Source organism: Pseudomonas trutticola BRTCR10, from assembly GCF_056155105.1.
On record NZ_CM149552.1, the window covers coordinates 2,206,236 to 2,263,906 of the forward strand.

The 57,671-nt window shown below is 60.1% G+C and carries 43 protein-coding genes and 5 tRNA genes (2 of these 48 cut by a window edge); 30 read left to right on the forward strand and 18 right to left on the reverse strand.

What is annotated here, in order from left to right:
* Nucleotides 1–2,904, forward strand: partial view of a non-ribosomal peptide synthase/polyketide synthase gene (locus ACVVH8_RS09825; RefSeq protein WP_475229739.1) — the final stretch only. It extends 10,755 nt beyond the left edge of the window; only the last 2,904 of its 13,659 coding nucleotides appear in the window; its start codon lies off the left edge, out of view; the stop codon is at nt 2,902–2,904.
* Nucleotides 2,905–2,979: 75 nt separating this feature from the next.
* Nucleotides 2,980–3,936: an alpha/beta hydrolase gene (locus ACVVH8_RS09830; protein ID WP_103306722.1), complete on the forward strand. Its 957-nt coding sequence runs from the start codon at nt 2,980–2,982 to the stop codon at nt 3,934–3,936.
* Nucleotides 3,937–4,036: 100 nt separating this feature from the next.
* Here the strand turns inward: ACVVH8_RS09830 and ACVVH8_RS09835 are convergent, their stop codons facing one another.
* From ACVVH8_RS09835 to pvdM, 5 genes are all read right to left on the reverse strand, one after another.
* On the reverse strand, nt 4,037–6,517 hold the full coding sequence (locus ACVVH8_RS09835; RefSeq protein WP_475229742.1) for a TonB-dependent siderophore receptor: 2,481 nt from the start codon (nt 6,515–6,517) through the stop codon (nt 4,037–4,039).
* Between the two features lie 115 nt (nt 6,518–6,632).
* On the reverse strand, nt 6,633–8,282 hold the full coding sequence (locus tag ACVVH8_RS09840; RefSeq protein ID WP_475229745.1) for a cyclic peptide export ABC transporter: 1,650 nt from the start codon (nt 8,280–8,282) through the stop codon (nt 6,633–6,635).
* 109 nt (nt 8,283–8,391) lie between these two features.
* Complete coding sequence (gene pvdO / locus ACVVH8_RS09845; protein ID WP_475229747.1) at nt 8,392–9,279, reverse strand: dihydropyoverdine dehydrogenase; 888 nt, start codon at nt 9,277–9,279, stop codon at nt 8,392–8,394.
* A 37-nt stretch (nt 9,280–9,316) separates the two neighbouring features.
* Complete coding sequence (pvdN, locus tag ACVVH8_RS09850; protein WP_475229750.1) at nt 9,317–10,603, reverse strand: pyoverdine-tailoring periplasmic protein PvdN; 1,287 nt, start codon at nt 10,601–10,603, stop codon at nt 9,317–9,319.
* Entirely contained in the window at nt 10,600–11,970 is a 1,371-nt protein-coding gene (gene pvdM, locus ACVVH8_RS09855) for a pyoverdine-tailoring dipeptidase-like protein PvdM (protein WP_475229752.1), read from the reverse strand. The genes pvdN and pvdM overlap by 4 nt, the downstream gene beginning before the upstream one ends.
* Before the next feature lie 207 nt (nt 11,971–12,177).
* On the opposite strand from pvdM, the gene pvdP reads away from it, so the two are divergent.
* Complete coding sequence (pvdP, locus tag ACVVH8_RS09860; RefSeq protein WP_475229755.1) at nt 12,178–13,803, forward strand: pyoverdine maturation tyrosinase PvdP; 1,626 nt, start codon at nt 12,178–12,180, stop codon at nt 13,801–13,803.
* Between the two features lie 176 nt (nt 13,804–13,979).
* On the opposite strand, the gene ACVVH8_RS09865 is transcribed toward pvdP, so the two are convergent.
* The 3 genes from ACVVH8_RS09865 to ACVVH8_RS09875 are packed head-to-tail and all read right to left on the reverse strand — an operon-like array spanning nt 13,980 to nt 18,519.
* The gene (locus tag ACVVH8_RS09865) at nt 13,980–15,374 is read right to left on the reverse strand and encodes an efflux transporter outer membrane subunit (RefSeq protein WP_213028109.1); all 1,395 of its coding nucleotides are present in this window, start codon (nt 15,372–15,374) and stop codon (nt 13,980–13,982) included.
* Nucleotides 15,375–15,381: 7 nt separating this feature from the next.
* Nucleotides 15,382–17,355, reverse strand: coding sequence for a MacB family efflux pump subunit (locus ACVVH8_RS09870; RefSeq protein ID WP_475229759.1), 1,974 nt, complete (start codon nt 17,353–17,355; stop codon nt 15,382–15,384).
* Nucleotides 17,356–18,519: an efflux RND transporter periplasmic adaptor subunit gene (locus tag ACVVH8_RS09875; protein WP_475229762.1), complete on the reverse strand. Its 1,164-nt coding sequence runs from the start codon at nt 18,517–18,519 to the stop codon at nt 17,356–17,358. It abuts the gene before it with no gap.
* A 321-nt stretch (nt 18,520–18,840) separates the two neighbouring features.
* Here ACVVH8_RS09875 and ACVVH8_RS09880 point away from each other — a divergent pair, with 321 nt between their 5' ends.
* From ACVVH8_RS09880 to ACVVH8_RS09915, 8 genes are all read left to right on the forward strand, one after another.
* Entirely contained in the window at nt 18,841–19,323 is a 483-nt protein-coding gene (locus ACVVH8_RS09880; RefSeq protein WP_103306732.1) for a sigma-70 family RNA polymerase sigma factor, read from the forward strand.
* Nucleotides 19,324–19,454: 131 nt separating this feature from the next.
* A complete protein-coding gene (locus tag ACVVH8_RS09885; protein WP_475229764.1) occupies nt 19,455–20,789 on the forward strand; it encodes a lysine N(6)-hydroxylase/L-ornithine N(5)-oxygenase family protein in 1,335 nt (444 codons plus the stop codon).
* Between the two features lie 701 nt (nt 20,790–21,490).
* Nucleotides 21,491–24,190, forward strand: a complete 2,700-nt coding sequence (gene mgtA, locus ACVVH8_RS09890; protein ID WP_475229767.1) for a magnesium-translocating P-type ATPase — start codon at nt 21,491–21,493, stop codon at nt 24,188–24,190.
* 142 nt (nt 24,191–24,332) lie between these two features.
* Nucleotides 24,333–25,049 carry an MgtC/SapB family protein gene (locus ACVVH8_RS09895; protein ID WP_007913384.1) on the forward strand — a complete coding sequence of 239 codons (717 nt, stop codon included), beginning with the start codon at nt 24,333–24,335 and terminating at the stop codon, nt 25,047–25,049.
* 168 nt (nt 25,050–25,217) lie between these two features.
* Complete coding sequence (locus ACVVH8_RS09900) at nt 25,218–25,607, forward strand: hypothetical protein (protein WP_315445790.1); 390 nt, start codon at nt 25,218–25,220, stop codon at nt 25,605–25,607.
* Nucleotides 25,608–25,762: 155 nt separating this feature from the next.
* The gene (locus ACVVH8_RS09905; RefSeq protein WP_475229769.1) at nt 25,763–26,185 is read left to right on the forward strand and encodes an ANTAR domain-containing protein; all 423 of its coding nucleotides are present in this window, start codon (nt 25,763–25,765) and stop codon (nt 26,183–26,185) included.
* A 135-nt stretch (nt 26,186–26,320) separates the two neighbouring features.
* Nucleotides 26,321–26,947, forward strand: coding sequence for a response regulator transcription factor (locus ACVVH8_RS09910; RefSeq protein ID WP_103304835.1), 627 nt, complete (start codon nt 26,321–26,323; stop codon nt 26,945–26,947).
* 10 nt (nt 26,948–26,957) lie between these two features.
* Nucleotides 26,958–30,176: a transporter substrate-binding domain-containing protein gene (locus ACVVH8_RS09915; RefSeq protein WP_475229771.1), complete on the forward strand. Its 3,219-nt coding sequence runs from the start codon at nt 26,958–26,960 to the stop codon at nt 30,174–30,176.
* 4 nt (nt 30,177–30,180) lie between these two features.
* On the opposite strand, the gene dkgB is transcribed toward ACVVH8_RS09915, so the two are convergent.
* Nucleotides 30,181–30,984, reverse strand: coding sequence for a 2,5-didehydrogluconate reductase DkgB (dkgB, locus tag ACVVH8_RS09920; protein ID WP_475229774.1), 804 nt, complete (start codon nt 30,982–30,984; stop codon nt 30,181–30,183).
* A gap of 371 nt (nt 30,985–31,355) precedes the next feature.
* Between dkgB and ACVVH8_RS09925 the strand changes: the two genes are divergently transcribed.
* Both ACVVH8_RS09925 and ACVVH8_RS09930 read left to right on the forward strand, forming a co-directional pair.
* Nucleotides 31,356–32,222, forward strand: coding sequence for a pirin family protein (locus tag ACVVH8_RS09925; protein ID WP_475229777.1), 867 nt, complete (start codon nt 31,356–31,358; stop codon nt 32,220–32,222).
* Between the two features lie 219 nt (nt 32,223–32,441).
* Nucleotides 32,442–33,884 (forward strand): mechanosensitive ion channel domain-containing protein, encoded by a 1,443-nt coding sequence (locus tag ACVVH8_RS09930; RefSeq protein ID WP_475229780.1) that lies wholly within the window; start codon nt 32,442–32,444, stop codon nt 33,882–33,884.
* 3 nt (nt 33,885–33,887) lie between these two features.
* Here the strand turns inward: ACVVH8_RS09930 and ACVVH8_RS09935 are convergent, their stop codons facing one another.
* Nucleotides 33,888–34,469, reverse strand: a complete 582-nt coding sequence (locus ACVVH8_RS09935) for a GNAT family N-acetyltransferase (RefSeq protein ID WP_475229783.1) — start codon at nt 34,467–34,469, stop codon at nt 33,888–33,890.
* 126 nt (nt 34,470–34,595) lie between these two features.
* On the opposite strand from ACVVH8_RS09935, the gene xth reads away from it, so the two are divergent.
* Both xth and ACVVH8_RS09945 read left to right on the forward strand, forming a co-directional pair.
* Nucleotides 34,596–35,390 (forward strand): exodeoxyribonuclease III, encoded by a 795-nt coding sequence (xth, locus tag ACVVH8_RS09940; RefSeq protein ID WP_401300026.1) that lies wholly within the window; start codon nt 34,596–34,598, stop codon nt 35,388–35,390.
* Between the two features lie 100 nt (nt 35,391–35,490).
* Nucleotides 35,491–36,318, forward strand: coding sequence for an arylamine N-acetyltransferase family protein (locus ACVVH8_RS09945; RefSeq protein WP_213028121.1), 828 nt, complete (start codon nt 35,491–35,493; stop codon nt 36,316–36,318).
* A 3-nt stretch (nt 36,319–36,321) separates the two neighbouring features.
* On the opposite strand, the gene ACVVH8_RS09950 is transcribed toward ACVVH8_RS09945, so the two are convergent.
* On the reverse strand, nt 36,322–36,651 hold the full coding sequence (locus ACVVH8_RS09950) for a YaeH family protein (RefSeq protein ID WP_475229786.1): 330 nt from the start codon (nt 36,649–36,651) through the stop codon (nt 36,322–36,324).
* 289 nt (nt 36,652–36,940) lie between these two features.
* On the opposite strand from ACVVH8_RS09950, the gene ACVVH8_RS09955 reads away from it, so the two are divergent.
* The gene (locus tag ACVVH8_RS09955) at nt 36,941–38,464 is read left to right on the forward strand and encodes a nucleobase:cation symporter-2 family protein (protein ID WP_103304845.1); all 1,524 of its coding nucleotides are present in this window, start codon (nt 36,941–36,943) and stop codon (nt 38,462–38,464) included.
* 119 nt (nt 38,465–38,583) lie between these two features.
* Here ACVVH8_RS09955 and ACVVH8_RS09960 read toward each other — a convergent pair.
* A tRNA-Asn gene (locus ACVVH8_RS09960) sits at nt 38,584–38,659 on the reverse strand.
* A gap of 228 nt (nt 38,660–38,887) precedes the next feature.
* Between ACVVH8_RS09960 and ACVVH8_RS09965 the strand changes: the two genes are divergently transcribed.
* Complete coding sequence (locus ACVVH8_RS09965; RefSeq protein ID WP_103304846.1) at nt 38,888–39,118, forward strand: hypothetical protein; 231 nt, start codon at nt 38,888–38,890, stop codon at nt 39,116–39,118.
* Here the strand turns inward: ACVVH8_RS09965 and ACVVH8_RS09970 are convergent.
* Nucleotides 39,115–39,315: a hypothetical protein gene (locus ACVVH8_RS09970; protein ID WP_053118898.1), complete on the reverse strand. Its 201-nt coding sequence runs from the start codon at nt 39,313–39,315 to the stop codon at nt 39,115–39,117. The genes ACVVH8_RS09965 and ACVVH8_RS09970 overlap by 4 nt on opposite strands.
* 226 nt (nt 39,316–39,541) lie before the next feature.
* Nucleotides 39,542–40,738 carry an amino acid aminotransferase gene (locus ACVVH8_RS09975; RefSeq protein ID WP_103304847.1) on the reverse strand — a complete coding sequence of 399 codons (1,197 nt, stop codon included), beginning with the start codon at nt 40,736–40,738 and terminating at the stop codon, nt 39,542–39,544.
* A gap of 337 nt (nt 40,739–41,075) precedes the next feature.
* On the opposite strand from ACVVH8_RS09975, the gene uvrB reads away from it, so the two are divergent.
* Nucleotides 41,076–43,091, forward strand: a complete 2,016-nt coding sequence (uvrB, locus tag ACVVH8_RS09980) for an excinuclease ABC subunit UvrB (protein ID WP_095123435.1) — start codon at nt 41,076–41,078, stop codon at nt 43,089–43,091.
* 139 nt (nt 43,092–43,230) lie between these two features.
* Here the strand turns inward: uvrB and ACVVH8_RS09985 are convergent, their stop codons facing one another.
* Together ACVVH8_RS09985 and ACVVH8_RS09990 are read right to left on the reverse strand one after the other, a co-directional pair.
* Nucleotides 43,231–44,781 carry an MDR family MFS transporter gene (locus tag ACVVH8_RS09985; protein ID WP_103304848.1) on the reverse strand — a complete coding sequence of 517 codons (1,551 nt, stop codon included), beginning with the start codon at nt 44,779–44,781 and terminating at the stop codon, nt 43,231–43,233.
* Nucleotides 44,771–45,820, reverse strand: a complete 1,050-nt coding sequence (locus ACVVH8_RS09990; protein WP_315445779.1) for an HlyD family secretion protein — start codon at nt 45,818–45,820, stop codon at nt 44,771–44,773. Before ACVVH8_RS09990 ends, ACVVH8_RS09985 begins: the two co-directional genes overlap by 11 nt.
* A gap of 228 nt (nt 45,821–46,048) precedes the next feature.
* On the opposite strand from ACVVH8_RS09990, the gene gltX reads away from it, so the two are divergent.
* The 12 genes from gltX (at nt 46,049) to ACVVH8_RS10050 (ending at nt 55,578) form a co-directional block, all read left to right on the forward strand.
* Complete coding sequence (gene gltX, locus ACVVH8_RS09995) at nt 46,049–47,530, forward strand: glutamate--tRNA ligase (protein ID WP_105705073.1); 1,482 nt, start codon at nt 46,049–46,051, stop codon at nt 47,528–47,530.
* Between the two features lie 203 nt (nt 47,531–47,733).
* Nucleotides 47,734–47,809, forward strand: a tRNA-Ala gene (locus ACVVH8_RS10000).
* Between the two features lie 79 nt (nt 47,810–47,888).
* Nucleotides 47,889–47,964: transfer RNA gene (locus ACVVH8_RS10005), tRNA-Glu, on the forward strand.
* A 53-nt stretch (nt 47,965–48,017) separates the two neighbouring features.
* A tRNA-Ala gene (locus ACVVH8_RS10010) sits at nt 48,018–48,093 on the forward strand.
* Nucleotides 48,094–48,174: 81 nt separating this feature from the next.
* A tRNA-Glu gene (locus ACVVH8_RS10015) sits at nt 48,175–48,250 on the forward strand.
* Nucleotides 48,251–48,432: 182 nt separating this feature from the next.
* Entirely contained in the window at nt 48,433–48,972 is a 540-nt protein-coding gene (locus ACVVH8_RS10020; RefSeq protein ID WP_103304851.1) for a TetR/AcrR family transcriptional regulator, read from the forward strand.
* A gap of 30 nt (nt 48,973–49,002) precedes the next feature.
* Nucleotides 49,003–49,836 (forward strand): alpha/beta fold hydrolase, encoded by an 834-nt coding sequence (locus ACVVH8_RS10025; RefSeq protein ID WP_103304852.1) that lies wholly within the window; start codon nt 49,003–49,005, stop codon nt 49,834–49,836.
* A gap of 46 nt (nt 49,837–49,882) precedes the next feature.
* Nucleotides 49,883–50,332 carry an acyl-CoA thioesterase gene (locus ACVVH8_RS10030; protein WP_103304853.1) on the forward strand — a complete coding sequence of 150 codons (450 nt, stop codon included), beginning with the start codon at nt 49,883–49,885 and terminating at the stop codon, nt 50,330–50,332.
* A gap of 160 nt (nt 50,333–50,492) precedes the next feature.
* The gene (locus ACVVH8_RS10035; RefSeq protein WP_475229790.1) at nt 50,493–51,452 is read left to right on the forward strand and encodes a tRNA dihydrouridine synthase; all 960 of its coding nucleotides are present in this window, start codon (nt 50,493–50,495) and stop codon (nt 51,450–51,452) included.
* A 121-nt stretch (nt 51,453–51,573) separates the two neighbouring features.
* On the forward strand, nt 51,574–52,020 hold the full coding sequence (locus tag ACVVH8_RS10040) for an Hsp20 family protein (RefSeq protein WP_103304855.1): 447 nt from the start codon (nt 51,574–51,576) through the stop codon (nt 52,018–52,020).
* Nucleotides 52,021–52,207: 187 nt separating this feature from the next.
* Nucleotides 52,208–52,903 (forward strand): DUF1266 domain-containing protein, encoded by a 696-nt coding sequence (locus tag ACVVH8_RS10045; RefSeq protein WP_213028125.1) that lies wholly within the window; start codon nt 52,208–52,210, stop codon nt 52,901–52,903.
* Nucleotides 52,900–55,578 carry a DUF805 domain-containing protein gene (locus tag ACVVH8_RS10050; RefSeq protein WP_475229793.1) on the forward strand — a complete coding sequence of 893 codons (2,679 nt, stop codon included), beginning with the start codon at nt 52,900–52,902 and terminating at the stop codon, nt 55,576–55,578. Before ACVVH8_RS10045 ends, ACVVH8_RS10050 begins: the two co-directional genes overlap by 4 nt.
* On the opposite strand, the gene ACVVH8_RS10055 is transcribed toward ACVVH8_RS10050, so the two are convergent.
* Nucleotides 55,575–57,266 (reverse strand): Hsp70 family protein, encoded by a 1,692-nt coding sequence (locus ACVVH8_RS10055; protein ID WP_475229796.1) that lies wholly within the window; start codon nt 57,264–57,266, stop codon nt 55,575–55,577. The two genes, ACVVH8_RS10050 and ACVVH8_RS10055, sit on opposite strands and share 4 nt — an antisense overlap.
* Nucleotides 57,267–57,353: 87 nt before the next feature.
* Nucleotides 57,354–57,671 carry the 3' portion of a sensor domain-containing protein gene (locus ACVVH8_RS10060; RefSeq protein ID WP_401299997.1) on the reverse strand. Its footprint extends 2,961 nt past the window's final position, so only the last 318 of its 3,279 coding nucleotides appear in the window; its start codon lies off the right edge, out of view; it ends in the stop codon at nt 57,354–57,356.

The window sequence follows — 57,671 nt, forward strand, 5'->3', positions numbered from 1 at the left end:
AGCTTCCTCGCCGTGCTCAAAAGCGGCGCAGCGTATGTGCCGCTGGACATCGATTACCCGCCGGAGCGTCTGGCGTACATGATCGAAGATTCCGGCATGGCGCTGCTGCTGACCCAGAGCAGCCTGCGGGCGGCGTTGCCGGCGCCCGAAGGCCTGTTGCGCCTTGAGCTGGATCACCTCGACGAATCCCGCTATGGCGATGAAGCGCCGGTGCGTCGCGTGCTGGAGCAAGGGCTGGCCTATCTGGTTTACACCTCGGGTTCCACCGGACGGCCAAAAGGCGTGGCAGTTACTCAGGGACCACTGAGCATGCACTGTCAGGCCATCGCCAAACTGTATGAAATGGACAACCGCAGTTGCGAGCTGCACTTCATGTCGTTCGCTTTCGACGGTGCTCATGAGCGCTGGTTGAGTACGCTGTACAGCGGCGGCCGGCTGGTGGTGCGCGACGGTTGCCTGTGGACGCCGGAGCAGACCTATCAGGCGTTGCACGAGTACGGCGTGACCATCGCCTGCTTCCCGCCGGCTTACCTCAAGCAACTGGCCGAGTACGCCGCCGCCAGCGCAATTGCACCGCCACCGGTGCGCATCTATTGCTTCGGCGGCGATGCGGTGCCGGACCAGACTTTCGAACAGGTCAAGGCGGCGCTGCGTCCCGAGTACTTCACCAACGGCTACGGCCCGACGGAAACCGTGGTCACGCCGATGCTGTGGAAAGTGCCGGTGAGCCAGCAGTGTGAAGCAGCCTATGCGCCGATCGGCCGAGCGGTGGGTGCGCGTTCGCTGTATGTGCTGGATGAAGAACTGAATCCGCTGCCGCCAGGTTTCGCCGGCGAGTTGTACATCGGTGGCTATGGGGTTGCCCGTGGTTACCATGGGCGGCCAGACCTGACCTGCGAACGCTTCGTGCCCAATCCGTATGCCAGCGGCGAGCGGCTGTACCGCACCGGCGATCTGGTGCGTTTGCGCCAGGACGGCGTGGTCGATTACGTCGGTCGCATCGACCATCAGGTCAAAGTGCGCGGGTTCCGTATCGAACTCGGTGAAGTCGAGGCCAGCCTGCGGCAACTGGCGCAGGTCAGCGACGCCTTGGTGATCGCCCGGGACAATGCCTCCGGCAAGCAACTGATCGGTTACGTCGTCACCGACGCCGGCCAGCAACTGGGTGAAGAACTCAAGGCCGGTCTGCGCAGCACCTTGCCGGAATACATGGTGCCGGCGCAGATCGTCTGCCTCAGTGCCTTCCCGATCACTCCCAACGGCAAGCTCGACCGCAAGGCATTGCCCGAGCCGGAATTCAAAAGCGAGGAATACGTTGCCCCGCGCAATCAGCAGGAAGAGTTACTGGCGCAGATCTGGTCGCAGGTGTTGCAGGTGGAGCAGGTCGGTATCAGCGACAACTTCTTCGAACTGGGCGGCGACTCGATCCTGAGCCTGCAAGTGATTTCCCGGGTCAGGAACCACCCGACCCTGCAGATGGACCTCAAGCTGCGCGATCTGATGCGCTATCAGACCATTGCTGGCATCGTCGAGCAGGACGTGGTGAAGGCCGTCACCGCGCAACCGTCGGTGGACCTCACCCATGTGGCCAGTGAAGGGTTGTTCAATCTGCTGCCGATTCAGGAGTGGTTCTTCGGCGAAGGCATGGCCGAGTCTCATCACTACAACCAATCGTTTTTGCTGAGTGCGCGTCAGACGCTGGATCTGGATGCCCTGGAACAGGCGTTGGGCTGGATCGAAAACCATCACGACGCCTTGCGCCTGCGCTTCTGTCAGGAAGGCGGGCGCTGGTTGCAGCGCTATGCCGCACCAACCGAGCGCCGCGAGACGTTGCTGTGGCGCCGTGAAGTCGAGAGCAGCGAGCAGGTCGAGGCCTTGGCGAACCTCACTCAGCGCAGCCTCAAACTCGATGATGGACCGGCTTGGCGTGTGGTGCACATCGCCTTGCCGGACGGCCAGGCGCGGCTGTTGATGGTTATCCACCATCTGGTGGTCGACACCGTGTCGTGGCGGATTTTGCTCGACGACTTGAAGGTCGCCTACGAGGCTTGCGTGATCGGCATCGAACCGCAATTGCCGATCCGTACCAGCAGCTATCGCGCATTTGCCGAAGCCCTGCTGGAGCAGGCGCCGATCATTGCCGAGCAGGAATTGGGTTACTGGCTGGAGCAATTGGATCAGCCGGGCATCGATCTGCCATGCGACAACCGTCGCGGCAAGAATCAGGTGCGTCACCAGGCTCAGGCTCGACTCAAGTTGTCCCGCGAGCATACCGAGCAGTTGCTCAAGCAGGCACCGGCGGTCTATCGCACGCAGATCAACGATTTGCTGCTGTCGGCCCTGAGCCGGGCGTTGTGTCGCTGGAGCGAACAGCCGTCGGCGTTGATCTTGCTGGAAGGGCACGGCCGCGAGGACCTGTTCGAGAACATCGATCTGAGTCGCAGCCTGGGCTGGTTCACCAGTATGTTCCCGGTCCGGCTCACTCCCGACAGCGCGGACATCGGTGCGTCGATCATCAACGTGCAGGCGCAGTTGGCGGCCATTCCGCAGAAAGGAATCGGCTACGGGGTGTTGCGTCACTTGGCCGGCCCGCAACTGGCCCGCCAATTGGCCGACCTGCCGCAGGCACGGGTGACGTTCAACTATCTGGGGCAGTTCGACCAGAGCTTCGATGAGCAGGCCTTGCTGGTGCCGGCGCTGGAAGAAACCGGCGACAACTACAGCCTGCAAGCCAATCTGGGCAACTGGCTGGAGGTTGTCGGCCAGGTGTACGACGGTCAATTGGCGCTGCGTTGCATCTACAGCACTCAGCGTTATCGGGCCAGCACTATGGAGTCGTTCATGCAGGATTATCAGCGCGAGCTTGAGGCGTTGATCGAGCATTGCATGGCGCGGGTGGGCTGAGAGCCGGGGTTTTAATCATTGCAGGGGGGGCGTTGCTCAGGCGCGTCCCTTTTTACGGACATAAGGATTTTTTCGATGTCGTTACACCCTGATCTGGAAGCCTTCCTGGACCTGGCGCAAGACAGCCAGGACGCAGGCCAGCCGGCGTTGCATCAACTGACCCCGGCAGAGGCCCGGGCGATTTTCGAACAAACCACGGCGCAATTGCGCTGGAATGCTCCTCAGGATATTGACGTGCTGGAGGTCAACACCACGGCGCGGGATGGTGCGCCACTGGCGTTGCGTTTATATCGCCCGAGCGAAGCGACGGCACTGATTCCGGTATTGGTGTATTTCCATGGCGGTGGTTTTGTCGTGGGCAGCCTGGATTCCCATGACGGTGTCTGCCGTGAATTCTGCCGACGTACGCCGTGCGCGGTGTTGTCCGTCGGCTATCGACTGGCGCCGGAGCAGCAATTCCCGACGGCGCTGGAGGACGGGGAAGACGCCTTGTCCTGGCTGGTGGAACAGGCGCAGTCCCTGGGGCTGGATGCCGGTCGTGTCGCGTTCGGCGGTGACAGTGCCGGCGCCACTTTGGCGACGGTGCTGGCCTTGCAAGCGGTGGTTCAGCCACACACCGTGGCCATCGTCCCCAAGGTGCAACTGCTGTGTTATCCGGTCACTGATGCGTCGCGCACCCACGATTCGCGCTTGTTGTTCAGTGAAGGGTATTTGCTGGAGAACGATACGCTGGACTGGTTTTACCAGCACTACGCCCGCAGCCCCGAAGACCTGCTGGACTGGCGCTTCTCACCGTTGCTGGCCGAAGATCTGCGCGGTGTGCCGCCGGCAATCGTGCTGCTTGCCGGGTTTGATCCGTTGCTCGACGAAGGCCAGGCCTACGTCGATAAATTGCGCGCGCAGGGGGTGAATGTCGAACTCGAGCATTGCCCGGGCCTGACCCATGACTTGCTCAGGCTGGTCTCGGTCATGCCGGAGGTGCTGAGCGTGTATGACAGCTTGAGTCGGGCATTGAGTCGCCATTTGGGTTGAACATTGATCGTTCCCACGCTTCTCGTGGGAATGCAGCTTCTCGCCTTGTACACAAAAAAACGCCCCGCTATTGCGGGGCGTTTTCATTGGCGCTGCAGAATCAGAAGTCAGCCTTGACCGACATCACGAAGTTGCGCGGTTCACCGTAGAAGTTACCCCAACCTTCGGTACCGACCGTGGCGTAATAGCGCTTGTCGAAGAGGTTGTTGCCGTTCAGTGCCACGGACCAGGTGTCGTCGATGCGGTAGCCGATTCGACCGTTCCAGACCGCATAGCCCGCCTGGGTGATATCGTTGCCGCTGCTCGGCGAGACGCGGTAGTTGCTGCTTTGGGCATTGACGCCGGCACCGACGGTAACGCGTTCCAGTGGGCCGCTGAGGGCATAGTCGCCCCAGACGCGCAGCAGGTGGCGCGGCACGTACGAGTTATACACCACACCGTCCTGACCGGCATCCGCGTCTTCCAGCACCTTGGTCTGGGTATAGGTGTAGCCGGCCAGCAGTTGCAGGCGGTCAATGACTTCACCGCTGACTTCAGCTTCGAAGCCTTGGGCGCGCACTTTGCCGGAGTTCAGTGAGCAGGTGCTGTCCGGGCAGGCCGGGTCATCCTGGGCTGCGTCTTTCTGGACGGTGCGGAACAGGTTGAAGGAGCTGTTCAGGCGACCGTCGAACCATTCACCCTTGATCCCCAGTTCATAGCTCTGACCGATCAATGGCTTGAGGGTCGAACCGTTAATGGTCTTGTAGTTGCCTTGCGGGGTGAAGATATCCGCGTAGCTGGTGTAAACGGTCAGGTTGTCGTTGATGTCGAACAACAGCGCGGCGAACGGGGTGACTTGCCCGGTTTCCTTGGCTTGGGAACTGGTCGGTGTGCCTTCGCCGCGCCAGTACGAGACGGAGTCGGTTTCGGACTTGTACCAGCTGACGCGGCTGCCCAGGACGAAGGTCAGCGGATCGGCCAGTTTCAGGCGTGCCGTGGAGTAGGCGCCGTATTGCTTGATCCGCATGTCCACCGGACCACCCCGGGTGGCGTTGGCCAGGTAGTAACTTTGATCTGGCTGGGGCAGGTGGTGGTTGGGGTTCAGCACATCCTGAGTTTGAGGCAGGAGTGCCACGGCGTAGAAGTCATCCTTGTGGGAGCGGCTGGCGTTGGCGCCGACGACCAGTTCGTGCTCTTGGCCGAATGCGTCGAACTTGCCGTCCACGTAAGCGTCGAGGCCGTAGTCGACCTGATCGTAGTCAAAGGTGCTGCCGATCATCAGGGTATTGGTGCTGGTGGCGCCAACCGGTACCGAACCGCTCGGGAAGGCGTATTCCATGTCCTGAGTGTTTTTCGAGTAGACACCCGCGACCTTCAACGCCCAGTTGTCGTTGAACTCGTGTTTCAGATCGCCAAAGTAAGTGGCCCGCTTGCTGCGCTGGTTGTTCCATGCGGTGTTCAGGCAGGTGGAGCGCGAGAGCTTCAGATCACTGCCATCGGCGTAACGCGGCAAGCCGCCCCAGCACGGCGTGGCATCGACGTCTTCATAGGCCATGCCCAGACCCAGGGTGGTGTAGTCGCTCAGGTCGAAGTCGAGCGCGCCGTAGTAGATCTGATCCCTGCGTTCGCCCACGTCATAGAAATACTGACGGGTCTGCTCAGTGACCACGGCGCGACCACGGATGGTGCCGGCGTCGTTCAACGGGCCACCGGTATCGACCTGACCACGATAGTTGTCCCACGTCCCTGCCGACAGCGACAGTTGTGTGTGCGGGGTGTCCTGGCCGCGTTTGCGTACGAAGTTGACGCCACCGGCGGTGCCGCCTGCGCCTTTCATCATGCCGGCCGCGCCGCGCAGTACTTCCACGCGGTCATAGATGGCCATGTCGCTGTTGAAGCTGTCGGCCTGCACGTAGCTGCTGCCGATGTCCAGCGGCACGCCGTCGTACTGGTACTGGCCTGTCATGCGGAAACCGCGGGAGTAGAAATATTTACCGCCCATGGGCGAGTCATAGACCGTAATGCCCGGGGTCTTTTCCATCACTTGTTCGATGGTGTTGAGGTTCTGGTCATCGAGCATCTTGCGGGTCATGACCGTGACCGACTGCGGGGTGTCCTTCAACGAGTGCACGCCCTTGCCAATGGTCACGCCACCGGTGGTGTAGGAGTTGCTGCCTTCGGTGGTGGCGCTCAGTCGGCTGGCGTTGACGTTGGTCGGTGCCAGTTCCATCGCGCTGCCGGTGGCAGGGCCGAGGACAGTCACGGTGTTGCCGTCACGCTGGTAGCGGATGCCGGTGCCGTTAAGCATCGCCTTGAGCGACTCATCATCCTGGTAGCGGCCATTCAATGCGCTGGAACGCAGACCTTGCAGGCTTTCCGGGCTGTAGATGATTTGCAGACTGGTCTGCTGACCAAGGGTTTGCAGCGCCTGCGCCAGTGGCTGCGACGGGATGTTCAGGGTCCATTCCTGGGCCTGGACATACGGGGCTGCGGTGAGGGTCAGTGCCAGACCAAGGCCGGTGCCGGCCAGTCGAGTGCGTGTCGCGCCGTGCATCAGCAGGGCTCGAGTCAGAGGGCGAAGCATGAAACGGGATGCGGACATGAGGTTAAGACCTTGGCAGGTATAGTTGTTAATGGTTCTTATTCATCTCATTAAGACGAGGAAGCCGCGGCAAACCGGAAAATTATTTTTTCCGACCTGGCCACGGCCTCTTCAATCAAGCGGTTTGCAGTTCGCTCTTGACCTTGCCGGCCTCCATGCGCACCAGTTGATCGGCGACGTCGAAGTAACGGTCATCGTGGGAAATGACGATGATGGTCTTGCCCAGACGCTTAAGGTCGGGCAGCAGTTCGGTGTAGAAAATGCGGCGGAAGGTCGGGTCCTGATCGGCCGCCCATTCATCGAACACCAGCACCGGACGCTCTTCGAGCCAGGCATTGACCAGTGCCAGACGCTTGCGCTGGCCGGTCGACAGGTCGGTGGTGCTGAAGGCGCCGTCCCGCACGCTGACCTTGTGCGCGATCTCCAGACGTTCGAGGTAGCGGGTGGCGTCCTGCGGCACCTCGCGGTCGCCCTGGATCAGGTCGTCGAACAGGTAGTAGTCGGCAAAGATCGTGGTGAAGTTCTGGCGGTAGTCATCGCGATTGAGCGCGGTGATCGGTTGATTGTTGACGCGGATTTCGCCCTCGGTTGGCGCGTAAAGACCCAGCAGCAATTTGATCAGGGTGGTTTTGCCGCAACCGTTTTCGCCAACGATGAACACGATGTCGCCCTGTTCGATGCGCAGGTTGACCGGCCCGAGGCGGAATGGCTCGCTGCCTGCCACGGGCGGAAAGGCGTAGCGCACATTGTGCAGTTCCAGGCTGTTGACGGCACCGGGTTTCTTGCCCTGGTCTTCCAGCAGCAGGTGCGGTTCGGGCGAGGAGAATTGTTCGCTCAGCTCGGCGATCCGGCGGAAGGCAATTTGTGCGCGGCTGATGATCGGCAAGGTGCTGACCAGATGTTCCAGCGGCCCCTTCATGTACAGCAGCACCAGCACGAATCCGCTCATCACCGCTTTGTCGCCGCTGGGCCAGAAAGACTGCAGGGCCAGCGCCATGCCGATCACCACGAAGAACAGCATCGAGCCGAAGGACTTGGCGATGACAAACGTGTTGATCGATTTGATCTGCGTGTCGCAGATTTTTTCGGCGGTTTTCTGAATCCCGGCAACAAACATGCGCTGGCGACGCGGGCGATGAATGCGCAGCTCCTTGGCGCCCTCGGCGATCGCGTTGTAGTGCTTTTGCAGTTCATCTTCGGAATCACGTGCGGCGTAGAAACCGCGCATGCCCTTGGCCCGGGCAATCGCCTGAATGGTTGTGCCGATCGCGATGGCCACCAGCATCATCAGGAACATCGGCCAGGACAGCAACGCCAGATAGCCGAGACAACCGAGGGTGACGGTCATGGAGATCGCCAGCGGGGCAAAGGCGAAGGCGAAGTCGCTGATGGTGTCGACGTCGTGGGTCAATACCGGGATCAACCGATGGCTGCGGTAGCGTTCGATCTGGTCGATCGGCGCCGACAGCACTTTCTCCCCCAGTTCCTTGCGCAGTTTGGCAATGATGTGCTGACCGACGTAGTTGGTGCCGATGTCGGACAGAATCGTCGTCAGCAAGGCCAGTGCGCACAGGCCGGCGAAGATCATCACCACGGTGCGGGTCAGGCCGTCGTCGGAGTGCAGGGCATTGTTGATGGTCGCCAGCAGCACGGTGACGCTCAGGCCGCCGATCATGCCGAGCACGATGGACACAGAGACGATCAGGCGGAAGGGCTTGAGCAAGGCGAACAATTCGTTGATCGCCCCACGCGTAGGCTTGGTCATGGAGGATTCCTGCTTCGGTGCGGAGGGAGTGCCGGTACTAAAGGAAAACGAATGGTCACGGACTTTCTTTAAACGACCGCAGGCGGGGCTGCGGTCGGGGCGGGCAGGATCAGAGGTCGCGCACTACACCAAACCCGAGCCAGTCGCCTTTGCTGGTCGGCCAGCTGCTGTTGCGGTTGCCGGAACGCGAGAACACCGGCGCCTCGCCCCAGTCGTTGCCACGCATGACCTGGCGCTCGCAGTTTTCCTGGGTCCATGGGCGGCCGTCGTCGGGTACGCCGGAGTAATCCTTGTGATAACAGTCGGCGGTCCATTCGTAGACGTTGCCGTGGGCGTCGTAAACGCCGAAGGCATTGGCCGGGAAAGTGCCGGCCGGGGAGGTGAAGTTGTAGCCGTCGGCGGCGCCATAGGTGTTGGCGTGTTTGGAGATCTGGTAGTTGTTGCCTTCATCGAACGGGAAAGGGAAGGGCCCGGTGCTGCCGCCGCGTGCGGCGTACTCGCGGATCGATTCGCTTTGCAGGCGATACGCGTGGCCGGTCTTTTTCGACAGCCAGTCGATGTAGCCCTGGGCTTCGGCGACGTTCATGCACACGGCAGGGTCGCGGGCGGTCTGTTTGAATTCAGGCTTGCCGGCGGTGCAGCGGCGGCCCGGGCGATCATCGAAGTCGTAAGGCTTGTTGCCGGTTTCGCGCACATACGCATCCCACTCACCGACGAGCACCTGGAAGCGGCTGATGGCGAACGGTTTGCTGAAGGTCACGTCGTGGCGCGGGCCTTCGTCCGGTTCGCGGCCGACTTCGTCATCCGGGGTGCCCATGGTGAAGGTGCCGGTCGGCAGTACGACCATTTCCGGGCAGTCCTTGCAGTCTTTGAAGACCTTGCCCGGCGCCGGTGGTGTGGCAGCCTGGGCGGCCCCCGGCAGCAGACCGGCGCACAGCGCAGTCAGGGCTAGCGCCGGCAGCGCCTTGAGGGTGAAAGAGGCGTAAGGCTTTTTCATGAGTCGTCTCTGTGAAAGGAAAACTGGAGTCGAGGGATCAGGCGCGCAGTTTTTTACCGAGGATGTCCATGAACCGGTCCACTTCGGCTTCGTTGTTGAGCAGGCCGGGCGCAGTACGAATCACCGGGCCGACGTCGCGGCTGACCGCATCGCAGATCACCCGGTTTTGCATCAGGTAGGCGGCGACTTCATCGCTGTCCTGACCCTTGACGCGGAAGAAGGTGAAACCGGCAGAAAACTGCGGATCGAAAGGCGTCACCAACTCGATGCTCGACTGTTCCCGCAGGCGTTGCTTCAGATAGCTGTTGAGCTGATGGATGCGTGCCTGAACGTCGGCCTTGCCCAGTTGCAGATGCAACTTGAAGGCTTCGTCCACCGCCCAGCGATGCTCGAAAGCGTGATAACCGCCCGGGGTCATGATGGTGGCAAAGGAGGTGGCTTCGGAGAACGTCGGCACGCTCGGGCTGACGTATTTCAGTTCTTCGCTGCGGCTGCAAACGATGCCGGTGCCACGCGGGCCGAACATCCACTTGTGGGTACCTGCGATGAAAAAATCGCAGTTCATTTGCACGAAGCTCAAGTCGTCGACACCGAAACCATGCACCCCGTCGACCACGTAAATCAGGCGGTCCTTGTCGTCGCGTTGACGATTGTGTTCATCGACCAGTCGCGAAATATCGCTGATCGGCAACTTCACGCCACTGCCCGAATGCACCCAGGTCATGCCCAGTACACGGGTTTCGGGACGGATGTTGCGGTTGATGATGTCGAGCACCTGATCCAGCGAAATGCTTTGCGGGGACTCGAACAACTTGAGTTTGCGCACCCGGGTGCCATCGCGGCGGGTGCGGAAATCGAGAATGTTGCGGGTGGAATAGTGCTCGTGCTCGGTGGTGAGGATTTCCTGATCCGGGCGCACCTGCACACTGCCGTAAATCATCGCCAGGCCTTCGGTGGTGCTGCCGGTGAGGGCGATCTGGCCGGGTTTGGCCTGCAAGTATTTACCGGCCCAGACCCGCACGTTTTCTTCGCGCTTCTCGGTGACACCGAAGTCCCAATCCATGGCCAGCCCCGGGTTCTGGTCGATGGCGGCGCGATGGCGTTCGATGGCCTCGCGCACCGGTTTTGGATGGGAGGTGATCAGAAAATTGGCGAAGTGAATCGCCTGCGGATCCTGATCGAACAACTGGCGCAGTTGTGTCCACTTGTTCGCGGATGCCACAGGGGCGGTCGCTGCCATTGCCGGCGTTGCCAGACTGGCGCCAAACGGCAGCGCGGCTGCGACCACGCCCGCCTGTTTCAGAAAGGTCCGGCGATCAGTCATGGCTTGGCTGCGTCCTGACGGGAAATCAGTGCCGGTTTCGCGGCTTTTTGCACCTGGTCCCAGACACGCATGAAGTTGCCGCCCCACAGTTTGGCGATGTCCGCTTCGGAGTAGCCGCGCTGGATCAGCTCGGCAGTGACGTTGCGGATTTCGCCAACGTTTTCCCAGCCCTTGATGCCACCGCCGTCGTTGAAGTCGGAAGAAATGCCGACATGGTCGATACCGATTTTGCGCACGGTGTAATCGATGGCGTCGCCGAGATCCTTGAGGGTCGCTTTCGGTTCTTCTTCAAGGATGCCGTAGAGGCCGCTGGCGTACTGGCCGAGTTTCTGCTCCGACCATGCAGTAATGATCGGGTCGCCTGGCATCAGTGCCATGGCCAGGTTAGGCAAGGGCGGCAGATCGAAGCGTGCGCGCAGGGCATTGAGCTTGTCCTGAGTGCCCTGGGTCAGCGGTTTCAGGTATTGCGAGAAGCCGACTACCTGGACCACGCCGCCGCTGTTTTTGATCAGCTGCAATTCCTTGTCGCTGAGGTTGCGCGGAATATCCACGGCCGCACGCGGTGCCGAGTGCGAGGCCACCAACGGTGTGCGGCTCAATTGCGCAACCTGTTCCAGACCTTTGGTCGACATCTGCGAAACATCGATGATCACACCCAGATCGTTCAGACGGTGCACCGCTTGCTTGCCGATATCGGAGAGACCGTCGAGGGCATCAGGGGAGTCATTGAAGAACGGCAACGGGCGCGACGAGTCCGCCCAGCTGTTGTTGCCGATATAGCTGAAGCCGAACATACGCATGCCGCGTCCGGCCCACAGGTCGAGTTTGCTCAGGTCGTTACCCAATGGATAGGCGTTGAGCATGCTGATGAAAATCGCAAACTTGCCTTCACCATGCAGGCGGCGGAAATCATCCGGGGTGTAGGCGATGCCGACCTGATTGGGAAAGTCGCGGACCATGCCAGTGATGATCTTGTAGCGCACTTCCTGCTGGTTACGGGCTTCTTCGACAAAACCTTCGGTCGGGCGATGCGGAGCGTTCGGACCGTTCCACATTTCCGGCCAGCCGAACAGCGTCAGCGCAGCGCCGGACAAGCGGCCGCGATTGGCCTTGATCAGGTCGAACTGCCCGGAGCCGTCCTTGTCGGCTTCGTTGTCGTGGGCGCCGAAACTCAGGGGCACGGTGATGTGGCTGTCGAAGGAGAGGATGCGGTCCTGCAGCTCGGTCGCCTGTTTCATCACTTTTACCGGATAGCCGGGGTTGTCCCGAAACCAGTAATCCCAAGCCAGAAACCCTGCGCCGGCGCTGATCGCCAAGGCCAGCGGCAGGCCGATAAATAGAGCCTTTTTCGAACGCGGTTTTGTCATTGCCATCTCATTCAGGTTCGCCGTCGAGGTGCAGGCGCAGGGGCCTTTGCTATCTGGGAGGAACGAGTGGTCGGGCGGGTAATTTAGTCGCGCGCAGGAAAAGCGCTGACGACGCGTAGCGATCTTTTGCCGGGGCCGTAAATTTCCCCGGCGAGCAAACGTTCTAGCTTGGATAAAGCCTGCTTCATGGCTGACACAGGTAGGGCAATGACGATCTCTCGACGCTGGTTCATGGCGGGCATGGCACTCACGGGCGCTGCGCTGCCTGCCGCTTTTTATGCACATCGCGAGCTGACCCGTGAGGAGTTTCCGATCACCCCGGGAGAGGCGACGGTCGACCTGGCCGATACGGCCGGCCAACAGTTGGCGGACAACCTGCGCGGCGTGTGGGATATCCGTTTCAGCGGAGCTGCTGCCGGACTCGATGGCTTGCCGCGCGAAGGTCTGGAACTGTTTCTCGACATTGCCCACCGTGGTCGCGGCTTGCGCGGCTATCTCGATACCGGCGCCAACCTGCGTTCCGAAGAACCTGCGCGTTACCAGGTGGTCGGCGATCTGGCGCCAGGCAACGGCGCCGAGTTGTACTGGCGGCTGATGCGTACCGATACGCCGCAAGCGCCGCCAGTCTACGAATTCAAAGTGAAACTGGACGAAGTCTGGGCGGCGTTCGGCAATGCCGGCAGCGGCACGTTCACCGGGCAAGTGTCGCGCCTGGATCGACCGTTGGCTCTGCCCGAACTCGACAATCATTTCATCGCCATCAAGCGACGTTTTCCCGAGGCTCGCGAGCGCACCGGGTTGAACCCGACATTGCTGGCGTGGCTGGTCGCGCCGGAACATCGGCTGTTCCACCAGCTCTGGCACGCCAGCCGCGACAAGTGGCACAAGCTCTCGGAGAAAAAACGCGAAGCCCTGCGCGGTATCGGCTGGCAACCCGGCCCCCGTGACAAGGAGCGCGATGCCCGTGGGCCGAGCAAGGATCGCAACGGCTCGGGCATCGACTTTTTCTTCATGCATCGACACATGCTGGGCAAGGCCCGTTCGATGCAGGACTTGCCATCATGGCAGGCGTTCCCGATGCCGCAACCGGAGCTGGAGCGTGATCGCCAGGGGTTCGCCCGTTACTTCGACAATCATGACGGTAACGCACTGCCGCCGACGTGGCTGACCGAAGGCGACGACGAATACACCAAATGGGTCAGCGACATCAAAGCGGCCGAGACCTACCACAGCAATTTCCAGGTGTGGGAATCGCAATACCGCGATCCGCGCTACTTGTCGAAACTCACCCTCGGCCAGTTCGGTTCGGAAGTCGAACTGGGCCTGCACGACTGGTTGCACATGCGCTGGGCGTCGGTGGCACGTGATCCGTCCAATGACATTCCAGTGCCGATGGCGCGGGATCAGGCGGATTTTGCCGCGCGTTGGTATGCCCCGGAAAACGACTTCCTCGGCGACCCGTTTTCCTCCCATGTGAACCCGGTGTTCTGGCGTTTCCACGGCTGGATCGATGACCGTATCGAAGACTGGTTCCGTGCTCATGAGCGTTTTCACCCGGGCGAGGTCAGCCGGCTGGAAGTCAACGGCGTGCCGTGGTTTGCGCCGGGGCGCTGGGTCGAAGTGGATGATCCTTGGCTGGGCCCGGATACCCATGGCTGCAGCACCGTGCCAGGGTTGCAAATCGGGCGTTCGGTGGAGATGGACCCGGAAACGATGAAGCTCGCGTTGCGCATCACCTTTGGCGATGAAGACAACATGGCCGACCTGTTTCGCAAAGTGCCGCAGCGGCCGTGGTATGCCCGGCATCTGAAAGTGAAGGGGCGGCAACTCTAAGCGCAAAAAAAATCGCAGCCCGGTGCTGCGATTTTTTTTGCCCTGAGAGATTGGTTTCGCCTGACCTGGCGCTGTCGCGAGCAGGCTCGCTCCCACAGGGGACTTTGTAAACGACGCAGATCCAATGTGGGAGCGAGCCTGCTCGCGAAGGCGTCGGGACAGTCGCTAATTTGCGCTCAGATGACTTGCCAGCCGCCGCCCAACGCTTTGTACAAGGCAATGCTCGCCTGCAGTCGCGACAAGCGCAGTTGCACATTCATGTCCTGCGCCGCATACAAAGTGCGCTGGGTTTGCAGCACCGTCAGCAAGTCTTCGGCGCCGGCCTGATAGCGGCTTTGCGCAATGTCGAATGCGGTTTGCGCCTGGCTCAGTTCTTCGCTTTGCCACTGGCGCTGTTCGTCGAGGCCGCGAATGCTGCTCAAGGCTTTTTCGACGTCGGCAAAACCGTTGATGATTGCCCCGCGATATGACTCCAGCAGTTCGTCCTGACGCGCCCTGGCCTTGTCGCGTTCAGCACTCAATCGGCCGTTGTTGAAGATCGGCGCGGTCAATCCCGAGGACAGGTTGTAGAACGTTGTACGCATCAGATCCGCCGCCAGATCGGCGCCGGTGCCGAGGCTGGCTGTCAGGGTTATCTTCGGCAGCATGGCCGCCCGGGCCACGGTGACGTCAGCCTGGGCCGCTGCCAGTCTGGCTTCGGCGCTGGCGATATCCGGACGCCGGCTCAGCAGATCGCTGGGTACGCCACTGGCGATGTTCGGCCACTGCAACTGCTCGAACGGTTGTTGCAGGGACGACAGTGCCTGCACCGGTTGGCCGAGCAGGGCGGCGAGGGTGATCAATGCTTCGCGGGCCTGTTGCTGCACCAGCGGCAATTTGCGCTGCTGTTCAGCCACCAGGCTTTTTTGCTGGGCCAGTTCCAGCGCAGTAGCGCTGCCAGCGTCGAAACGGGTTTGCACCAGGTGCAGAACGTTTTGCGCGTTGGCCAGATTGAGCTCGGCAATACGCGTCTGCTCACGTAAGGCCAGGGCCTGGGTGTAGCTGGTGGCGACGCCGCTTTGCAGGGTCAGTTCGACGGTGGCACGGTCGAACTCGCTGGCCTGCACACCGAACACGGCGCTGTCGCGTGTGGCGCGTTTACCGCCCCAGAAGTCGATTTCGTAACTGGCGCTCAACTCGGCATCGTAATAATCCAGCGAGCGGTTATCCGGGTTGACGTCCAGTTGGCTGTAGCCCTTGCCGTGCAACAGTTTCTGTCGGTTGGCATTGAGGCCGGCCTTGATTTCCGGCAGCAGCGGGGCGCCGGCAATCGTCGCACTGGCCTGAGCCTGTCTGACCCGCGCAACGGCGGCACCGAGGTCATGGCTGCCCAGCCGCGCCTGTTCGACCAGTTGATCGAGTTCAGGGCTGCCGAACTGCGTCCACCACTGCCGATTGCCTTGCACGGCGCCGGGATGGTCAGGCGATTGCCAGGCGAGCGGTGGCTGCACGCCGCTGTCGGGGCGCGGCGCAGGGCTGCTGCAGGCTGCCAGCAACAGGCTGGCGGCAAGGATTGTCAGTGGCGCTTTCATAGATCGATCATTCACTGGTAAGGGCCGTGACCGGGTCGAGCCGGGCAGCCTTGCGGGCAGGCATGAAGCCGAAGAGGACGCCGGTGACCAGCGCGCAGGCGAAAGCGCCGAGCACGGCCAGCCATTGAAATGCGATTGCCACGCCGCTGAACAACAGGACGCCGCCGACCAGCATCGCCAGGCTGATACCGGCAATGCCGCCGACCACCGAGAGCATCACCGCCTCAGTGAGAAACTGGCGCAGGATGTCGCGCTGTCGGGCGCCAGTGGCCATGCGAATACCGATTTCCCGAGTGCGTTCGCGTACGGTCATGAGCATGATGTTCATCACACCGATACCGCCGACCAGCAAGGAGATGGCAGCGATGGCGCCGAGCATCAGCGACAGCGTGCCTTGCGTGCGCGCTTCGGCCTGGATCATTGCGGCATTGTTGGTCAGTTCGAAATCCTTTTTGCCGTTGTGCCGGCGCAGCATTGCCTGTTCGATCGCCTGCTCGGCGTCTTTGACTTTGCGTGCGTCCTTGGCGGCGATCACCACATATTCCGGATTGCGGCTGCCGAACAGACGCGTGCTGGCCGCCGAGTAGGGCACGGCGATGCGGTTGTCGCTGTCGGAATCGCCGGAGCTTGAGCCTTTCTCGGCCAGAACTCCGAGGACCTGAAATGGTACGTTTTCGATGAGGATGTACTGGCCGATGGGATCGGCGACATCCTTGAGCAGCTTGTCGCGGACCTTGGTGCCGATCACCGCCACGGCGGCGGCGCTGTCTTCATCGGCCTGGGTGAAGTAACTGCCCTGAACCACCGGCCAGTTGAAAATGGTTGGAAAATTAGTGTCGTTGCCACCGACGTAACTGCTGTGGTCGGCATTGCCGAAACGTACACCGGCGGTGGAGCCATTGACCGGCATGATGCGTTCGACCTGGGGCAGGGCGGCCAGCTCGGCGACGTCGTCGAGGGTGATGATGCCCGGCGGCGTGCGCGGGTTGGGCGCCGCACCGCTGAGGTAAATGATGTTGGAGCCGAAAGCGCCCATCTGCGCCATTACCTGGCGTTTGCTGCCTTCGCCCACCGCCAGCATCACTACCACCGAAGCAACGCCAATGACGATCCCCAGCAACGTCAGGGCGGTGCGAAAGCGATTGATCCACATGACTCGCCACGCCGCTTGCACGGCGTCGACCAGTTCACCTTTCCAGGCGCCGGTCTGCGTACTGCCGGTGCTCAGGCGCTGGCGCAGATCAACCGCTTGCAAAGCGCCGGGATTGGTAGTGCGGGGCGCGGCTGACGGGTGTTCGGCGGTGTCGCTGATGATCAGGCCGTCCCGGATTTCGATGATGCGTTTGGCTCGTTGTGCGACTTCGCGATCGTGGGTGATGAGTATCACCACATGGCCCTGACCGGCGAGTTCGTCGAGCAGGGTCATGACCTCGGCACCACTGTGGCTGTCGAGGGCGCCGGTGGGTTCGTCGGCGAGGATGATGTGGCCGCCGTTCATCAACGCCCGGGCAATCGATACCCGCTGTTGCTGACCACCGGAAAGCTGATGCGGGCGATTGCCGGTGCGGCTGCCCAGGCCGAGCCGCTCCAGCAAGGCACTGGCCCGGGCGTGGCGTTCGGCGGCCGGGGTGCCGGCGTAGATGGCCGGCATCTCGACGTTTTCCTGGGCGGAGCCGGACGGAATCAGGTGATAACCCTGGAACACAAAACCGAATGCTTCGCGGCGAAGCCAGGCCAGTTCATCGGTGTCGAGTTGCGCGACGTCTTCACCGGCAAAACGGTATTCGCCGCTGGTGGGGCGGTCGAGGCAGCCGAGGATGTTCATCAATGTCGATTTGCCGGAGCCGGACGCACCGACGATGGCGACGAATTCGCCGGCATGTATCGACAGATCGATGCCGCGCAACACTTCCACCAGCGGACTGTCATTGCCGCCGTAGGATTTGCGAATCTGCCGCAGGTCAATCAGAGGCGTCTGCATTCAGCCTCCGCTGCCGGTGGTCGGCGCGCTGAGGATGTGATCGCCCTCGGCCAGGCCTTCCAGCACTTGTGTGCGCAGGCGGTCGCTGATGCCGGTGCGTACCTCGCGGGACTGAACTTCGCCGTTGGCGGCGACGATCTGCGCCCGTTGCCACTGCGGGCGTGAACCTGGTTGCAGGGCTGCGGTGGGCACGGTCAGGGTGTCTTGCGCTTGTTGCGCGACAAAGAACACCTGCGCGGTCATGTCGGTCATCAGGCTGTTGTCGGCGTTGTCGACGTCGAGCAATACGGTGTAGAGCACCACGCGTTCGCTGCCGCTGCGACCGCTGGTGGGGCTGCCACCCTGGTTCTGTTCGAGGGGGCGCGGCGGCACCGGCAGAATCTGCCGCACCGTGCTGCTCCAGCGCCGGCTACCGCCGCTGAGGGTGGTGAAGTAGGCGGTCATCCCGGGTTTGACGTGGCCGATGTCCGCTTCGGAAACTTCGGCCCACACGGTCATCGGCGACAGTCGTGCGATGCGCAGGATCAGCGGGGTTTGCTGTTGCGCATTGAGCGTCTGGCCTTCGCGGGCGCCCACGGCGACCACGGTGCCGCTCATTGGCGCAAAAATCCGCGTGTAGCCGAGCTCCGCCTCGTCACTGCGCAAGCTGGCCTGGGCCTGACGGATCTGCGCCTGGAACATGTCGATGCGCGCCTGGGTCGCGCGGACTTCGGCGCGGGCCGTCTGCACGTCTTCCTCACGGGTGGCGCCACCCGCGGCGAGTTTCTGCTGGCGCTGGTATTTCTGCTGCGCGAGGTCGTGCTGGGCGCGTTGCTCCTGCAACTGCGCCTTGAGGTTCTCGATGGAAAACCGCCCGGCATCGAGTTTGGCCTTTTGCGTGGATGGGTCGATCTCTACCAGTAACTGGCCTTCCTTGACCGTGTCGCCAGCCTCGACATGAATCTTCTGGATCTGCCCGGATGCCTGCGCACCGACGTCCACGTAACGGCGTGGCTGCAGCGTGCCCAGTGCGGTCACGCTGTTTTCGATATTGCTGCGGGTCACTTGCACCGTAGCGAGAGCGTCGCGCCCGGGTGGCAGGACTTGCCACGCGGCAACAGCGATCACGGGAATCAGGCAAAGGGCGGCGAACAAGGCGCGTCGGGCGGGGCGGGGACGTTTCATGCAGGGTTCCGGCCAGTGGATTCGGCCCGTCATCCGGCCAGTACACAGGCGTGCAGGGGCGCTGAACGCTGTCGCAAGGCACGACAGATACGGGGAGCTGTCCTGTAAACGAGGCATGTGCAAGGGAATTTAAGCGCTAACACATCATGTAACAGGTGTCCGGACAGGACTATTTGGTCGGGATATGGAATCAGCGCTTTAAATCTATATGAGAATTACTATAAATTACGCCCCTCAAGTTGCCACTATCTTGCTACTGCGTATTCCGCGGCCGGATCGGTGCGCTCAAGGACAGGATCTGCAACGATGCGGTCGGGAGTCATGTTGGAAAACTACTATCGCGAGCTGGTGTGTTTCCTTAACGCCAAGCTAGGCAACCGTCAGGTGGCCGAAGATGTGGTGCATGACGCTTATGTGCGGGTGCTGGAGCGTTCCAGCGACACGCCGATCGAACAACCGCGCGCCTTTCTTTATCGCACGGCATTGAACCTGGTCATCGACGATCATCGACGCAATGCCCTGCGTCAGGTCGAGTCACTTGATGTGCTGGACAATGAAGAGCGCTATTTCACCCCGTCGCCCCATGGCACCCTTGATCATGGTCAACGTCTGGAGATGCTCCAGCGCGCGCTGGCAGAGCTGCCGCCGCGCTGCCGTGAATGTTTTCTGCTGCGCAAGATCGAAGGTCTGTCCCATCCGGAAATTGCCGAGCACCTCGGGATTTCCAAGGCATTGGTGGAAAAACACATCGTCAACGCCATGAAACACTGCCGGTTGCGGATCAAACAATGGGACGCCCATTGATCCTTCCCGGTTAAATTTCCTTTCATCGTCCTCGTTCCTACTCAACAGACGACCTGCTGACCTGATTCAGGCCGGTCAGGCCACCCAGGCTTTATCCCCGCGTTGAGGGGTTCATCCAGAGGACACTGGAAATGACACAGGCAATTGCATCGCCCATCGTTCACGACCTGATCGGCGTCGGTTTCGGCCCTTCAAACCTGGCGCTGGCCATCGCTCTGCAAGAGCGCGGCCCGACTCAGGGTGAGCTGGATGTGCTGTTCCTCGACAAGCAGGCCAACTACAGCTGGCACGGCAACACCCTGTCGACGCAGAGCGAGTTGCAGATTTCCTTTCTCAAGGATCTGGTGACCCTGCGCAACCCGACCAGCCCGTACTCCTTCGTCAACTATTTGAAGTACCACGGCCGTCTGGTCGACTTCATCAACCTCGGCACTTTTTACCCGTGCCGCATGGAGTACAACGACTACCTGCGCTGGGTCGCCGGGCAGTTCACCGAGCAGAGCCGTTACGGCGAGGAAGTGCTGACCATCGAGCCGGTGCTGCACAACCATCAGGTTGAAGCGCTGCGCGTTATTTCCCGCGATAGCCAGGGCCTGCAACATGTACGCACCACCCGTTCGGTGGTGGTCAGTGCCGGCGGCACCCCGCGTATTCCAGAGGCGTTCAAGGCGCTGAAGGGCGATACCCGCGTGTTCCACCACTCGCAATACCTGTCGCAAATGGCCGAGCAGCCGTGCGTGAACAATCAGCCAATGAGCATTGCGATCATCGGCGGTGGGCAGAGCGCGGCGGAAGCGTTCATCGATCTGAACGATTCGTTCCCGTCGGTGCAGGTCGACATGATCCTGCGCGGTTCGGCACTCAAGCCTGCGGACGACAGCCCGTTCGTCAACGAAGTGTTCTCGCCGGAGTTCACCGATCTGGTGTTCCAGCAGAACAGCGCCGAGCGGGAGCGTCTGGTCAACGAGTACCACAACACCAACTACTCGGTGGTCGACATCGACCTGATCGAGCGCATCTACGGCATCTTCTATCGCCAGAAGGTTTCCGGGATTGCCCGTCATGCGTTCCGCACCCTGACCACCGTCGAGAAAGCCACCGCGACCGAAAACGGTATCGAACTGGCCGTGCGCAACAACGCCACTGGCGAAGTCACCGTGCGCCTTTACGACGCCGTAGTGCTGGCCACCGGTTACGAGCGCCAGATGCACCGCAAATTGCTGGCGCCGCTGGAAGAATACCTGGGTGAGTTCGAGGTCGATCGCAACTACAAACTGATTACCGACGAGCGCTGCAAGGCCGGCATCTACATGCAGGGCTTCTGCCAGGCCAGCCATGGTCTGAGCGATACATTGCTGTCGGTGTTGCCGATTCGTGCGGACGAGATTGCCGGCTCGCTGTATGAGCACGGCAAGCATCGTGGGCATCGTTCGATGGCAGATCTGTTGTTGGCGACTGCCAGCTAACTCTGTATTGCCTGATACACCGCTATCGCTGGCAAGCCAGCTCCCACAGGGATCAGTGTTGTGTTAGCGGTAGCGGACATCACACAAAACATTGTGGGAGCTGGCTTGCCAGCGATGGCGGCGGGTCAGGCACCATCACCTTTGATGGACCACCGCTATCGCGAGCAGGCTCACTCCTACAATGTTCTGTGTAAGCAGGACCAATGTAGGAGTGAGCCTGCTCGCGATGGGGCCTTCGAAAACACCAGAACTTCACAATCCTGAACCCTTCCTGAATGACCCTGACATTCTCCGACACACTTCCTTTTGCGGGTTTACTCTCCAGACATCGGGGCGTAAGCTTCGCGCGTTTTCATCAATAGCGGAGACCCACAGTGGGTACTTGTTCGAGTGACAGTTGTCGGCCGGTCTCGGTAACCGGCAGATTCTCGGCAAGATAACGCGCCTCTTTTGTGCCGTTGTCTCGCCGTAACAGCGAGCAGCGGCATCCCGTACATGGCCAGTCCTTGGTCATGTCTTGAAGTCCTTCTCATCGACACTGGAAGAGCGTGATTTCGACTTTATTGTCGTCATCGCAGCCCTATCGACACGCCTGTCTTTTCTGACCGGCGCGCCAAGCCTTGCCGTGCCGGTTTTCCCGGCGGACGAGGCGCGGCCGTACCTGCTTGACGGTTTCCCGGCTGACCACAGGGGCAACAGCCATGAAACTTACGCTCAAGGAATTTTTCGCAGGTTTTCTGCGGACCCGCCACATCGCCCGGCATTTCCGTCGCCTGGCCTTGCTGGAAACCATCAACGACACCACGGTCAGCCGTGAAGTGCCGCCAACCCTGGCCAACACCCTGGTCGATGCCGCGCATTGCGACAGCGGTGTGTTGCTGTCGTCACTGGGCACGCATTCCGACGGCCTCACCGATTTCGAAGTCGATGCCCTGCGTGCGCAATACGGCCTTAACGAAGTCGAGCACGAGCAACCACTGGCCTGGTATATCCACCTGTGGCACTGCTACAAAAACCCGTTCAACCTGCTGCTCACCCTGTTGGCGGTGATCTCGTGGCTGACTGAAGACCTTAAAGCAGCCGTCGTGATTTTCTCGATGGTGGTGCTGTCGACGCTGCTGCGCTTCTGGCAGGAAAGCAAATCCAATCAGGCCGCCGATGCATTGAAAGCCATGGTCAGCAATACCGCCACGGTGATGCGCCGGGATGCGCCGCGCAGCGAATTGCCGATCAAGCAATTGGTGCCCGGGGATCTGATCGTGCTGTCGGCCGGTGACATGATTCCCGCCGATTGCCGGGTGCTCAGCGCCAAGGATCTGTTCGTCAGCCAGGCCGCAATGACCGGTGAATCGATGCCCGTGGAGAAGTTTGCGCGTCAGGCTGATCGCGACACACGCAATCCGCTGGAACTCGACAACATCCTGTTCATGGGCACCAACGTCGTGTCCGGCACGGCGGTGGCGGTGATTCTCACCACCGGCAACAGCACCTATTTCGGCGCATTGGCACAACGGGTCGGCGCCACCGATCGTGCGGTGACTTCGTTCCAGCAAGGCGTCAACAAAGTCAGCTGGCTGTTGATTCGCTTCATGTTCGTCATGGCGCCGCTGGTGCTGTTCATCAACGGTTTCACCAAGGGCGACTGGACCGAGGCATTGCTGTTCGCGCTGTCGATTGCCGTGGGTCTGACCCCGGAAATGCTGCCGATGATCGTCACCTCGACGTTGGCCAAGGGAGCGGTGTTCCTGTCGCGCAAAAAAGTCATCGTCAAACGTCTCGACGCCATCCAGAACTTCGGCGCGATGGACGTGCTCTGCACCGACAAGACCGGCACCCTGACCCAGGACAAAATCTTCCTGGCGCGCAATGTCGACGTCTGGGGTGAAGATTCCGATGACGTGTTGGAAATGGCCTACCTCAACAGCTACTACCAGACCGGGTTGAAAAACCTGCTGGACGTGGCGGTGCTGGAACACGTGGAAGTCCACCGTGAGCTGAAGGTCGGCACGGCGTTTCGCAAGGTCGATGAGATCCCGTTCGACTTCAATCGTCGGCGCATGTCGGTGGTGGTCGAAGGGCGTGGCCAGCCACACCAGTTGATCTGCAAAGGTGCGGTGGAAGAAGTGCTGGCGGTGTGCAGCCGCGTGCGTCATGGCGACATCGATGAAGCCTTGAGCGATGAATTGCTGACCCGTATTCGTCAGGTCACTGCAGCATTCAACGCTGAAGGCTTGCGCGTGGTGGCCGTGGCCGCTCGCTCGATGCCTGAAGGTCGCGACACTTACAGCCTGGCTGATGAAAATGAACTGACGCTGATCGGCTATGTGGCGTTCCTCGATCCACCGAAAGAAAGCACCGCGCCAGCGCTCAAGGCCTTGGCCGAGCATGGTGTGGCTGTGAAAGTGTTGACCGGCGACAACGAGCTGGTCACCGCGAAGATCTGCCGCGAAGTCGGCCTCGCTCAGCAAGGTTTGCTGTTGGGCAATGACGTCGAACGCATGAGCGATGCCGAACTGGCGGTGGCCGTGGAGAAAACCAACGTCTTCGCCAAACTGACGCCGTCGCACAAAGAACGCATCGTGCGCATTCTCAAGGGCAACGGCCACGTCGTCGGCTTCATGGGCGACGGCATCAACGACGCCCCGGCGCTACGCACGGCCGATATCGGTATCTCGGTGGACAGCGCGGTGGACATCGCTAAAGAGGCGGCGGACATCATCCTCCTGGAAAAGAGCCTGATGGTGCTGGAGGAGGGCGTGCTCGAAGGGCGCCGGACCTTCGCCAACATGCTCAAGTACATCAAGATGACCGCCAGCTCCAACTTCGGCAACGTGTTCTCGGTGCTGGTGGCCAGTGCGTTCATTCCGTTCCTGCCGATGCTGCCGATGCACCTGCTGGTGCAGAACCTGCTCTATGACATTTCGCAGATCGCCATTCCGTTCGACAACGTTGACGAGGAAATGCTGAAGAAACCACAACGCTGGCAGCCGGGTGATGTCGGTCGGTTCATGCTGTTCTTCGGGCCGATCAGTTCGATCTTTGACATCACTACGTTCGCCTTGATGTGGTACGTGTTTGATGCCAACACCCCGGATCACCAGACGCTGTTCCAGTCCGGCTGGTTCGTGGTCGGGTTGCTGACCCAGACGCTGATCGTGCACATGATCCGTACGCCGAAGATTCCGTTCCTGCAAAGCCGTGCAGCGCTGCCGCTGCTGGTGATGACCGGGATCATCATGGCGGTGGGGATCTTCCTGCCGATGGGGCCGCTGGCGCATTACTTCAAACTGCAGGCGTTGCCATCGCTGTACTTCGTGTTCCTGCCGGTGATTCTGCTGGCGTACATGGCGCTGACTCAGGCGGTCAAAGGTTTCTACATCCGCCGGTTCGGCTGGCAGTAATGCTGCCCCTGTAGGAGTGAGCCTGCTCCGGGCGGCGTTCCGACGATAGCAATCTGTCTGTCAAGATTTCCAGCGACTGACACACCGCTATCGCGAGCAGGCTCACTCCTACAGAGATCGCGTGTTTTTCAAGGATTTCATCATGCAAGCCATCAACAACCTCAACCTCGATTCCCTGCTCGACACCCTGGTCAGCCTCAGCGCCGCCTTCATCCTCGGCGGCCTGATCGGCTTCGAGCGCCAGTACCGGCAACGCACCGCCGGCCTGCGCACCAACGTGCTGGTGGCGGTCGGTGCGGCGATTTTCGTCGACATGGCCAACCGTCTCGCCGGTGCCGAAGGCGCAGTGCGGGTGGTCGCCTACGTGGTTTCCGGCATCGGTTTTCTCGGTGCCGGGGTGATCATGCGCGAAGAAGGCAACGTCCGTGGCCTCAACACCGCCGCCACCCTTTGGACCTCGGCGGCGGTCGGCGCCTGCGCCGGTGCCGACCTGCTCGCCGAAGCCGTGCTCGGCACGCTGTTTATCCTCGCCGCCAACACGTTGCTGCGTCCCATCGTCAATAACATCAACCGTCAGCCACTGGACGTGGTCTCGGCCGAAGTCACCAACATCGTCTACGTCATCGCCCGGCGCTCACAGCAAACGGCTGTGTTTGCCTTGCTCGAAGCGGAACTGGAACGCAGCAACTATCCGGCCAGCGATGTCGACGTACACGCGTTTGGTGCCGATGAAATCGAGATCGAAGCGACACTGGCGACCACTTCGGTCGATGGTGATGAACTGGATGCACTGGTTGCACGGATCTCGACTTCGGCGCTGGTGGTGCAGGCGTTCTGGAGTCCGAGTACAACCGAGTAGGCTCCGCTTGGGCGTTTCCCACGTGCCCACAGGATTAATCTGGCAGTCCACGACTTTGATCTTGCCGGTTTTTGCGAGGTTTCCGGCCGCTTTTAAGAATTTTCCTACAGAGGTTTTAAATGGGGGTGAGTAGCGTGGTCAGCACCTTTTCCCACGCTGTTAAATCCTATGTCCTACAAATACTGGCGAGTGGTCATTGCCGAAGAGCAGAGTGTTCTGCAAGGCAGGATCGCGAAGATCTTCAACGAACTGGGCTACCCGAATCTCACACCGGTGCATTCTTTTCGTGAATTGCTGGCCTTGACTCACTACGCCCATGACCCGTTCCAGCGCTTTGATCTGATGGTGATCAACGGTGAGTTGATCGCCGCTGCCGGTGTCGACCCGGTGCGCTTTTTTCAGAGCAATTCACAGATTCGCCACTGTGTCATTCACGATGCGCGGCGCGGTCAGCCGCAGACCGAGACGATTTACGCCAACCATCAACGCCAGTTGTATCTGACCCGCACACCGGATCGACAGACGCTGGGTGCACTGCTGGCGCAGCTTGATGTTTAGAAGACAAGCAACCTCCCGGTGCCGCTTGCGGCTGCGTCCATGTACCCGGTAGATCTCGGTTGATTGTTCGGTTTTTAGGAAAAGTCCTACAGAACCTACCGTTGAGCTTGCGTAGTCTTGCCGCACTCAGAACCCTGCCTCTCTGGAGATTGAGCATGACCAACAAAGCCCTGCGTATCCTGATCGCCGATCCGCAGCACTTCCACCGGATGAAAATCGAGCGCCTGTTCAATGGTCTCGATTATTACCGCGTGGCCCCGGTGCAGAACCTCGCCGAACTGCTGACGCTGGTCGACTACGGTTGTGAACCGTTCGATGCCGTGGTCATCGACGCCGGTCTGGCGGCAGGGTCGCTGGATCTGCTGGGGTTTTTCCTCGATAACCCACAGGTGCGTCATGCGTTGATCTACAACGAACCCTCTGCGCCGCTGCAGGCGATTTCAGGTTTCGCTCAGGACAATGTGCTGATCAGTCATGTGCCGTTACCTAATGAACAGGCAATCAGGCAATTGATGGCTCACGTCGATGTTTCGCAGTGGAAGCCGGAGCCAGCAGTGCAGCGTCGGGCGTATGCATAGAAATACGCTGACCGCAACTGTCAGACCTGACAGGTGATTCACTTTCCGTTCCGTGCAACAGTCACCGCGCAGCCACTGAGTCCGGATCGATCCACGCCGGTGGCCTCATCGTTAGAATCTGCCCCGGGAGTGGCCATGAAGTCAGCGCTGATCGTCGATGATCATCCGGTGGTGCGCGCTGCCATCCGCATCGTGCTGAAAGCCGAAGGTTTCAAGGAAGTCCATGAAACGTCCAATGGCAACGAGGTGTCGCAACTGATCCGCACGCACAAACCCCGGCTGGTGGTGCTCGATCTGCGTTTGCCGAGCCTTGACGGCCTGGAAGTACTGACGCGGATCAAAGCCAACGAGCTTGACTGTCGCGTCCTCGTTTTCAGTTCCCACGACCCCTTGTTTTACCAGGAGCGTTGTCTGCGCGCCGGGGCCATGGGCTACGTGACCAAAACCAATCAATTGGAACAACTGCACAAAGCCATTCAGGCGGTGATGTCGGGTTACACCTATTTTTCTGCGATGCCGGACAATGTCAGCACGTTGAATGCTGTGCAAACCACGGAAAAGCAGATGATCGATCAGCTCTCCGATCGCGAATTGAGCATTTTCGAGCAACTGGGTCAGGGTAAGGCCAACAAGGCGATTGCCGAAGAGATGCACCTGAGCCACAAGACCATCAGTACCTACAAAACCCGTCTGATGAAGAAGCTCGGGGTGAGTTCAGCGGTGCACTTGCGCGATTTCGCCAAGCGCAATCATTTGATCTGAGCGGCCGGGCATGATCCGCGTCGTTCAGATTGGCGGGTTGTGGCTGAGCCTCGTGGTCTCGTGCTGGGCCAATGAAATGCCAAAGGTGCTGGAGGTCCTGACCCGCGCCAGCGTGGAACCGGTCGAGGTTCGCCTGGACGAACAGGATCGGCAATGGCTACGTCAGCATCCGGTGCTGCACATGGGCATTTCCGGGCCGGATTACCCACCGTTCGAGATCACTCGTAATCAGCATGAGCTGGAAGGGCTCACGGCCGATTACGCCGACCTGCTGGCGCAACTGCTCGGAACCGATATTGAAGTGCGGCGCTATGCCAACCGGGATTTGGCGATGGCAGCACTCAAGCGCGGCGACCTCGAACTGTTGGGCACGTCCAACAGTTTCGAGACCGCCGATCCTGCGTTCGTTCTGTCCCGCGCCTACGCTGAAGATCAGCCGATGCTGGTGACCCGGCTCGACGAAACGATGCCCGAAGATCTCGCGGGCAAGCGCGTCGCCATGGTCGAAGATTATCTGCCACTGGCGATCGTGCAGGCGTTCTACCCCGAAGCGAGTGTGCAGCGTTATCCCTCGGCGATGGACGCTCTCGGCGCCGTGGCATTCGGCGCCGATGAGGTGTATCTGGGCGACTTCATCAGTGCCAACTATTTGATCAACACCAATTATCGCAACGACCTGCATCTGGCCGGGCCGGCGGGGCTTGATGCCAACCCGTTCGGCTTTGCGTTGTTGCGCAGCGAGGTGCGCCTCAAGCGTATCGTCGACAAGGCATTGGCGAGCATTCCGATGGAGCATCGACAACGCATAGAACAGCGCTGGAGCGCCGGACCTGCCGAAATGGCGGGACAGGCAAGGGTGCAACTGAGTGCCGCCGAACAGCATTGGCTGGCGCAACATCCGGTGGTGCGCGTGGGCGGCATCGAAGACTTCGCGCCGCTGACTTTTTTCGATGCCGATGGCCGATTCAACGGGCTGTCGGCGCAACTGCTGAGCCTGATCAGTCAACGCAGCGGACTGAATTTCGACATCGTGCGTGGCGTCTCGCTGGATCGCCAGATCACGCAGTTGCAGGCCGGTGAACTGGATGTGCTGCCCGTGGTGACACCCAGCAGTGAACGGGAAAGCGAACTGCAATTCACCCGCGCTTATCTGAACAACCCGTTCGTGCTGGTCAGTGCAGTCACGGTGCAGAGCCCGCGCACGCTTGACGATCTGGTGGGCAAACGTCTGGCCATTTATCGCGGTCATCCGTTGCGCGAATACCTGCAGGGGCGCGTACCGCGCATACGTTTTGTCGAAGTCGCAAGCCCCGCCGAAGGCATGGCGCAGGTTGCCAAAGGACAGGTCGATGCCACCGTAAGCTCATTGCTGGTGGCGCGATATCTGATCGCCCGTCACTACCGCGAACGTCTGCGCATCACCAGCACCGTCGGCGATCAACCGGCACGTATTGCACTGGCCACTGCGCCGCAGGCGGCAGTGCTGCACTCGATCCTGAATAAAGCCCTGCTGAGTATCGCTCCGCAACAGATGGACGAATTGGTTGAACGCTGGAGCCATGATGTGGTGGTCGATGACAGCTATTGGTTGCGTCATCGCCGCGAGATCCTCCTCGGATTTTTTGGTGCGGCGGGCTTGCTGGTACTGGCGCTGGGCTGGATCGGATTTCAGCGCTGGCAGATCCGTCAGCGTCAGCAGTGGTTGCAGCAATTGCAGCAAGCCAAGGAAGCGGCAGATGACGCCAACCGGGCCAAGACCACGTTTCTGGCGACCATGAGCCATGAAATCCGTACACCGATGAATGCGTTGATCGGCATGCTCGAACTGGCCTTGAAACGGGCCGATGAAGGCGTGACCGATCGCCTGGCAATTCAAGTGGCCTCCAACGCCGGACAACAACTGCTGGCATTGATCGGCGACATTCTGGATATCGCCCGTATTGAAACCGGGCATCTGTCCCTGGCCCCTGAGCGGGTCAACCTGCGTGAACTGGTGATGTCGGTCTGCCGGGTGTTCGAGGGGCTGGCGCGGCAAAAGCGCTTGCTGTGGCATATCGAACTCGATGGGCGCAGCGACGTCGATGTGCTGATTGACCCGACACGCTTCAAGCAAGTGCTGTCGAACCTGCTGAGCAATGCCATCAAGTTCACTGAACAGGGCGAGGTGAGTCTGCGGCTTGCGCTGACGGTTACGTCCACCGAGTACGTGGCGGTGAAGGTGCTTATCGAGGACAGCGGGATCGGCATCAGCGCGCAGGATCGGCAGCGGTTGTTCAGTCCGTTCGTGCAAGCGAGTCATACCGCGCAACCGCTGCGCAGCGGCGCCGGGCTGGGCCTGGTAATCAGCCGCAGTCTCTGCGAAATGATGGGCGGTGCGTTGCGCCTGGACAGCGAGCAGGGTTACGGCACGCAAGTTGAAGTCAGCCTCGAACTGCCGCTGCTGGCCGCACTCGCGCAAGCGCCAGCGCACGTTGCAACACGGGTCGCTGCTGCATGCTCACTGAACGTTCTGGTGGTCGACGATCATCCGGTGAACCGTTTGTTGTTGTGCTGGCAGTTGAGTGAGCTTGGCCATCGCACGGTTGATACCGAGGACGGCCACGCCGGGCTGGAGCGTTGGCGGGCACAGCCGTTCGATGTGGTGATCACCGATTGCAACATGCCCCGGCGCAACGGCTACGAACTGGCTATGGCCATTCGTGAAGAGGAGGCTGCGAGCGGGCAGGCGCCTTGTCTGATTCTCGGCTTTACCGCCAACGCACAGGTCGAGGAGAAGGTGCGTTGTCTCGATGCCGGCATGGACGAATGCCTGTTCAAACCGATTCGCCTGCACGATTTGCAGCAGGCGTTGAATGGCGCCAGCCATGGCGACATAGAGGTCGAGCCGACCGTGGAAGATCCCCTGACAGAAATTGATCTGAGTACGCTGGAACAGATGGCCGGCAGCGATCGCTCGCTGATCGAGCGCTTGCGAGAGGAAGTGCTGAGTAGTCTGCACCGCGACCTGCTGCGACTGGACGATCTGCTCCATGAGCATGACCGCGAAGGGCTGCGCGAACTGGCCCACCATATCAAGGGTGGCGCGCAGATGGTCGGGGCGGCGCGGGTGGTATCGGCCTGCGCTGATCTGGAGCAGGCCTGCCGCGAGGCCGAAGCCGTTGCCATGGGGCTGGCGATTGATACGCTGCGCGCGGCCATGCATGGCCTCGCGCAACGCCTTCAGGCCTAAGCTGTCAATCCCAGAGGGGCGCAATGCCTTTCGGGCTGGTCAGGCGATGGCCGCGATCCAGCGTGGCGATTTGCGCCATGTCGGCTTCGCTCAGCGTCAGTGCCGTGGCGCCAAGGTTGCTTTGCAGGTTGGCGCGCCGGGTCGACGATGGAATCACCGCGTAACCCGATTGCATGGCCCAGGCGAGCGTGATTTGTGCCGGGGTGGCATGCAGGCGTTCAGCGATCTGCAGGATCAGTGGGTCCTTGAGCACTTCGCCGTATGCGAGGGTCATGTACGAGGTGATGTGGATGCCCTGGCTCTTGGCAAATTCGACCACTTTGCGGTTCTGCAGGTACGGGTGCAGTTCGATCTGGTTGGTCGCGATGTGGCCGGCACCGACGGCAGCAATCGCCTGTTTCATCAGGTCGATGGTGAAATTGGAAATGCCGATCTGCCGGGTCAGGCCCAGACGCTTGGCCTCCAGCAGCGCGCTCATGAATTTTTCGACAGGCACCTGATTGTCCGGCGATGGCCAGTGGATCAGAGTCAGGTCGAGGTAATCGGTCTGCAGTTTTTGCAGGCTCTCCTTGAGGCTCTCGATCAAGCGATCCCCGGCAAAATTGGCGACCCAGATCTTGCTGGTGATAAACAGTTCTTCGCGAGGGATACCGCTGGCGGCGATGGCCTGGCCGACATCGGCTTCGTTTTCGTAGATCTGTGCGGTGTCGATGACCCGGTAGCCGAGTTCAAGGGCGGTGCTCACCGAATCGATGACCACCTGGCCTTGCAAGCGAAACGTACCAAGACCGAAAGCGGGAACAGACATGAAGGACTCCAGGGTTGCAGTGGGAATGGGCAGGAGTATCCGCGTCTGTTTCCGTGAGAAAAACCGTCGGGGGGGCAAAGCACCTTTGACCTCAGGTCATGAATCTTTTCCGGGATCCGTGCTGTCCGGGCTGGCCTCATCGCTGGCAGGCCAGTTCCCACAGGGTTCTCGGGTGTTCGCAAAGTCCGAGTTCACTGGAGATCCCTGTGGGAGTCGGGCTTGCCCGCGATGGCGGCGCCTCGGTTCTGAGTCTGCCCGCGAACGCACTGTTCTTCAGATAGAACGCTGAGACCGGTTTTTGCCGTCTAGTGCATTAATGGTCATGGATTTAAGCTCAATCCATTGCGTCACTCACTGATTTGGAGCCCACCATGAAAAACATCATCGGTATCTACACCAGCCCTCGCGGCCATTGGGTCGGCGATGGGTTTCCGGTACGCACACTGTTTTCCTACGACAACCTGGGCCAACACATCAGCCCGTTTCTGCTGCTCGATCACGCCGGGCCTGCCGAATTCACGCCAACCAGCGAGCGCCGCGGCGTGGGGCAGCATCCACACCGTGGTTTTGAAACCGTGACGATTGTTTATGACGGTGAAGTGCAGCACCGCGACTCCACCGGCAGTGGCGGCACCATTGGCCCTGGCGATGTGCAATGGATGACCGCCGCTTCCGGAATCCTCCATGAGGAATTCCATTCGGATAACTTCGCCCGGACTGGCGGCAAGCTGGAAATGGTTCAACTATGGGTCAATCTGCCGGCCAAGGACAAAATGGCTGCGCCGGGTTATCAGACAATCCTCGATGGTGACATTCCGAGCATTGCACTGAAGGACAACGCCGGCAGCCTGCGCTTGATCGCTGGTGAGTTCGATGGCCATAAAGGCCCATCGCGGACCTTTACGCCAATCGATGTGTGGGATCTGCGGCTGAACGCCGGCAAGTTGCTGACGCTGGATCTGCACGAGGGGCGTAATACTGCACTGGTGGTGCTCAAGGGTTCGGTGCAGATCAATGGACAGGAATCAGCGGAGCAAGGGCAACTGGCGTTGTTCGAACGCGATGGCCGGCAACTCACACTCCAGGCGAGTCAGGATGCGGTGGTGCTGTTGCTCAGTGGCGAGCCGATCGACGAGCCGATTGTCGGTCACGGGCCGTTCGTGATGAACACCGAGCAGGAAATCCATCAGGCCTTCACCGACTTCCAGTCCGGGCGCTTTGGCCGGATGCACGGCTGATCCCGCCATTACACTCACCCTGTGGGAGCGAGCCTGCTCGTGAAGGCGTCATGTCAGTCAATGCACCTTTGACTGATCCACCGCTTTCGCGAGCAGGCTCGCTCCCACACTTCGTTTTGTGGGGTTTTCGCGCGGGTGTTCATCCTCTGAAATCAATTGCTCCTACACTGTCCCAATCTGTGCGATCTTCTCGCGATTGGCCCTCGTCGGAGTTGTTTGATGCTGTCTCTGCTGACTGAACACCCGTTGTTTTGCGCATTGATCCTGATCCTCCTCGATCTCGGTCTGTGGCGCCTGATCAGCTCCCATGGCAGTGAATGGAAACTGCTGGTGCGGGTGCTGATTTTCACTTTGTTCAGCATCCTGCTGTTCAACGAAGGCCTCAATCCGATGGAGCCTGCGCCATGGGCCGATAACGTGCCGTTGCACCTGGCGGCGACCGGGTTGCAGATCGGCTGGTGGCTGTTCGGCGCACGCACCCTGACGGTGTTGATCGGCGCGGTGATGATGCAGCGGGTCGGGCACACCGGGCGGCTATTGCAGGACTTGCTCGGCGCGGTGATTTTCCTCATTGCGATTATCGCGGCACTCGCCTATGTGCTGGATCTGCCGGTCAAAGGCGTGCTGGCGACGTCCGGCGCACTGGCGATCATCGTCGGCCTGGCCTTGCAGAGCACCTTGAGTGACGTGTTTTCCGGGATCGTCCTCAACACCACCAAGCCTTATCAACTGGATGACTGGATTTCCATCGACGGCACCGAAGGCCGGGTCACCGATATCGATTGGCGCGCCACACGCCTGCAAACCAGTCAGGGCAGCATGGCGGTGATTCCCAACTCGCTGGCGGCCAAGGCCAAGATCATCAACTTCAGCCGGCCGAGCAACATGTTCGGCGTCGCGGTTAGCGTTCAGGTCAGCCCACACGCGCGCCCCAGCTCGGTGATCGACGCACTGGAGCGGGCGATGCAGGGCTGTCGCCAATTGCTCGACACACCTGCGCCGAGCGTCGCACTGAAAAGCTCCGGCAGCAGTGGCGCGGAATACGAAATCAGTGGTTTCGTCGCCTCGATGGGCGAGAAACGGGTGGTGCGCAATCAGCTGTTCGATCTGGCGTATCGGCACTTGCAGGCATCCGGGGTCAATCTGCTGTCGACTGATGAAAGCAGTGCACCGACCAATCTGTCGCGGCCTCGGGCGTTGCTCGACAGCTCGCCGATTTTTTCCACATTGCGTCAGGAAGAAAAAGAAACCTTCAGCCAGAACATGACCCTGCAAAGCTTCCGGGCTGGCGAGACAATCCTTGAGGCGGGGGAGGTCAGCGATCATTTGTTCATTATCGAATCGGGGGTGGTCACGGTGACGTTGACCCGCCATGGAGCGCCGTTCGAGTCCGGACGCATGGGCCCCGGCGAGGTCATCGGTGAGGCGGGGATTCTTTCCGATTCCTCGGTGCCGGCGAAGTTTGCCGCGAAGACCTTCTGCGCCCTGTACCGCATCGAGAAGACTTACCTCAAGCCGTGCCTCGACGCCCGTCACGACATCAGCGACGCCATGAAAACCCTGCTCGATTATCGTCTGCACAAGGCGCAATCGCTGACCGAGGAAGCGCCGGTGGTGGTGCCGAAAAAAGGCTTCCTGCAATGGCTGCGCAATCGCGCCTGAGCCTTACGCGTAGCCGGCGAGTTTCTGCTCCAGGTGCAGGCGCACTTGCGGCCATTCGTCGTCGATGATGCTGAACCGGACCGAGTTGCGCTTGCGCCCGTCCGGCATGATCCGTTCGTGGCGGACGATGCCTTCCTGCTGCGCGCCGAGGCGCAGGATCGCTTGGCGTGATTTCTGGTTGTTCTCGTCGGTGGTGAATTGCACACGCACACAGTCGAGCTCTTCGAAGGCGTGGCGCAGCATCAGGTATTTGGCTTCGGTGTTGACGAAGGACTTCTGCCAGCTCGCCGAGATCCAGCTGCTGCCGATTTCCAGTTTGCGATTGAGCGGGTCGATCTTCCAGAAGCGCGTTGAGCCGATCACTTCGCCGCTGTCCTTCAAGGTGATGGCAAACGGCAGCACCGTACCGGCATCCCGCCCGTCGAGGGCTTTTTGCAGGTAGCTGTCGACGGTGCTCGCTGAAGGCACAACGGTCACGGTGAGATCCCACAGCTCGCCGTCAGCGGCAGCGCGGACCAGCGCATCGGCGTCCGAGTATTGAAGCGGGCGCAGGACAATGCGCTGGCCTTGCAGTGTGGTGTGCATGGAGTACGGCTCTCGACAGTTCGGGCAGACGAGCGCTTATTACGCCGTAGCGGCGATATCCGATGCAACCCGCACAGTGCTCGCAAGGTCACAATTTTCACATGCCAGGGGCAGGAGCCTCAGTCGATGAAAAACCTGCGAATCGCCACGTTCAACGTCAATGGCCTGCGCGCACGGCTGCCGAATCTGCTGGAATGGCTCAAGCGCGAGCAACCGGACATCGTCTGTCTGCAAGAGCTTAAATCGCTCGACAGCGCCTTTCCCGCGGCCGAACTGGAAGCCGCCGGTTACGGCGCGATCTGGCACGGGCAGGCCTCATGGAATGGCGTGGCCATTCTCGCCCGTGACGCGCAACCGCTAGAGAGCCGACGCGGCTTACCGGGCGATCCCGATGACAAGCACAGCCGTTACCTGGAAGCGGCGGTGCATGGCGTATTGGTCGGTTGCCTGTACCTGCCCAACGGCAACCCGCAACCGGGACCGAAATTCGATTACAAACTGGCGTGGTTCGAGCGGTTGATCAGCTACGCAAAAGACCTGCAAAGCAGCGATCACCCCGTGGTGCTGGCCGGTGACTACAATGTCGTGCCCACCGACATGGACATCTACAACACCCGTTCATGGCTCAAAGATGCGTTGCTGCAACCCGAAAGCCGCGAGTGTTATCAACGATTGCTGGACCAGGGCTGGACCGATTCGCTGCGGCATCTATATCCCGAAGATCGCCTCTACACCTTCTGGGATTACTTCCGCCAACACTGGCAAAGCAATTCCGGTTTGCGCATTGACCATCTGCTGCTTAATCCAGCACTCAGTCCGTACTTGCACGAGGCCGGCGTAGACGCCTGGGTGCGCAACGAAGCGCACGCGAGCGATCATGCGCCGACGTGGATTCGTATCGGTTCAAGGAAAAAACGCTAGAGGCGATTGGTGAAATCAATTGTCGAGAACAGCGCCTGATCCCGTATACATGGCGACCACCAACGCAGTGATCTGCGGCCCCATGCCTAAGGACCGAGCAATGAGTGAGCCACGCCTGACGAATTCGAAGCTGTACCTGCAACGCCTGGGGTTCGACGCACCGCCAGCGCCGACCCTGGAAACCTTACGCCAGTTGCAATTGCGCCATACCGGTGCCTTCCCCTTTGAAAATCTGTCGACCATCAGCGGCGCGCCAGTGCCGATCGATCTTGCCTCGATCGAGCAGAAAGTCCTGCACGATGGCCGTGGCGGTTACTGCTACGAGCTGAACAAGCTGTTTTTTACCTTGCTGCGGGAATTGGGCTTCGACGCTCGGGCGATCAGCGGCCGCGTGGTCATGAATCAACCCGAAGGCACCTGGACGGCACGGACTCACCGCTTGAGCCTGGTCACCCTCGACGGTGTGCGCTACATCACCGACGTCGGCTTCGGCGGCATGGTGCCGACCGCGCCGCTGGTCCTCGACGCCGAAGACGAGCAGGCCACCCCGCACGAACCCTATCGCATCGAAAAACAACCCGATGGCTACATGCTGCGCGCCAACGTTGCAGGTGAGTGGCGCTCGATGTACCTGTTCGATCTGCAACGCCAGGAAGACATCGATTACACCATCGGCAACTGGTACGTCTCGACGCACCCAGATTCGCCATTCGCTCAGCGGCTGATGGTTGCGCGTACCGGCGATGGCTGGCGCAAGACATTGAACAACGGCAGCTTTGCCCTCCATCGCATGGGGGCAAGCAGTGAGCGGCGTGAAGTAACGGACGTCGATGAACTGATTGCATTGCTGGAGCAGGAATTTGATCTTCGCTTGCCCGAGCAGCCGCATGTACGCGGCGCTTTGGCGCGGATGATCGTGCCGGCCTGAGGCCTAGGGCTTTGTATCCGCTTCCAGTACTCGACGAATTTCCCCGGCGGCCGCTGACAGCTTTTTCTCAAGACTCTTGAGGTCGCCGGCAGTGATGCCTTGCTTGAGCTGCCCAGGCTGAGATGAATCGGCCTGTTCCGATTTACTTGCGCCATCCAGCAAGGCATGGCGCAGGGTGTTATTGATCACCGTCTGATAACCAAAACCCTCGTTTTGCGCCGCGATGCGTGCGGCATCGATAACGGCATCGTCGAGCATGATGGTGATGCGGGTTTTACCCTTGGTAGCCACTGCGCCACGTTTGCTCTGTGAGAAGTCGAATTCGTCTTTCATAAGGCACATTCCCTTTGAATATTGCGCACATCACTTATGCATACTTTATATGCATAGAGAAGAGCGTGCCTGTACCGTCGGTCGCCATGGAGACTTCAGCCGAGTGGCAGATGGAAGGTGGGCAGGAACGGATGTGTTGCCGGATTTGTGGGGAAGGGAAGCGCTGGCATAGAAGCGTGGGTGGCTACCTATCCATTATGTGACTGACAAGTTGTATACAACTCTATGGACATTTGTCCCGAGTATTGAATACAGTGTGCGCATAACAAAAACCAGGGAACCCCCCACCATGAAAACGCCCCATGTTTCACACCAACGGCCCGAGGACGAAAATCTCGGGGTCGGCGCGAATATGGCTTACGGCCTGCAACATGTTCTGACCATGTACGGCGGTATCGTTGCGGTGCCACTGATCATCGGCCAGGCGGCCGGCCTGTCGCCGGCGGACATTGGTTTGTTGATTGCTGCTTCATTGTTTGCGGGGGGGCTGGCGACACTGCTGCAAACCCTGGGTCTGCCGTTTTTTGGCTGTCAGTTGCCGCTGGTGCAGGGCGTGTCGTTCTCCGGCGTGGCGACCATGGTTGCGATTGTCAGCAGTGGCGGGGAGGGCGGTTTCCAGTCGGTGCTGGGCGCGGTGATTGCAGCCTCGTTGATCGGCTTGTTGATCACTCCGGTGTTCTCGCGAATCACCAAGTTCTTCCCGCCTCTGGTCACCGGCATTGTGATCACCACCATCGGCCTGACGCTGATGCCGGTGGCCGCACGCTGGGCCATGGGCGGCAACAGCCACGCGCCGGACTTCGGCAGCATGCAAAACATCGGTCTGGCGGCGGTGACGCTGGTGCTGGTGCTGCTGCTGAGCAAGGTCGGCAGCTCGACCATCTCGCGTCTGTCGATCCTGTTGGCCATGGTGATCGGCACGGTGCTGGCGGTGTTCCTCGGCATGGCGGACTTCTCCAGTGTCACCACCGGGCCGATGTTCGGCTTCCCGACGCCGTTCCATTTCGGCATGCCGACTTTCCACTTCGCCGCGATTCTGTCGATGTGCATCGTGGTCATGGTGACCCTGGTGGAAACCTCGGCGGACATTCTGGCGGTTGGTGAAATCATCGGCACCAAGGTTGACTCCAAGCGTCTGGGCAACGGTCTGCGGGCCGATATGCTGTCGAGCATGTTTGCGCCGATCTTCGGTTCGTTCACGCAAAGCGCCTTCGCCCAGAACGTCGGGCTGGTAGCGGTGACCGGCATCAAGAGTCGTTACGTAGTGGCCACCGGCGGTATCTTCCTGGTGATTCTCGGCCTGCTGCCGTTCATGGGGCGGGTGATTGCGGCAGTGCCGACCTCGGTACTCGGCGGCGCCGGTATCGTGTTGTTCGGTACCGTGGCCGCGAGCGGTATCCGTACGCTGTCGAAGGTGGACTACCGCAACAACGTCAACCTGATCATCGTCGCCACTTCAATCGGTTTCGGCATGATCCCGATTGCTGCACCGAACTTCTACGATCACTTCCCGAGCTGGTTCGCGACCATTTTCCACTCGGGCATCAGTTCGTCGGCGATCATGGCGATCCTGCTCAACCTGGCGTTCAACCACTTCACCGCTGGCAACTCGGACCAGCAGTCGGTGTTTGCGGCAGCGGAAGAGCGGACCCTGCGTTATCGCGATCTGGCAGCGCTGCGTGAAGGCGATTACTTCAGCGACGGCAAACTGCATGACTGCGATGGCAAGGAAGTGCCGGTGATCGAGCCGGATGATCACGACCACGGACATGGCGCGCCGAAAGCGCAGGTGAAAAGCAGCGAACATGTCTGACCGCTGCGTCTGAATAGAAAAGGGCCGATCTGTTAAGCGCAGATCGGCCCTTTTCTTTTGATCTTTTCAAGCGCCCACAAAAAAGCCCCTGAATCTTTCGATTCAGGGGCTTTGCTATTTGGCTCCACAACCTGGACTCGAACCAGGGACCCAATGATTAACAGTCATTTGCTCTACCAACTGAGCTATTGCGGAATTGGTGCGTATGTTACTGATTCAAAAAGAGAAGTCAAGCGTCGATCAGGAAAATAAGTGATTTCGCGGGACGGACGGTGGTTTATCCTCGATTGGCGGTTACCAGAACCGTATCAGAGGTCTACCATGGCTGCCCGGAAGTGGTCACACGCGCTGCCGGCCATTCGCCGAAAAGGTACGCGCCATGAATCACCCAGTCCGCAATTCCTGCAACAGCGAGGTGCTCGCATGAGCATCACTCAGATCAGCCTGCCCAAAGGGGTTGGCCCACACGCCGAAAAACTCTTCGATGCAATCACTCAGGCCAGTACGGCTGAAGAGCTGAACCGCGCCGGCGGCAAGGCTGAAGGATTTGTCCTCGGGCTTGAAAGCACCAAGGCGATCAAAAGCCAGATCGCCGAATCGCTTTACGTCGCCTATGACGATGCTGCCAGTCAGCGCGCGACCGAGCTGGCTTAACTGCCGAAGGTGATGGTGCCGAGCATCAGTTTGGCGTAAGCCGCCGTCGCCGCCAGTTGCACCAGCCACAGGACCAGGCCACCGAGGAAGACGCCGGCGGCAACTTGCAGCACCAGGCTTTTTTCACGTTTGGCCGAAGCGCGGGGGATGAAATCATCCAGATCGTCACGGTCGGCGCGCAGGTTGTCGTTTTTCATGTTGTCTCTCATCAGATATCCCGGGTGTACACAAAACCTGTAGGAGTGAGCCTGCTCGCGATAGCGGTGCGTCAGGCAGTGCAGCGTCAACTGATCAGACGCTATCGCGAGCAAGCTCACTCCTACAGTTTCGATTTATGTGCAGTCTAGAGGTTATGGGCACGGTTAATCAGGCAAATAAAAACGGGAAGCCCGAAGGCTTCCCGTTTTTCATCGCGCGGCGAAATCAGATGACCTGAACGATCGCGTCCGTCACAGCCTTGATGTTGCTCTGGTTCAGCGCAGCCACGCAGATCCGGCCGGTGTCCAGGGCGTAGATGCCGAACTCGTTACGCAGGCGATGAACCTGTTCAGTGGTCAGGCCGGAGTAGGAGAACATGCCGCGCTGACGACCGACGAAGCTGAAGTCACGCTGTGGCGCTTTCTCTGCCAGCAGGTTGACCATTTGCTCACGCATGCCGCGAATGCGCAGGCGCATTTCCGCCAGCTCGGCTTCCCACTGCGCACGCAGTTCCGGGCTGTTCAACACGGCAGCGACGATGCTTGCGCCGTGGGTCGGCGGGTTGGAGTAGTTGGTGCGGATCACGCGTTTGACTTGCGACAGTACGCGCGCGCTTTCTTCTTTCGATTCGCTGATGATCGACAGCGCACCGACGCGCTCGCCGTACAGCGAGAACGACTTGGAGAACGAGCTCGAGACGAAGAAGGTCAGGCCCGATTCAGCGAACAGGCGCACAGCGGCGGCGTCTTCGTCGATGCCATCTCCAAAACCCTGGTACGCCATGTCAAGGAACGGCACGTGACCTTTGGCCTTGACCACTTCCAGCACGTTGTTCCAGTCAGCCGGGCTCAGGTCGACACCGGTCGGGTTATGGCAGCAAGCGTGCAGAACAACGATCGAGCCGTTCGGCAGGGCGTTGAGGTCTTCGAGCAGGCCGGCACGGTTCACGTCGTGGGTGGCGGCGTCGTAGTAGCGGTAGTTCTGCACTGGGAAACCGGCGGTTTCGAACAGCGCGCGGTGGTTTTCCCAGCTCGGGTCGCTGATTGCCACGACAGCGTTCGGCAGCAGTTGCTTGAGGAAGTCGGCACCGATTTTCAGTGCGCCGGTACCGCCGACGGCCTGAGTGGTGATGACGCGACCGGCAGCGATCAGCGGCGAGTCGTTCCCGAACAGCAGCTTTTGCACCGCCTGATCGTAGGCGGCGATGCCGTCGATCGGCAGGTAGCCACGGGAGGCGTGCTGAGCAGCGCGAACGGTTTCAGCTTCGATCACGGCGCGCAGAAGTGGAATTCGCCCCTCTTCGTTGCAGTAAACACCCACGCCCAGGTTGACCTTGGTGGTCCGGGTATCGGCGTTGAATGCTTCGTTGAGGCCCAGGATTGGATCGCGGGGTGCCATTTCGACAGCGGAGAACAGGCTCATTATTACGGCGGCTCTGAATGGAGTGTGGAGGGACGTGTCGCGCTCCAGCCGAATGCACTAGAGCGGTGCACAAACGGGGAGCTAGTATAGAGGCCATCACTGAGCAATGGCGACAGGCGAATCGGCTTTTCGGGTAAGTTTTTCCGATTATTTCTTGACCGTTAGTCGATTGACCGTGTCAGAGTCTTTACCGGATGTAGGACGTTTGCCTTGAAAGGTGAGGCAATCGCCACCACATTGAGCACAATCCAGGTTTTTTCTTGCGCGACATCGGTCGTTTGCGGTCGTCCCCGTGGTACTCCGCTTTGCTCGGAGCGCCGCGATCCCAGAGGTGTGTATGTCCGAATTCCAGCTAGTCACTCGCTTCGAGCCCGCCGGCGATCAGCCAGAAGCCATCCGCCAATTGGTGGAGGGCATCGAAGCCGGGCTGGCGCACCAGACGCTGCTCGGTGTGACCGGCTCGGGCAAGACCTTCAGCATCGCCAATGTCATCTCGCAGATCCAGCGCCCGACGCTGGTGCTGGCGCCGAACAAGACCCTTGCCGCGCAACTGTATGGCGAGTTCAAGGCGTTCTTCCCGAACAACGCCGTCGAATATTTCGTTTCCTACTACGACTACTATCAGCCCGAAGCCTACGTGCCGTCGTCCGACACCTTCATCGAGAAGGACGCGTCGATCAATGACCACATCGAACAGATGCGGCTTTCGGCGACCAAAGCACTGCTCGAGCGCAAGGACGCGATCATCGTCACCACGGTGTCGTGCATCTACGGTCTGGGTAGCCCGGAAACTTATTTGAAGATGGTGCTGCACGTCGATCGCGGCGACAAACTCGATCAGCGCGCATTGCTGCGCCGTCTGGCCGACCTGCAATACACCCGCAACGATATGGATTTTGCCCGTGCGACATTCCGCGTACGTGGCGATGTGATCGATATCTACCCGGCAGAATCGGACCTGGAAGCGATTCGCATCGAGCTGTTCGATGACGAAGTCGAGAGCATTTCCGCGTTCGACCCGCTGACCGGCGAAGTCATCCGCAAGATGCCGCGCTTCACCTTCTACCCGAAAAGCCACTATGTGACGCCACGGGAAACCCTGCTCGACGCCATCGAACACATCAAAGTCGAATTGCAGGAGCGCCTCGAATACCTGCGCAGCAACAATAAACTGGTCGAAGCCCAACGTCTGGAGCAGCGCACCCGTTTCGACCTGGAGATGATCCTTGAGCTGGGTTACTGCAACGGCATCGAAAACTACTCGCGCTACCTGTCCGGGCGCCCGGCCGGTGCGGCGCCGCCCACCCTTTACGATTACCTGCCGGCCGATGCCTTGCTGGTGATCGACGAATCCCACGTCAGCGTGCCGCAAGTCGGCGCGATGTATAAAGGCGACCGTTCGCGTAAGGAAACCCTGGTCGAATACGGCTTCCGTCTGCCGTCGGCGCTGGACAACCGGCCGATGCGTTTTGACGAGTGGGAAGGGGTCAGCCCGCAGACCATTTTCGTCTCGGCGACGCCGGGCAATTACGAAGCTGAACATGCCGGGCGCGTGGTCGAGCAAGTGGTGCGTCCGACCGGTCTGGTCGACCCGCAAGTCGAAGTGCGTCCAGCGCTGACTCAGGTCGACGATCTACTCTCGGAAATCACCAAGCGGGTAGCGGTCGAGGAGCGCGTGCTGGTCACTACGCTGACCAAGCGCATGGCCGAAGACCTTACGGACTACCTCGCCGACCACGGCGTGCGTGTACGTTATCTGCACTCGGACATCGACACCGTTGAGCGGGTCGAGATCATTCGCGACCTGCGCCTCGGCACCTTTGATGTGCTGGTGGGGATCAACCTGTTGCGCGAAGGTCTGGATATGCCGGAAGTGTCGCTGGTGGCGATTCTTGATGCGGACAAGGAAGGCTTCCTGCGTTCCGAGCGTTCGCTGATCCAGACCATCGGCCGGGCGGCGCGGAACCTCAATGGCCGGGCGATTCTGTATGCCGATCGCATGACCGGTTCGATGGAGCGGGCGATTGGCGAGACCGAGCGTCGTCGCGACAAACAGATCGCCTTCAACCTGGAAAACGGTATCACCCCAAGAGGCGTGATCAAGGACGTCGCCGACATCATGGAAGGCGCCACCGTGCCCGGTTCGCGCAGCAAGAAGCGCAAAGGCATGGCCAAGGCTGCCGAGGAAAACGCCAAGTACGAAGCCGAACTGCGCTCGCCGAGCGAGATCACCAAGCGTATTCGTGCGCTGGAAGAGAAGATGTATCAGCTGGCGCGGGATCTGGAGTTTGAAGCGGCAGCGCAGATGCGTGATGAAATTGCCAAGTTGCGTGAGCGGCTTCTGGCTGTTTGATGTTCATTGCCTGATCTGGCCCTATCGCTGGCAAGCCAGCTCCCACAGGTTTCTTTGGTGTTCACAAAATTTGTGTTCACCATCAATCCCTGTGGGAGCTGGCTTGCCAGCGAAGGGGCCGGTGCAAACACTGCAAATATCAGTGGGCTTCCCCAGCCTTCAATCCCTGCGGCAATTTCTTGGTCAGCAAGATCGCCAACATACTGATCCCCAGCGCAATCCCGACAAAGTGAAACGCATCGTTGTAAGCCATGATCGCCGCCTGCTGATGGACGATCTCACTCAACTTGCCCAGCGCCGCCGTATCACTGCCAAACCGATCGCTCATCGACGCCAGGCGCTCCGCCACTTGCGGGTTGGTCGGCACCACCGCCTCACGCAAATAATCGAAGTAAGTCTTGGTCCGCGCATCCAGCAATGTCGCGAGCAGGGCAATGCCGATTGCACCGCCGAGGTTACGCAGGATGTTGAACAGGCTCGACGCCGAGCCGGCGTCCTGCGGCAGGATGTACGCCGTGGCGATCAGCGAAATCGTCACCATGATCAGCGGCTGCCCCAGCGCCCGAATGATCTGGATCTGATTGAATTGCGGCCCGGCGAAATCCGGGTTGAGCACCCCCGAAGAAAAACTCGCCAGCCCGAACAGGCCAAACCCGATCGTGCACAACCATTTCGGCGAGACGAACTTCATCAGTTTCGGCACCAGCGGAATCAGAAACAGCTGCGGCACGCCCATCCACATGATCACTTCGCCAATCTGCAGGGCGTTGTAGTTCTGAATCTGCGCCAGGTACAGCGGCAACAGATAGATCGAGCCATACAACCCGACGCCCATGCCCAGGCTGGAAATGCTCGACAGGCCGAAGTTGCGATTGCGCAGGATGCCAAGGTTGATCAGCGGATTGGGCTTGGAAATCTGCACGATCACAAAGGTAATCAAGCTCACCAGGGCAATGCTGCCGAGGGTCACGATCAGGCTCGATTCGAGCCAGTCCTTGCGGTGGCCTTCTTCGAGAAAAACCTGCAAGCAGCCGAGGCCGATACCCAGCGTGAGAATGCCGGTGTAATCGGTGCTTTTCAGTAGCTCCCAATGCGCTTCTTTCTTCTCCAGCCCATACATCAACCCGGCGATCATGATCAGGCCGGGCGGGATGTTGATATAGAAGATGTATTCCCAGCCCCAGTTTTCCGTGAGCCAGCCGCCCAGCGTCGGGCCGATGGACGGGGCGAACGTCGCGGTCATGGCGAACATCGCCATGCCTTTGGCGCGGTGATGTTCGGGGAGTTTGATCAGGGTCAGGGTGAACGCCAGCGGGATCAGCGCGCCACCGGTAAAGCCTTGCATGGCGCGGAAGACGATCATGCTCTCCAGACTCCAGGCCATTGAGCACAGCAAGGATGACACCAGAAAACCCAGCGACACCCACACCGCCAGGCGCCGCGCCGAGAGCAACTGCACCAGCCATGCGGTCAGCGGGATCATGATGATTTCCGCGACCAGATAGGAGGTGGAAATCCACGAGCCTTCTTCCAGCGTCGCCGACAGCGCGCCCTGAATATCCTTGAGCGAAGAGTTGGTGATCTGGATATCGAGCACCGCCATAAAGGCGCCGAGCATCACGCTCATCACCGCAATCCAGTCCCGCCGGGTCGGTTCGCCGACCGGGCGGATCAGCGAATCACCGGCCATCGTCTGGGGCGTCTTTGATATTCACGGTGGCGGTGACCGACATGCCCGGACGGATCTTGCCACGCAGCGGGTTATCGGCTTTGAAGGTCAGCTTCACCGGAATACGCTGCACGACCTTGGTGAAGTTGCCGGTGGCGTTGTCCGGCGGCAGCAGGCTGAACTGCGCGCCGGAGGCGGCGAACAGACTGTCGACCCGCGCTTCGATCGGCGTATCGCCATAGGCATCAAAGGTCAGCTCGGCTTTCTGCCCGGGCTGCATGTGGCCGATCTGGGTTTCCTTGAAGTTAGCCTGCACCCAGATGTCTTCGTCCGGGACGATCGACAACAGATAGGCGCCGGCCTGCACCACCTGACCATTGCGTGCGGCACGCTGGCCGACGAGGCCGCTGATCGGCGCGTGGATTTCGCTGCGGGTCAAGTTGAGTTCGGCTTGCGCAAGGTCGGCGCGGGCGTTGGCGATCTGCGCGTCGAGGCGTTTGATCTCGGCGCTCAGGGCGTTGACCTGTTGACGCTGACCCTGCGCGTCGGCCTGGGCCTTGGCCACTTGCGAGCGGGCAATGTGGGCGTCGGCGGAGAGGGTGGTCACGCGTTCTTCGGAAACGTAACCGGGCTTGCGCAGGGTTTCCGCCCGCGACAAATCCATTTGCGAGCGGCCAAGCGTCGCTTGCGTGGTCGCCACTTGCGCATCGCTGGCGGCGATCAGGCTCGATTGCTGGGTCAGTTTGCTCTGTGCTTGCAGGCGTTCGGCTTCGCGGGTGGCGAGGGCGGCATTGGCACGATCCACGGCCAGGCGGAAATCATTGGGTTCAAGGCGCACCAGCAACTGGCCTTTTTCCACATGTTGGTTGTCCTGCACCAGCACTTCATCGATGCGCGCGCTCAACTGGCTCGAGACACGGGTGATTTCGCCCTGGACATAGGCGTTGTCGGTGCTTTCATAAAAGCGCCCCTTGAAAAACCAATGGGCGAAAAAGCCCCCGGCGATCAACAGGACCAGAAGCAGGAAAATAAACAGGCGACGCTTGAGTTGGGCAGGCATGGGCAAACTGTAGTCGAGGAATTGTAAGGAAAGTTATCAGCAGACGAATCTGGCATACAGCCGATAAACGGTAAATGCCATCTGTTGATATTCGGCCATTCACCGCGGTCTATGGGCGTTCCAGCCGCAAACTTGGCTTAAATGCCCTGCCCGCTGGAGCGGGGCGGGTGTCGCCTGTTACCATTCGCCGCTTGATTGTTTTGCTTTTCATTCTTTTCGAGACATGCCATGACCACCGTCCGCACTCGCATCGCGCCATCGCCTACCGGGGACCCCCACGTAGGTACCGCTTACATCGCATTGTTCAACTACTGCTTTGCCAAGCAGCATGGCGGTGAGTTCATCCTGCGCATCGAAGACACCGACCAGTTGCGTTCGACTCGCGAGTCCGAACAGCAGATCTTCGACGCCCTGCGCTGGCTCGGTATCGACTGGAGCGAAGGCCCGGACGTTGGCGGTCCGCACGGTCCGTACCGTCAGAGCGAGCGCGGCGATATCTATCAGAAATATTGCCAGCAACTGGTCGACATGGGCCACGCGTTCCCGTGCTTCTGCACCGCTGAAGAACTGGACCAGATGCGCGCCGAGCAAATGGCTCGCGGCGAAACCCCGCGTTACGACGGCCGCGCGCTGTTGTTGTCGAAGGAAGAAGTCGCTGCCCGTCTGGCCGCTGGCGAGCCGCACGTGATCCGCATGAAAGTGCCGAGCGAAGGCGTCTGCGTGGTGCCGGACATGCTGCGTGGCGATGTCGAGATCCCGTGGGATCGCATGGACATGCAAGTGCTGATGAAGACCGACGGCCTGCCGACCTATTTCCTCGCCAACGTGGTCGACGACCACCTGATGGGCATCACCCACGTTCTGCGTGGCGAAGAATGGCTGCCGTCGGCGCCGAAACTGATTCTGCTGTACGAGTACTTCGGTTGGGAGCAACCGGAGCTGTGTTACATGCCGCTGCTGCGTAACCCGGACAAGAGCAAGCTGTCCAAGCGCAAGAACCCGACCTCGGTGACGTTCTACGAGCGCATGGGCTTCATGCCGGAAGCGATGCTCAACTACCTCGGCCGCATGGGCTGGTCGATGCCGGACGAGCGCGAGAAGTTCTCGTTGCAGGAAATGGTCGACAACTTCGACCTCAAACGTGTTTCCCTCGGCGGGCCGATCTTCGACATCGAGAAGCTGTCGTGGCTCAACGGCCAGTGGCTGCGTGATCTGCCGGTGGAAGAGTTCGCCAGCCGTTTGCAGACCTGGGCGTTGAACCCGGAATACATGATGAAGATCGCGCCGCTGGTGCAGGGTCGTGTTGAAACCTTCAGCCAGGTTGCACCGCTGGGCGGGTTCTTCTTCGCCGGCGGCGTCAATCCGGATGCCAAGCTGTTCGAGTCGAAGAAACTTTCCGGTGATCAGGTTCGCCAGTTGATGCAATTGATCCTGTGGAAGCTGGAAAGCCTGCGTCAGTGGGAAAAAGACAACATCACCGCGACGATTCAGGCGGTGGTTGAATCCCTCGAGCTGAAACTGCGTGATGCAATGCCGCTGATGTTTGCCGCGATTACCGGGCAGGCGAGTTCGGTGTCGGTGCTCGATGCCATGGAAATCATCGGCCCGGACCTGACCCGTTTCCGTCTGCGTCAGGCGATTGACCTGCTGGGCGGCGTGTCGAAGAAAGAAAACAAAGAGTGGGAAAAGCTGCTGGGCGCTATCGCTTAAGCACGCCTGACTCTGCAGGAACAACCGAAGGCCGGGATCGTTTGATTCCGGCCTTCGGCGTTTTTCCCCCGGATTTTCGGGGGGAGGGCGGTAAGTGATTGTTATGTCGGCAAAAAACTTTGAAATATTTTAAAAATAAGTTTGACAGCCCTCCGATACGCCCTTAAGATTCGCCCCGTCCTCAGCGATGACATCAACGATGAGGGGCTATAGCTCAGCTGGGAGAGCGCTTGCATGGCATGCAAGAGGTCGACGGTTCGATCCCGTCTAGCTCCACCAATTTACACTTCGAAGCCTGGCCACACCGGCTTCGAAGCGATCAACACTCAGCGTTGATCAGTTGTATAGAAGGGTTTGCGTCCCCTTCGTCTAGTGGCCTAGGACACCGCCCTTTCACGGCGGTAACAGGGGTTCGAGTCCCCTAGGGGACGCCAGTTTTACAGAAGCGATGTTGCAAGATGTCGCTCCGCCGCGAGGCGAAAAATCCGGGGCTATAGCTCAGCTGGGAGAGCGCCTGCATGGCATGCAGGAGGTCAGCGGTTCGATCCCGCTTAGCTCCACCAATTTTACAAGTTCAAGGTCTGGCCACACCGGCCTTGAATCGATCAGCTCTCAGCACTGATCAGTTGTATAGAAGGGTTTGTGTCCCCTTCGTCTAGTGGCCTAGGACACCGCCCTTTCACGGCGGTAACAGGGGTTCGAGTCCCCTAGGGGACGCCACGATTACCCGCTCTGCGGGATTTTATAAGGGTCATTCAATTATTGAATGGCCCTTTTGTTTGTCTGGCGTTTGGCCAACTCTCCTTTTTCCTTACACTGTGCTTCAGACCAGCGGTCATATCCTTGACTTGCAGAATATTATTATGCGAATAATATTCTAGTCGTAATATTCGGAGGCAACGATGAACGATAAAAAAGCTCAAACCCGCGAACGCATCCTCAAGGCTGCCAGCGCCGCACTGATTCAGCGTGGCCCCGCAGACCCTAGCGTGGGCGAAGTGATGGGCGCGGCCGGCCTGACCGTCGGTGGCTTCTACGCGCACTTCGAAAGCAAGGACGCGATGATGCTCGAAGCGTTCAAGCAATTGCTGGGGCGCCGCCGCGACCTGATTGCCGACATGGATGCCGAACTGACTGGCGAAGAACGTCGCGCGCTGGTCGCAGCGTTCTACCTGTCGCGCAAGCACCGCGATTCCAGTGACGCGGCGTGCCCGATTCCGGCGTCCATCGGTGAGCTGGGTCGCTTACCGGACTCGTTCCGAATCGCGCTCAACGAACACTTGGAATTGATGATTGCGCAGTTGGCGTCCAGCCCTGAGGACACCGACAAAGCCCTGGCCGACGTGGCCTTGATGGTGGGTGGTCTGGCCCTCGCAAGAGCGCTTGGCCCTGGAGATTTGTCCGATCGATTGCTGCGCGCTGCCAAGTCGGCGGTGCGTTGACCTGAAGGCAACACGCCTGAGGAGAGAGCGATGAACACGTTGAAGTGGATTCGTGGCGTAAATGGCACCTTGGGCTGGATTGCACCGAAACAGGTAGCAAGCAAAATGCGTCTGGCGTTCATGACGCCGCGAGCTTTGCCGCTGCGGGATTGGGAGTTGCCATTACTGGCCAATTCCGAACGGATCACCTTGCGTTTTGGTTTATCGGCGCTGCGCTGGGGGCAAGGCCCGACCGTATTGCTGATGCACGGCTGGGAAGGGCGGCCAACCCAATTCGCTGCATTGATCACCGCGCTGGTTGAAGCTGGATACACCGTCGTCGCACTCGATGGCCCGGCCCACGGTCGGTCGCCGGGACGTGAGGCCAATGTTGTACTGTTCGCCCGCGCCATGCTCGAAGCCGCCGCCGAACTGCCGCCCTTGCAAGCCGTCATCGGCCACTCCATGGGTGGCGCCAGTGCGATGCTCGCCGTGCAATTGGGCCTGCGCACCGAAACCCTCGTCAGCATTGCCGCTCCTGCTCGCATCCTCGGTGTGCTGCGGGGTTTTGCTCGTTACGTGGGGATGCCGCCACGAGCGCGTTCCGCTTTCATCCGTCAGGTCGAACAGGATGTCGGCATGCGCGCTGCCACCCTCGATGTAGCCCACTATCAACTGGATATGCCCGGCCTGATCGTGCACGCCGAGGACGACAATTTCGTCTCGGTCAAAGAATCGCAACTGATTCACGAATCCTGGTTCGACAGCCGTTTGCTGCGCCTCGAAAGCGGTGGTCATCAGCGCGTGCTGGCCGACCCTCGGGTGATTGATGGCGTGTTATCACTGCTGGCGGGCCGCAGCCTTCAGGCGCGCCAATCGGCGTGAGCTCCGTTACACTGCCCCGGTTGAATAAATTGACCGGGAGTGGGGCATGGGCTGGGATCGGGCAACGCCGTTTACCATTGATCTGCAAGTGGGCGCCGAGGACATCGACGGGCTGGGCCACGCGAATAACGCGGTCTATGTGACCTGGCTCGAACGCTGCGCCTGGCGTCATTCGCAGCGTCTGGGGCTGGATCTGGTCGAGTACCGGCGCCTGGACCGGGCGATGGCGGTGGTGCGCCACGAGATCGATTATCTGGCCGCTGCCTATGAAGGCGACGAACTGCAGTTGGCGACCTGGATCGTCGATTGGGACCAGCGCCTGAAAATGACCCGGCATTTCCAGCTAAAGCGTCCAAGCGATAACACCACACTGCTGCGCGCGCAGACCACGTTTGTCTGCATTGAATTGTCCACTGGCAAACCCAAGCGCATGCCGGCCGAGTTCATCGAAGGCTATGGCCCGGCGATCCAGCCCTCAGAATCTGTCCAAATCTAAACTGTAGGAGCGAGCCTGCTCGCGATTGCGCTATGTCAGCCGATGCGCATGTGACTGAAGCACCGCGATCGCGAGCAGGCTCGCTCCCACAAGGTTTCTGCGATTTCTTGCGATATCCAGTAAACTGCCGCACGTTTTTTCCTTAAGTAGTGTTTTCCCCATGCAAATTGCTCTGGCGCCCATGGAAGGGTTGGTCGACGACATCCTGCGCGACGTGCTGACCCGCGTTGGCGGCATCGACTGGTGCGTCACTGAATTCATTCGGGTCAACGACCAGTTGCTCACCCCGGCCTACTTCCACAAGTTCGGTCCGGAGTTGCTCAACGGCGCGCGCACCCGTTCCGGCGTGCCGCTGCGCGTGCAATTGTTGGGTTCTGACCCGGTGTGTCTGGCGGAAAACGCGGCGCTGGCCTGCGAGCTCGGTTCCGAAGTGATCGACCTCAACTTCGGCTGCCCGGCCAAGACCGTGAACAAGTCCCGTGGCGGTGCAGTGCTGCTCAAGGAGCCTGAACTGCTCAACCAGATCGTCGAGCGCGTGCGTCGTGCCGTACCGGCGCATATTCCCGTCACTGCCAAGATGCGCCTGGGCTTCGACAGCCCGGACGGTTCGCTGGTCTGTGCGACGGCACTGGCCGAGGGCGGCGCCGAACACATCGTGGTTCACGCCCGAACCAAAATGGATGGCTACAAGCCGCCGGCGCACTGGGAGTGGATCCCGCGCGTGCAGGACGTGGTCAAGGTGCCAGTGTTCGCCAACGGCGATATCTGGAGCGTCGAAGACTGGCGCCGTTGCCGCGAAATCAGCGGCGTGGAAGACATCATGCTCGGTCGCGGTCTGGTCTCGCGCCCGGATCTGGCCAAACAAATCGCTGCCGCACGCGCCGGTGAAGAGGTCGTGGAAATGACCTGGACCGAGCTGCTGCCGCTGATCCAGGACTTCTGGCTACAGGCCAAAGCGCAGATGACTGCGCGCCAATCGCCGGGTCGTTTGAAGCAATGGCTGGCCATGCTGACGCGCAATTATCCCGAAGCCACCGAGCTGTTCACCGTCCTGCGCCGCGAGACGGAACCTGATCAGGTCTCGCGTTTGCTTGGTCTGCCGGTCGCCGAAGCGGCCTGAAAAAAATCTGCAAATAATCTCTTGAAATCATTTCAGCGGTCCCTATCTAAGGGTTACGCGATGCCGAATTCGGGTCGCGGAGACATAAAACCTTGCTGATTGTTTTCAGGAGATTTGAACCATGAGTACTGCATTTTCCCTCGCGCCACTGTTCCGTTCCTCGGTAGGTTTCGACCGTTTCAACGACCTGTTCGAAACCGCCCTGCGCAATGAGCCAGGCAGCACCTATCCACCCTACAACGTTGAAAAACACGGCGACGACCAATACCGCATCGTCGTGGCGGCAGCCGGTTTCCAGGAAGAAGACCTGGAGCTGCAAGTCGAGAAGGGTGTGCTGACCATCAGTGGCGGCAAGCGTGATGCCAACGAAGGCGTAACCTTCCTGCACCAGGGCATTGCCCAGCGTGCGTTCAAGCTGTCCTTCCGTCTGGCCGATCACATCGAAATCAAGGCCGCCGGCCTGAGCAACGGTCTGCTGAGCATCGACCTGTTGCGGGTGATCCCGGAAGAAGCGAAAGCCAAACGCATCCCGATCAACGGGACGCAGCAACCGGTTCTGCAGCATTGATCACAGGCAGATACACAATCGTCTGATCAAGCGCTGAGCCGCTGAATGAAGGCCCCGATACGTCGGGGCCTTTTTTATGCGCGCAGGAAAACCGCACGCACTGTTTGCCGCTGCGGCTACGGCTCTTTACAATCCGCGCCAACAAGGCCGGCACTCTCTCATTTCCGCTGGCCCGGAGCCTTTGTTCATGGACGAAATGGAACAGCGCTGGCTATACGCGCTTTCTGCGCCTTTGGTCGCCCTCAATCCCGATGCCGACTACGCCGCCCCCACTTACTGCTTCGACCTCAAACACGTCGATGTCGAAGGCGGCTGGGGCATTACCACGCGCGCGCAATTGCTCGACATGTTGAGCACGGCCGACACCGGGCACGCGACCTCTTTGAACGAAGCCTACCGACAGTGGGAACGTTGTCTGCCGTCTGAATGGCAAGCCTTGCTAGACACGCTGGATACCCGCCAGCGCGCCTTTTATGAGTTGGCCAGCCGTACGTTCGGCGAGTGTGGCTCTGGCGGTATTCGCGCCTGGGACATTGGCCGAATGGGCTTTCTGCTGCGCTCGGCGGTGCTGCACGGCTGGATCGATCTCACCGAAAGTCTCTGGCTGCACGGCCGCATGGCGGCGCGTGCGCGGTACTACTACGACAGTTGGACGAGTTACCTGAATGGCTTTGTCATCGGTAAAGCCTTCTGGCATTGCCTGGGCAATAAAGATGAGGAACTTGCCCACGAATACGATCGGCAAGGCGACTACATCGGCACCACGGTGGTCATCAGAAAGCTTGATCGCGATGCCCGCGAATTCTTTGCCCAGTTGCCCTGGGACATGCCCTTGCATCTGCCTGAAAGGCCCGACTCATTAGGGGAGTTCGACTGGTCATGAGCTGCTGGATTCGCTTGGGTATCGAGCCCACCAAAGACAATGACGTCATTCGCGGCGCCTATCGCGCGCGCTTGCCGCAACATCATCCTGAAACCGATCCGGAAGGATTTCAGGCATTGCGCGAAGCGTACGAGCTAGCAATGCGTTTCGCCCGTGAGCAGCCGGACGAGGCAGGCGAACCAGTCGATGACGAGGCGAGTCCTGCCGACCAGACATTGGCAGATTTCGAAGCGCTGCTGATCGATCCGACACGTCGCTTCAGTCCTGCAGCCTGGCAGGCATTCAACCTTGAGTTGGATCGCCTGCCTCTGGACGTGTTGGACGATGTTTGCTGGCCATTGTTGCGTGAGTTGCTCGACGCTGGACCGATTTCCCACGCCTGCGCACGCTTGTTGGCGCAGCGCCTGGGCTGGGCGAGCCGGATGCTCGATCTGGCTTTCGACAGCGCCCGACATGTCGATGAGTTCTTGAAGCGGATAGCCGCACCGGACCCGTTCGACACGTCGTTGATGTGCCATTGGCCCGTCGTCGCGCAGTTGGAAGCGCTCTGGTATGTGCGCACGCTGAATCATCTTCACCATAACGCTTCGCTCGACGATTTCCGCTATTTCGCCAGCCTGCACACCTGTATCCCGCTGCCTGCCGATGATGCGCTGGTGCAACGTCTGGCGATCCAGTTCAGTCAGGCCGGCATTGCCAGTAAAGACTTTCTCGACATCATCAGTGAGCAGCATCGGCTGGCGCCGGACGACGTTGACTGGCTTTATCTGCTGGCCTGTCAGCGCAGTGCGCTGGGCATGGAAGAGTTGGCGCTTCAGGCCTGGGTGCAACTCTGGCGAGAGCATCACCATCCCAAGGCCGCCACTTGGTTGCTGGATCTGTGCGCGCGTCATCAACCACAGCGCTTGCCGCTGCTTATCCAGGCGTTTGATCGTCTGGAAAACTTCCGCGACTGGTCCGCTGACCTCAGTGATGTCACCCAGGAATATGGCAGTCCTTCGCAGCGTCCGGAAACCTTGGGGCGCTGGTTTCGCGCGCGGCAGCTGGACTTGCAGGGCATCGCCGATGCCTTTGTCGAGTGGCGCATCAGCGGTGACGAACTACCTTTGCTGGCGTGGCTGATTATTGCCAGCGACGACCCGGCACTTCAGGTGCTGTACCAGCACGCCTGGGCTTTGCACCGCGGCGATGTGCCCTTGCTGCAACGCGTCATGGATGCGCCAGAGGCTCCTGAGATTCTTGATCAGCTGGTGCTGGAAGGCTTCAAGTACCAAGCCGATCAACAGATCTGCTGGTTGACCCAGGCCCCCATTCCGCGTGCCTTGCATGCGTTTCTGACCAGCGAAGAATCGGTGCAGCTGCCGCCGGAACTGCAAAAGGGCGAGCCGCTGGAGCTCAGCCTGCTGTGGATGCGCCGTTTGCGAGCCTATGACACGCGGTCGCTGGCCCGGCTGGACGAAGCATTCAGTCTGAGCAAGCGCGACGTCGTGCTCGATGGCTTGAAGCTGCAAGCGCAGTTGGCCGAGCAAGGCATGCTACTGCCGGCCATCGATAACCCTGGCGCCGTCTGGGAATGGCATCGTCAGGCGCTGTACTTGCTGGCAACCCTCGACGAGCCGACACGTTGGCTGGGTGCGCAATCGGCGCACTGCATTGATTCGATGAGCGTTGCGCGTGAGCATCCATTGGCGCGTTTGCAGCCGCTGCTGTGTCGATTGAATCGCGAGCAGGGCAGCGCCAGTGGCCTGCTGGGCTGGCTGCAAGCAGCCGACCCGGTGCATGCCTTGCTCGCGCGTAAATTGTTCAGCGTCCAGGAAGCGCTCGACAGCGCAAGGCTGTTGAGCAATGACCGTTTGTACGAGTGCATGCGCAGCGACATCAGCCATTTCAATGAGGATTTGCTCGGTCGCATGCTGTTGGCTGGGGTGCTGTATCACGATCCGCTGCTCAATGCGCAACAGCGCAAATACCTGCTTGAGAGCATCACCGAAGTCGTCAATCCACAGGATTGGTTCGATGGATTCCGCCACAGTCTGATCAAAGGTGAACCCACACGCCCGCCGCGTGAGGTGCTGGAGGATGACGGCGTTGATTACACCGACGCGTTTTACCTGGCGCTGGATGTGCTCAAGGATATGGCGCGTTACGGTAGCGCCGGGGTGCCGCGACAGAAAATCCTGATGCGCATGCAGCAGGCCAAGGACAACACGCACAATGGCCTCGGCTTACGCTTTGCCTTTAGTGCATTACTGTCGTGGTCAGAGCGTTTGCTTTTGGCCAAGGCTGACACTCGGCCGACGCCTGCAACCGCGTTCTGGCGTCTTGGCACACGACTGGGGCGCGAGGCATTTATCGGTCAGGTGATTGGTATCGTGCTGCTTACGCCATTGCTGGCCTTGTTCAGTGGCTCGATGTTTTCCGCTTTCGTGGTATTGGCAGTGGCGCTGATGCTGATGCTCAGTGCCATTCTGAGGCGTCTGCACGACATGGGCCGAGGTGTTGCAAGCTTTCTGATTCTGGCCGGCCTGACCCCGGTCTTGCCATTTCTGCCGCTGGTGCTGTTCGGCTTTCCCGGTGAGAAGTTGCCCAACCGCTACGGTGTACCACCGGACAGTGATCGAGAGGACACGTTATCCGGTGGTTTGCAGGCCGCGTTGCGTCGACTCAACGGCTAGAGACGCAGCTCATCCAGAACTTTGTTGAGTTGTGAACGGTGGCTGGCGATTTCTTCCGATCGCTGACCACCCAGCACCGAGGTGAAACTGTCCAGCCACTCGGCGATACGCTGCCGGTCGTCGCCGAGGCTTTGCATCCACGCACGTTCCAGTCGCGCCAGCAGGGTGCGGTTGGGCAGGGCATCGCGGGGGTGTATTTTCAGGCTGGTCAGGCGTTCATGGCTGGCCTGGCGGGATTGCTCGTCAAGCCCAGTAGGGCTGCGGTCGATGCTGTGGCTATGGCGTTCACCGGTTTCCAGCAACGTGACGTCGACTTCGAGCAAACCATTGATGTCGTAACTGAAGCGCACGTCCAGCGCCTGGATGTGATCGGTGGGTGTCAGCGTGACATCGAAGGCGTCGATGAAAATGTTGTCGCGCACCCACGGCCGTTCACCCTGATAAACCGCAATGCGGATGAACTCCTGCCTAGGCGAGGTCGTGTGGTAGCGCTCCACGCGTGACGTCGGAATGATGGTGTTGCGTTCGATGATGGGTGAGAACGCGCCTTTGATGTCATCGCCGCGCATGGTCGAAATCCCCAGCGTGTACGGGCAGACATCGGTCAGGATCAGTTCTTCTACCGCGCCATCGCGGGCCTTGCACGCCGCTTGCGTCGCCGCACCAAGCGCAACAATCGTGTCCGGATCAAGATGACGGTAAGGCAGGCGCCCGAACAGCGTGGCGACCAATTGCTGCACCGCCGGCATCCGCGTGGCGCCTCCGACCAGCACCAGGCTGTCGAGGTCGCGTGGCTTGAGCCGGGCATCGCGCAGGGCCTGTTCGATCGGTGCGCGCAAACGGCCAAGCAGCGGTTCCCAGATTTTCACCGCAGCGGCTTCGTCCAGCGACCACTCGAATGTCTGCTCGGCGTGCCGCCAGCTCACTTGCTGTCTGCCTTCGCCCAGTTTGCACTTGAGCTGCTCCAGCGCATCGCCAAGGCTGGCCATGGCTTGCGCGTCGACCGTTGCAGGGGTCAGTTGCCAGTCCTTGAGGCAGGCTTGCAGCAACGCGGCGGTGAAGTCTTCGCCACCGAGAAAATTGTCGCCGGTGGACGCATGCACCTCGATCAGCGGCAGTGCGTATTCCAGCACCGTGACATCGAAGGTGCCGCCGCCCAGATCGAAGATCAGCGTGCGTTCGAATTTCTGTTCATGCAGCCCATAAGCCATGGCCGCGGCGGTCGGCTCGTTGATCAGGCGCGTGACGGACAGTCCGGCCAGTTCAGCGGCAAACATTGTGCGTTTGCGTTGCTCGTCACTGAAATACGCCGGTACGGAAATCACCGCTTCCGAGACGGGGTGGCCAAGAAAAGCTTCGGCGTCCTGCTTGAGTGAGCCGAGCACCAGCGCCGAAAGCTCCTCGGGGCTGAACTGACGACTGCCGAGTTCGACTTGTTTATCACTGCCCATAAACCGCTTGAAGGCCGCAGCGCTGCGCTCCGGGTGTGTGGTCAGGCGGGCGCGGGCGGCTTTGCCCACCAGAATCGTGTCGTCTTCGTCGAGGCTGACCACCGACGGGGTCAACACATCGCCGAGGGCGTTGGGAATCAACCGCGCCTGACCGTCCTGCCAGACGGCGATCAAGCTGTTGGTGGTGCCAAGGTCGATGCCCAGCAGGGCCGGGCGGGGAAGGGTTGCATCCTGCATGACTGATCTCGAAACGGCGCAAAAAAAAGCGACCCTACAGGTTGCCGCCAACCCTGGCAATTACGCGGTTGTTGCAAATTGGGCGCGTCAGGGCAGCAGTTTTTTCAAGTCCTCCAGCGGCAAGGGCCGACTGTGCAGATAACCCTGATACAAGTGGCAACCCAGGCCTTGCAGGAACGCCAGTTGCTCCGGCGTCTCCACGCCTTCGGCAATCACTTCGAGTTCGAGGCTGCGGGCCATGGCGACAATGGCGCGGATGATCTCCGCGTCGTTCGGGTCGGTGGTTGCATCGCGGATGAACGACTGGTCGATTTTCAGCGTGTCCACCGGCAAGCGCTTGAGGTAGGTCAACGACGAATAACCGGTGCCGAAATCGTCCATGGCGAAGCTCACGCCGAGTTTTTT

Excerpts from the sequence above, each read along its gene's own strand:
- ACVVH8_RS10055 (WP_475229796.1), bottom strand. The coding sequence starts at position 57,266 with ATGCAGGATGCAACCCTTCCCCGCCCGGCCCTGCTGGGCATCGACCTT.
- uvrB (WP_095123435.1), top strand. The coding sequence starts at position 41,076 with ATGTCCGAATTCCAGCTAGTCACTCGCTTCGAGCCCGCCGGCGATCAG.
- ACVVH8_RS09880 (WP_103306732.1), top strand. The coding sequence starts at position 18,841 with ATGTTGGAAAACTACTATCGCGAGCTGGTGTGTTTCCTTAACGCCAAG.
- ACVVH8_RS09830 (WP_103306722.1), top strand. The coding sequence starts at position 2,980 with ATGTCGTTACACCCTGATCTGGAAGCCTTCCTGGACCTGGCGCAAGAC.
- pvdN (WP_475229750.1), bottom strand. The coding sequence starts at position 10,603 with ATGACTGATCGCCGGACCTTTCTGAAACAGGCGGGCGTGGTCGCAGCC.
- ACVVH8_RS09895 (WP_007913384.1), top strand. The coding sequence starts at position 24,333 with ATGCAAGCCATCAACAACCTCAACCTCGATTCCCTGCTCGACACCCTG.
- ACVVH8_RS09930 (WP_475229780.1), top strand. The coding sequence starts at position 32,442 with ATGCTGTCTCTGCTGACTGAACACCCGTTGTTTTGCGCATTGATCCTG.
- ACVVH8_RS10035 (WP_475229790.1), top strand. The coding sequence starts at position 50,493 with ATGCAAATTGCTCTGGCGCCCATGGAAGGGTTGGTCGACGACATCCTG.
- ACVVH8_RS10030 (WP_103304853.1), top strand. The coding sequence starts at position 49,883 with ATGGGCTGGGATCGGGCAACGCCGTTTACCATTGATCTGCAAGTGGGC.
- ACVVH8_RS09975 (WP_103304847.1), bottom strand. The coding sequence starts at position 40,738 with ATGAGCCTGTTCTCCGCTGTCGAAATGGCACCCCGCGATCCAATCCTG.
- dkgB (WP_475229774.1), bottom strand. The coding sequence starts at position 30,984 with ATGTCTGTTCCCGCTTTCGGTCTTGGTACGTTTCGCTTGCAAGGCCAG.
- ACVVH8_RS09950 (WP_475229786.1), bottom strand. The coding sequence starts at position 36,651 with ATGAAAGACGAATTCGACTTCTCACAGAGCAAACGTGGCGCAGTGGCT.
- ACVVH8_RS09885 (WP_475229764.1), top strand. The coding sequence starts at position 19,455 with ATGACACAGGCAATTGCATCGCCCATCGTTCACGACCTGATCGGCGTC.
- ACVVH8_RS09835 (WP_475229742.1), bottom strand. The coding sequence starts at position 6,517 with ATGTCCGCATCCCGTTTCATGCTTCGCCCTCTGACTCGAGCCCTGCTG.
- ACVVH8_RS09925 (WP_475229777.1), top strand. The coding sequence starts at position 31,356 with ATGAAAAACATCATCGGTATCTACACCAGCCCTCGCGGCCATTGGGTC.
- ACVVH8_RS09865 (WP_213028109.1), bottom strand. The coding sequence starts at position 15,374 with ATGAAAGCGCCACTGACAATCCTTGCCGCCAGCCTGTTGCTGGCAGCC.
- pvdO (WP_475229747.1), bottom strand. The coding sequence starts at position 9,279 with ATGAAAAAGCCTTACGCCTCTTTCACCCTCAAGGCGCTGCCGGCGCTA.
- pvdP (WP_475229755.1), top strand. The coding sequence starts at position 12,178 with ATGACGATCTCTCGACGCTGGTTCATGGCGGGCATGGCACTCACGGGC.
- ACVVH8_RS09955 (WP_103304845.1), top strand. The coding sequence starts at position 36,941 with ATGAAAACGCCCCATGTTTCACACCAACGGCCCGAGGACGAAAATCTC.
- pvdM (WP_475229752.1), bottom strand. The coding sequence starts at position 11,970 with ATGACAAAACCGCGTTCGAAAAAGGCTCTATTTATCGGCCTGCCGCTG.
- ACVVH8_RS10045 (WP_213028125.1), top strand. The coding sequence starts at position 52,208 with ATGGACGAAATGGAACAGCGCTGGCTATACGCGCTTTCTGCGCCTTTG.
- ACVVH8_RS10040 (WP_103304855.1), top strand. The coding sequence starts at position 51,574 with ATGAGTACTGCATTTTCCCTCGCGCCACTGTTCCGTTCCTCGGTAGGT.
- ACVVH8_RS09905 (WP_475229769.1), top strand. The coding sequence starts at position 25,763 with ATGACCAACAAAGCCCTGCGTATCCTGATCGCCGATCCGCAGCACTTC.
- ACVVH8_RS09985 (WP_103304848.1), bottom strand. The coding sequence starts at position 44,781 with ATGGCCGGTGATTCGCTGATCCGCCCGGTCGGCGAACCGACCCGGCGG.
- ACVVH8_RS09870 (WP_475229759.1), bottom strand. The coding sequence starts at position 17,355 with ATGCAGACGCCTCTGATTGACCTGCGGCAGATTCGCAAATCCTACGGC.
- ACVVH8_RS09875 (WP_475229762.1), bottom strand. The coding sequence starts at position 18,519 with ATGAAACGTCCCCGCCCCGCCCGACGCGCCTTGTTCGCCGCCCTTTGC.
- ACVVH8_RS09900 (WP_315445790.1), top strand. The coding sequence starts at position 25,218 with ATGTCCTACAAATACTGGCGAGTGGTCATTGCCGAAGAGCAGAGTGTT.
- ACVVH8_RS09840 (WP_475229745.1), bottom strand. The coding sequence starts at position 8,282 with ATGACCAAGCCTACGCGTGGGGCGATCAACGAATTGTTCGCCTTGCTC.
- xth (WP_401300026.1), top strand. The coding sequence starts at position 34,596 with ATGAAAAACCTGCGAATCGCCACGTTCAACGTCAATGGCCTGCGCGCA.
- mgtA (WP_475229767.1), top strand. The coding sequence starts at position 21,491 with ATGAAACTTACGCTCAAGGAATTTTTCGCAGGTTTTCTGCGGACCCGC.
- ACVVH8_RS09990 (WP_315445779.1), bottom strand. The coding sequence starts at position 45,820 with ATGCCTGCCCAACTCAAGCGTCGCCTGTTTATTTTCCTGCTTCTGGTC.
- ACVVH8_RS10025 (WP_103304852.1), top strand. The coding sequence starts at position 49,003 with ATGAACACGTTGAAGTGGATTCGTGGCGTAAATGGCACCTTGGGCTGG.
- ACVVH8_RS09935 (WP_475229783.1), bottom strand. The coding sequence starts at position 34,469 with ATGCACACCACACTGCAAGGCCAGCGCATTGTCCTGCGCCCGCTTCAA.
- ACVVH8_RS09915 (WP_475229771.1), top strand. The coding sequence starts at position 26,958 with ATGATCCGCGTCGTTCAGATTGGCGGGTTGTGGCTGAGCCTCGTGGTC.
- ACVVH8_RS09910 (WP_103304835.1), top strand. The coding sequence starts at position 26,321 with ATGAAGTCAGCGCTGATCGTCGATGATCATCCGGTGGTGCGCGCTGCC.
- ACVVH8_RS09970 (WP_053118898.1), bottom strand. The coding sequence starts at position 39,315 with ATGAAAAACGACAACCTGCGCGCCGACCGTGACGATCTGGATGATTTC.
- ACVVH8_RS09945 (WP_213028121.1), top strand. The coding sequence starts at position 35,491 with ATGAGTGAGCCACGCCTGACGAATTCGAAGCTGTACCTGCAACGCCTG.
- gltX (WP_105705073.1), top strand. The coding sequence starts at position 46,049 with ATGACCACCGTCCGCACTCGCATCGCGCCATCGCCTACCGGGGACCCC.
- ACVVH8_RS10050 (WP_475229793.1), top strand. The coding sequence starts at position 52,900 with ATGAGCTGCTGGATTCGCTTGGGTATCGAGCCCACCAAAGACAATGAC.
- ACVVH8_RS10020 (WP_103304851.1), top strand. The coding sequence starts at position 48,433 with ATGAACGATAAAAAAGCTCAAACCCGCGAACGCATCCTCAAGGCTGCC.
- ACVVH8_RS09965 (WP_103304846.1), top strand. The coding sequence starts at position 38,888 with ATGAGCATCACTCAGATCAGCCTGCCCAAAGGGGTTGGCCCACACGCC.